The organism is Streptomyces sp. NPDC028368 (assembly GCF_055565615.1).
In genome coordinates, this window is the sequence record NZ_JBVHTY010000006.1 from 284451 (window position 1) to 341057 (window position 56607).

The 56607-nt window shown below is 72.0% G+C and carries 54 protein-coding genes and 1 tRNA gene (2 of these 55 running past the window's edge); 42 read left to right on the forward strand and 13 right to left on the reverse strand.

Features of this window, described 5'->3' with window-relative positions; genetic code table 11:
* Positions 1-639 carry the 5' portion of an amino acid deaminase/aldolase gene (locus ACZ4S3_RS16485; protein ID WP_467933522.1) on the reverse strand. The gene continues 618 nt to the left of window position 1, outside the view, so 639 of the gene's 1257 nt are visible here — the first part of the coding sequence; its start codon is at positions 637-639; its stop codon lies beyond the left edge, outside the window.
* Positions 640-945: 306 nt separating this feature from the next.
* Here ACZ4S3_RS16485 and ACZ4S3_RS16490 point away from each other — a divergent pair, with 306 nt between their 5' ends.
* From ACZ4S3_RS16490 to ACZ4S3_RS16505, 4 genes are all read left to right on the forward strand, one after another.
* Positions 946-2232, forward strand: a complete 1287-nt coding sequence (locus tag ACZ4S3_RS16490) for a hypothetical protein (protein WP_467933526.1) — start codon at positions 946-948, stop codon at positions 2230-2232.
* Entirely contained in the window at positions 2229-3395 is a 1167-nt protein-coding gene (gene mycP / locus ACZ4S3_RS16495) for a type VII secretion-associated serine protease mycosin (RefSeq protein ID WP_467933530.1), read from the forward strand. Before ACZ4S3_RS16490 ends, mycP begins: the two co-directional genes overlap by 4 nt.
* Positions 3396-3455: 60 nt before the next feature.
* A complete protein-coding gene (locus ACZ4S3_RS16500) occupies positions 3456-4187 on the forward strand; it encodes an SseB family protein (protein ID WP_467933534.1) in 732 nt (243 codons plus the stop codon).
* Positions 4188-4261: 74 nt separating this feature from the next.
* Complete coding sequence (locus ACZ4S3_RS16505; protein WP_467933538.1) at positions 4262-5011, forward strand: MIP family channel protein; 750 nt, start codon at positions 4262-4264, stop codon at positions 5009-5011.
* A 110-nt stretch (positions 5012-5121) separates the two neighbouring features.
* Here the strand turns inward: ACZ4S3_RS16505 and ACZ4S3_RS16510 are convergent, their stop codons facing one another.
* A complete protein-coding gene (locus ACZ4S3_RS16510) occupies positions 5122-5523 on the reverse strand; it encodes a DUF1844 domain-containing protein (RefSeq protein WP_467933542.1) in 402 nt (133 codons plus the stop codon).
* A gap of 326 nt (positions 5524-5849) precedes the next feature.
* Here ACZ4S3_RS16510 and infC point away from each other — a divergent pair, with 326 nt between their 5' ends.
* The 8 genes from infC to ACZ4S3_RS16550 all read left to right on the forward strand — a co-directional run bounded on the left by infC (position 5850) and on the right by ACZ4S3_RS16550 (position 14816).
* Positions 5850-6575, forward strand: coding sequence for a translation initiation factor IF-3 (infC, locus tag ACZ4S3_RS16515; RefSeq protein ID WP_128510005.1), 726 nt, complete (start codon positions 5850-5852; stop codon positions 6573-6575).
* A gap of 122 nt (positions 6576-6697) precedes the next feature.
* The gene (gene rpmI / locus ACZ4S3_RS16520) at positions 6698-6892 is read left to right on the forward strand and encodes a 50S ribosomal protein L35 (protein ID WP_006607578.1); all 195 of its coding nucleotides are present in this window, start codon (positions 6698-6700) and stop codon (positions 6890-6892) included.
* A 104-nt stretch (positions 6893-6996) separates the two neighbouring features.
* Entirely contained in the window at positions 6997-7380 is a 384-nt protein-coding gene (rplT, locus tag ACZ4S3_RS16525) for a 50S ribosomal protein L20 (RefSeq protein WP_393541208.1), read from the forward strand.
* Positions 7381-7516: 136 nt separating this feature from the next.
* Positions 7517-8371 carry a TrmH family RNA methyltransferase gene (locus tag ACZ4S3_RS16530; RefSeq protein WP_467933550.1) on the forward strand — a complete coding sequence of 285 codons (855 nt, stop codon included), beginning with the start codon at positions 7517-7519 and terminating at the stop codon, positions 8369-8371.
* Positions 8372-8454: 83 nt separating this feature from the next.
* Positions 8455-9615 (forward strand): sensor histidine kinase, encoded by a 1161-nt coding sequence (locus ACZ4S3_RS16535; RefSeq protein ID WP_467933555.1) that lies wholly within the window; start codon positions 8455-8457, stop codon positions 9613-9615.
* Between the two features lie 157 nt (positions 9616-9772).
* Positions 9773-10897 carry a phenylalanine--tRNA ligase subunit alpha gene (gene pheS / locus ACZ4S3_RS16540; protein ID WP_467933558.1) on the forward strand — a complete coding sequence of 375 codons (1125 nt, stop codon included), beginning with the start codon at positions 9773-9775 and terminating at the stop codon, positions 10895-10897.
* Positions 10897-13422, forward strand: coding sequence for a phenylalanine--tRNA ligase subunit beta (gene pheT, locus ACZ4S3_RS16545; RefSeq protein WP_467933561.1), 2526 nt, complete (start codon positions 10897-10899; stop codon positions 13420-13422). Before pheS ends, pheT begins: the two co-directional genes overlap by 1 nt.
* Positions 13423-13586: 164 nt before the next feature.
* Complete coding sequence (locus ACZ4S3_RS16550) at positions 13587-14816, forward strand: PP2C family protein-serine/threonine phosphatase (protein ID WP_467933566.1); 1230 nt, start codon at positions 13587-13589, stop codon at positions 14814-14816.
* A gap of 204 nt (positions 14817-15020) precedes the next feature.
* On the opposite strand, the gene ACZ4S3_RS16555 is transcribed toward ACZ4S3_RS16550, so the two are convergent.
* Complete coding sequence (locus tag ACZ4S3_RS16555; protein WP_467933570.1) at positions 15021-15890, reverse strand: 3-hydroxybutyryl-CoA dehydrogenase; 870 nt, start codon at positions 15888-15890, stop codon at positions 15021-15023.
* 158 nt (positions 15891-16048) lie between these two features.
* Between ACZ4S3_RS16555 and ACZ4S3_RS16560 the strand changes: the two genes are divergently transcribed.
* Positions 16049-17278, forward strand: coding sequence for a glycoside hydrolase family 10-like protein (locus tag ACZ4S3_RS16560; protein ID WP_467933574.1), 1230 nt, complete (start codon positions 16049-16051; stop codon positions 17276-17278).
* An 82-nt stretch (positions 17279-17360) separates the two neighbouring features.
* Here ACZ4S3_RS16560 and ACZ4S3_RS16565 read toward each other — a convergent pair whose 3' ends face one another.
* Entirely contained in the window at positions 17361-17567 is a 207-nt protein-coding gene (locus ACZ4S3_RS16565) for a DUF1918 domain-containing protein (protein WP_467933578.1), read from the reverse strand.
* A 186-nt stretch (positions 17568-17753) separates the two neighbouring features.
* Positions 17754-18716, reverse strand: coding sequence for a DMT family transporter (locus ACZ4S3_RS16570; RefSeq protein ID WP_467933582.1), 963 nt, complete (start codon positions 18714-18716; stop codon positions 17754-17756).
* Between ACZ4S3_RS16570 and ACZ4S3_RS16575 the strand changes: the two genes are divergently transcribed.
* The 4 genes from ACZ4S3_RS16575 to ACZ4S3_RS16590 all read left to right on the forward strand — a co-directional run bounded on the left by ACZ4S3_RS16575 (position 18715) and on the right by ACZ4S3_RS16590 (position 22119).
* Positions 18715-20175: an aminotransferase-like domain-containing protein gene (locus ACZ4S3_RS16575; protein ID WP_467933586.1), complete on the forward strand. Its 1461-nt coding sequence runs from the start codon at positions 18715-18717 to the stop codon at positions 20173-20175. The genes ACZ4S3_RS16570 and ACZ4S3_RS16575 overlap by 2 nt on opposite strands.
* A 68-nt stretch (positions 20176-20243) precedes the next feature.
* Positions 20244-20696, forward strand: a complete 453-nt coding sequence (locus tag ACZ4S3_RS16580; RefSeq protein ID WP_467933589.1) for a GNAT family N-acetyltransferase — start codon at positions 20244-20246, stop codon at positions 20694-20696.
* Positions 20697-20753: 57 nt separating this feature from the next.
* A complete protein-coding gene (locus tag ACZ4S3_RS16585) occupies positions 20754-21323 on the forward strand; it encodes a histidine phosphatase family protein (RefSeq protein WP_467933593.1) in 570 nt (189 codons plus the stop codon).
* 106 nt (positions 21324-21429) lie between these two features.
* Complete coding sequence (locus ACZ4S3_RS16590; protein ID WP_467933597.1) at positions 21430-22119, forward strand: hypothetical protein; 690 nt, start codon at positions 21430-21432, stop codon at positions 22117-22119.
* A 14-nt stretch (positions 22120-22133) separates the two neighbouring features.
* Here the strand turns inward: ACZ4S3_RS16590 and ACZ4S3_RS16595 are convergent, their stop codons facing one another.
* Positions 22134-22589: a YybH family protein gene (locus ACZ4S3_RS16595; protein WP_467933602.1), complete on the reverse strand. Its 456-nt coding sequence runs from the start codon at positions 22587-22589 to the stop codon at positions 22134-22136.
* A 208-nt stretch (positions 22590-22797) separates the two neighbouring features.
* Between ACZ4S3_RS16595 and ACZ4S3_RS16600 the strand changes: the two genes are divergently transcribed.
* Complete coding sequence (locus ACZ4S3_RS16600; protein WP_467933605.1) at positions 22798-23370, forward strand: GNAT family N-acetyltransferase; 573 nt, start codon at positions 22798-22800, stop codon at positions 23368-23370.
* Here ACZ4S3_RS16600 and ACZ4S3_RS16605 read toward each other — a convergent pair.
* Positions 23365-24120: a helix-turn-helix transcriptional regulator gene (locus tag ACZ4S3_RS16605; protein ID WP_467933610.1), complete on the reverse strand. Its 756-nt coding sequence runs from the start codon at positions 24118-24120 to the stop codon at positions 23365-23367. The two genes, ACZ4S3_RS16600 and ACZ4S3_RS16605, sit on opposite strands and share 6 nt — an antisense overlap.
* Before the next feature lie 120 nt (positions 24121-24240).
* Complete coding sequence (locus tag ACZ4S3_RS16610) at positions 24241-25359, reverse strand: class I SAM-dependent methyltransferase (RefSeq protein ID WP_467933614.1); 1119 nt, start codon at positions 25357-25359, stop codon at positions 24241-24243.
* Between the two features lie 143 nt (positions 25360-25502).
* Here ACZ4S3_RS16610 and ACZ4S3_RS16615 point away from each other — a divergent pair, with 143 nt between their 5' ends.
* A complete protein-coding gene (locus ACZ4S3_RS16615) occupies positions 25503-25694 on the forward strand; it encodes a DUF1059 domain-containing protein (protein ID WP_467933618.1) in 192 nt (63 codons plus the stop codon).
* Between the two features lie 81 nt (positions 25695-25775).
* On the opposite strand, the gene ACZ4S3_RS16620 is transcribed toward ACZ4S3_RS16615, so the two are convergent.
* Positions 25776-25997 (reverse strand): hypothetical protein, encoded by a 222-nt coding sequence (locus ACZ4S3_RS16620; protein ID WP_467933622.1) that lies wholly within the window; start codon positions 25995-25997, stop codon positions 25776-25778.
* Positions 25998-26126: 129 nt separating this feature from the next.
* On the opposite strand from ACZ4S3_RS16620, the gene argC reads away from it, so the two are divergent.
* From argC to pstS, 6 genes are all read left to right on the forward strand, one after another.
* Positions 26127-27155 carry an N-acetyl-gamma-glutamyl-phosphate reductase gene (gene argC, locus ACZ4S3_RS16625; RefSeq protein WP_467933626.1) on the forward strand — a complete coding sequence of 343 codons (1029 nt, stop codon included), beginning with the start codon at positions 26127-26129 and terminating at the stop codon, positions 27153-27155.
* The gene (argJ, locus tag ACZ4S3_RS16630) at positions 27152-28306 is read left to right on the forward strand and encodes a bifunctional glutamate N-acetyltransferase/amino-acid acetyltransferase ArgJ (RefSeq protein ID WP_467933630.1); all 1155 of its coding nucleotides are present in this window, start codon (positions 27152-27154) and stop codon (positions 28304-28306) included. The genes argC and argJ overlap by 4 nt, the downstream gene beginning before the upstream one ends.
* Before the next feature lie 73 nt (positions 28307-28379).
* Entirely contained in the window at positions 28380-29309 is a 930-nt protein-coding gene (gene argB, locus ACZ4S3_RS16635; RefSeq protein WP_467933634.1) for an acetylglutamate kinase, read from the forward strand.
* A 73-nt stretch (positions 29310-29382) separates the two neighbouring features.
* Complete coding sequence (locus ACZ4S3_RS16640) at positions 29383-30618, forward strand: acetylornithine transaminase (protein ID WP_467933638.1); 1236 nt, start codon at positions 29383-29385, stop codon at positions 30616-30618.
* An 8-nt stretch (positions 30619-30626) separates the two neighbouring features.
* Positions 30627-31169: an arginine repressor gene (locus ACZ4S3_RS16645; protein WP_467933642.1), complete on the forward strand. Its 543-nt coding sequence runs from the start codon at positions 30627-30629 to the stop codon at positions 31167-31169.
* Between the two features lie 337 nt (positions 31170-31506).
* A complete protein-coding gene (gene pstS / locus ACZ4S3_RS16650; protein ID WP_467933644.1) occupies positions 31507-32655 on the forward strand; it encodes a phosphate ABC transporter substrate-binding protein PstS in 1149 nt (382 codons plus the stop codon).
* Positions 32656-32791: 136 nt separating this feature from the next.
* Here pstS and ACZ4S3_RS16655 read toward each other — a convergent pair.
* Positions 32792-32865: transfer RNA gene (locus ACZ4S3_RS16655), tRNA-Pro, on the reverse strand.
* A gap of 152 nt (positions 32866-33017) precedes the next feature.
* Between ACZ4S3_RS16655 and ACZ4S3_RS16660 the strand changes: the two genes are divergently transcribed.
* From ACZ4S3_RS16660 to ACZ4S3_RS16690, 7 genes are all read left to right on the forward strand, one after another.
* A complete protein-coding gene (locus ACZ4S3_RS16660) occupies positions 33018-33386 on the forward strand; it encodes a DUF488 domain-containing protein (RefSeq protein ID WP_467933648.1) in 369 nt (122 codons plus the stop codon).
* 117 nt (positions 33387-33503) lie between these two features.
* Positions 33504-34697, forward strand: coding sequence for an argininosuccinate synthase (locus ACZ4S3_RS16665; protein WP_467933652.1), 1194 nt, complete (start codon positions 33504-33506; stop codon positions 34695-34697).
* Positions 34698-34820: 123 nt separating this feature from the next.
* On the forward strand, positions 34821-36251 hold the full coding sequence (gene argH / locus ACZ4S3_RS16670) for an argininosuccinate lyase (RefSeq protein ID WP_467933655.1): 1431 nt from the start codon (positions 34821-34823) through the stop codon (positions 36249-36251).
* Positions 36252-36395: 144 nt separating this feature from the next.
* Positions 36396-36947, forward strand: a complete 552-nt coding sequence (locus ACZ4S3_RS16675) for a TetR/AcrR family transcriptional regulator (protein WP_467933658.1) — start codon at positions 36396-36398, stop codon at positions 36945-36947.
* Positions 36944-38608, forward strand: a complete 1665-nt coding sequence (locus ACZ4S3_RS16680) for an MFS transporter (RefSeq protein WP_467933662.1) — start codon at positions 36944-36946, stop codon at positions 38606-38608. Before ACZ4S3_RS16675 ends, ACZ4S3_RS16680 begins: the two co-directional genes overlap by 4 nt.
* Positions 38609-38780: 172 nt before the next feature.
* Positions 38781-39098: a hypothetical protein gene (locus ACZ4S3_RS16685; protein WP_467933666.1), complete on the forward strand. Its 318-nt coding sequence runs from the start codon at positions 38781-38783 to the stop codon at positions 39096-39098.
* 521 nt (positions 39099-39619) lie between these two features.
* Positions 39620-41590 carry a bifunctional metallophosphatase/5'-nucleotidase gene (locus ACZ4S3_RS16690; protein WP_467933669.1) on the forward strand — a complete coding sequence of 657 codons (1971 nt, stop codon included), beginning with the start codon at positions 39620-39622 and terminating at the stop codon, positions 41588-41590.
* A gap of 90 nt (positions 41591-41680) precedes the next feature.
* On the opposite strand, the gene ACZ4S3_RS16695 is transcribed toward ACZ4S3_RS16690, so the two are convergent.
* The gene (locus tag ACZ4S3_RS16695; protein WP_467934231.1) at positions 41681-42349 is read right to left on the reverse strand and encodes a lysophospholipid acyltransferase family protein; all 669 of its coding nucleotides are present in this window, start codon (positions 42347-42349) and stop codon (positions 41681-41683) included.
* Between the two features lie 741 nt (positions 42350-43090).
* Between ACZ4S3_RS16695 and ACZ4S3_RS16700 the strand changes: the two genes are divergently transcribed.
* Both ACZ4S3_RS16700 and ACZ4S3_RS16705 read left to right on the forward strand, forming a co-directional pair.
* Positions 43091-44236 carry a glycerophosphodiester phosphodiesterase gene (locus tag ACZ4S3_RS16700; RefSeq protein ID WP_467933671.1) on the forward strand — a complete coding sequence of 382 codons (1146 nt, stop codon included), beginning with the start codon at positions 43091-43093 and terminating at the stop codon, positions 44234-44236.
* A gap of 201 nt (positions 44237-44437) precedes the next feature.
* The gene (locus tag ACZ4S3_RS16705) at positions 44438-44971 is read left to right on the forward strand and encodes a GNAT family N-acetyltransferase (RefSeq protein WP_467933675.1); all 534 of its coding nucleotides are present in this window, start codon (positions 44438-44440) and stop codon (positions 44969-44971) included.
* 52 nt (positions 44972-45023) lie between these two features.
* Here ACZ4S3_RS16705 and ACZ4S3_RS16710 read toward each other — a convergent pair whose 3' ends face one another.
* The gene (locus tag ACZ4S3_RS16710; protein WP_467933679.1) at positions 45024-45470 is read right to left on the reverse strand and encodes a hypothetical protein; all 447 of its coding nucleotides are present in this window, start codon (positions 45468-45470) and stop codon (positions 45024-45026) included.
* Entirely contained in the window at positions 45463-45831 is a 369-nt protein-coding gene (locus ACZ4S3_RS16715; RefSeq protein WP_467933682.1) for a hypothetical protein, read from the reverse strand. The genes ACZ4S3_RS16710 and ACZ4S3_RS16715 overlap by 8 nt, the downstream gene beginning before the upstream one ends.
* 117 nt (positions 45832-45948) lie before the next feature.
* Between ACZ4S3_RS16715 and ACZ4S3_RS16720 the strand changes: the two genes are divergently transcribed.
* The 8 genes from ACZ4S3_RS16720 to cobA form a co-directional block, all read left to right on the forward strand.
* Entirely contained in the window at positions 45949-46596 is a 648-nt protein-coding gene (locus ACZ4S3_RS16720; RefSeq protein WP_467933687.1) for an HAD-IA family hydrolase, read from the forward strand.
* A gap of 392 nt (positions 46597-46988) precedes the next feature.
* On the forward strand, positions 46989-48053 hold the full coding sequence (locus tag ACZ4S3_RS16725; protein ID WP_467933692.1) for a methionine ABC transporter ATP-binding protein: 1065 nt from the start codon (positions 46989-46991) through the stop codon (positions 48051-48053).
* Entirely contained in the window at positions 48050-48793 is a 744-nt protein-coding gene (locus ACZ4S3_RS16730; protein WP_467933694.1) for a methionine ABC transporter permease, read from the forward strand. Before ACZ4S3_RS16725 ends, ACZ4S3_RS16730 begins: the two co-directional genes overlap by 4 nt.
* An 88-nt stretch (positions 48794-48881) precedes the next feature.
* Positions 48882-49763 (forward strand): MetQ/NlpA family ABC transporter substrate-binding protein, encoded by an 882-nt coding sequence (locus ACZ4S3_RS16735; protein WP_467933697.1) that lies wholly within the window; start codon positions 48882-48884, stop codon positions 49761-49763.
* A 222-nt stretch (positions 49764-49985) separates the two neighbouring features.
* Positions 49986-50621, forward strand: a complete 636-nt coding sequence (locus ACZ4S3_RS16740) for a GNAT family N-acetyltransferase (RefSeq protein WP_467933701.1) — start codon at positions 49986-49988, stop codon at positions 50619-50621.
* Positions 50622-50781: 160 nt separating this feature from the next.
* Positions 50782-52002 carry a precorrin-6y C5,15-methyltransferase (decarboxylating) subunit CbiE gene (cbiE, locus tag ACZ4S3_RS16745; RefSeq protein WP_467933705.1) on the forward strand — a complete coding sequence of 407 codons (1221 nt, stop codon included), beginning with the start codon at positions 50782-50784 and terminating at the stop codon, positions 52000-52002.
* 237 nt (positions 52003-52239) lie between these two features.
* Entirely contained in the window at positions 52240-56247 is a 4008-nt protein-coding gene (gene cobT / locus ACZ4S3_RS16750) for a nicotinate-nucleotide--dimethylbenzimidazole phosphoribosyltransferase (protein ID WP_467933709.1), read from the forward strand.
* 167 nt (positions 56248-56414) lie between these two features.
* On the forward strand, positions 56415-56607 hold the 5' portion of the coding sequence (gene cobA / locus ACZ4S3_RS16755; protein WP_467933714.1) for a uroporphyrinogen-III C-methyltransferase. Its footprint extends 1055 nt past the window's final position; the window shows 193 of its 1248 coding nt (coding positions 1-193); it begins with the start codon at positions 56415-56417; the stop codon falls past the right edge of the window.

The window sequence follows — 56607 nt, forward strand, 5'->3', positions numbered from 1 at the left end:
ATGCCCCTCGTACGCCATCAGCCCCACCAGCCGGAACCCGGGACGGCGCGCCACCACCCGGGCCAGTGCGCCCAGTTGAGCGGGCGCCCGCAGCGGCGAACGCCGGGCGCCGACCCGCACCTTTCCGCCCATCAGCCGGTACGAGGTGTCCAGCTCCAGGCACACCCGCACCTCCTCGCCGCCCCGGTCCGGCCGGGCGGCGTCGATCAGATCCAGCTGCGCCGGATCATCGGCCATCACCGTCACCGCCGCCGCGAGCTTCGGGTCCGCGGTCAGCTCGGCGAAGCCCGCCCGGTCCGCCGACGGATACGCCAGCAGGATGTCCGTGAAGCCCGAGCGCGCCAGCCACAGCGACTCCTCCAGCGTGAAACTCATGATCCCCGCGAAGCCGTCCCGCGCCAGCACCCGCTCCAACAGGGCCCGGCAGCGCACCGATTTGCTCGCCACCCGGATCGGCTTGCCGTGCGAACGGCGCACCAGATCGGCGGCATTGGCGTCAAAAGCCTGCAGGTCGACGACGGCCAGCGGGGCGTCGAGGTGGGCGGTGGCCCTGTCGTATGGGGTCTCCCCTGCCCGAACGGAGTTGAGAGCTCGGGGAAGGGCTTTGTCGCCATACGCGTCGGTGGTGTACTGGGACATGGGCCGCAGCCTGCCAGAAGCGGCTACCACTGGGTAGGGGAAGGATCGCGACAGAGGGATGGGGTACCCCCTGCTCCTTGAGAGTTCGGGGGAGGGTTGGAGCGGCGGCGGCGCCAGCCCGTACAGTGTCGGCACGCAGCAACCGGCAGGTCAGCGGCGTGATGTCCGGATACGAACCACCCTGCCCCGATTGCGGATCGAGGCCGGGCGGCAGCGCAAGGGGGAGCGCGGGTGGGTACCGACGCCGATTGCGCGGACACGCAGCACATCCCTCCCATACCCCCGCGGCCACCGCACCGGCCCGCGGTGCCCGACGAGGACCCGCAGACCACCGTCCTGCGCCCGGTGCCCGCCGACCCGGCCGCGGCGCCGCCGGCCGCGCCGCGCACGCCGCCCGCCCAGCGGCCCGCCGGCCCGATGCCCCCACAGGCCGCGCCCCGCGCCGCCCCGCACCGCCCCGCCACCCCGCCGCCCGCGCCGCCCCGCCCGCGCACGGAGCCGCCCGCCGCCGGCCCGCAGCTGCCGCCCCGCCCGGACCGCGCGCCCGCCGCCCCCGCCACGCCGCCCCGGCGGCCCACGTCCTTCCGCGACACCGCCGCCTTCCACCTGGCCAACAGCGAGGAGCTCTGGCAGACCGGCCGCGACCGCACCAACGGCGGCGCGCCCTCCGCACCCAAGGCCGCCGCCCCGGCCGCCGTCCCGGGGAGCCGGCCGCCCACCGCCGCGGCCGGCCGTCCGCCCGCCTCGCCCTGGCCCCCAACTCCCGCCCCTGGCCAGGGAGTCGGCCCGTACGCAAGCGCACCGTCCACCTCCCTGGCCCGTCCGCGCCGCTCCCGCCGGCGCCGCATCGTCATCGCCGCCTGCCTCGTCCTGGGCATCGGCCTCATCGGCGGCGCGGCGGCCGGGAGTTGGCTCACCGGCGGACCCGACGCGCCCCCCACCGCCGCGGACGCCTTCTCCAAGGGCCGCGACGTCTGGCACAACACCCCCGTCGACACCCTCTTCCCGCGCACCGTCGACGGCCTGGGCGTCGGCCCCGGCGGCTCCGACCGGCGCTGGACCCGGATCGCGGTGGCCCCCGAGAGCTCCTGCGCCAAGGGGCTCGACCCGGCGCTGGCCAAGACGCTCGCCCCGGTGGGCTGCACCCGCCTGCTGCGCGCCACCTACGTCGACGCCACCCGCTCCAGCGTCATCACCGTCGGCGCCCTGACCGCCAAGGCCGACGCGGCCGGCATGCTGGCGATGAACTCCCGCTTCAGCACCAAGAATCTGAGCGCCCGCACAACCATGATGCCGCTGGCGTACCCCGCCGAGGGCACCCCGGCCGCGGACTTCGGGCGCGCCCAGCGGGCGAGCTGGACCGTCCGGATCCTCACCGACGTCCCCGTCATCGTCTACGCCGTTTCCGGCTTCGCCGACGGCCGCGCCGTCACCGACCCGCAGCCCGCCGAGGCCGCCATCCGGCCCGGCACCACCACCGCCCCCGCCGAGTCCGGCCTCGGCCACGACGCGAAGGACCTCGCGGACCGCACCGAGGCCACCTTCCGCAAGGCGGCGGGGATTTCCGTCCAGCACACCACGGAGGATCCGTGAGCCGCACGACCGTGCTGCGTGCCACCGCCGTCGCGCTCGCCTCCGCCGCGCTGGCGGTGCTGCCGTCCCTCCCCGCGCAGGCCGACACCGTCCGCGCCCAGGAGTGGGCGCTGCAGGCGATGCGCGCCCAGCAGGCCTGGCGTACGTCCAAGGGCGCGGGCATCACCGTCGCCGTCCTGGACACCGGTGTGGACGCGAGCCACCCCGACCTCAAGGGCCAGGTGCTGCCGGAGAAGGACCTGGTCGGCTTCGGTGCCGGGCCCGGCGACCGGACCTGGGCCGACCACGGCACCGGCATGGCCAGCGTCATCGCCGGCCACGGCCATGGCGCCGGCCGCCAGGACGGCGTCCTCGGCATCGCCCCCGAAGCCAGGATCCTCCCCATCCGCGTGATCCTCGAGGACGACGACCCGCAGCGCGAGCGGGCGCGTACCGAGAAGGCCGGCGCCCTCGCCGACGGCATCCGCTGGGCCGCCGACCACGGCGCCGACGTGATCAACATGTCGCTGGGCGACGACAGCGAGACCGCGCACCCCGAGCCGCGCGAAGACGCCGCCATCCAGTACGCCCTCGGCAAGGGCATCCCCGTCGTCGCCTCCGCGGGCAACGGCGGCGAGAAGGGCGACCACATCTCCTACCCCGCCGCCTACCCGGGCGTCATCGCGGTCACCGCCATCGACCAGCAGCACAACCGCAGCTCGTTCTCCACCCGCCACTGGTACGCGACGGTCTGCGCACCCGGCGACGGAATCATCATGTCCAACCCGGACCGCACCTACTACAACGGCAAAGGCACCAGCCCCGCCGCCGCCCTGGTCTCCGGTGCCATCGCGCTGATCCGCGCCGAATACCCCGGCCTGAGCCCGGCCCAGATCAAGCGGCTGCTCACCGCCACCGCCCAGGACACCCCCCGGGGCGGCCGCAACGACGACTTCGGCGCCGGCCTGGCGGACGCGGCCGCCGCCCTCGAACAGGCCGGCAGCCTCAAGCCCACCCCCGAAAAGCCGGCCCCCGTCGCCTACGCGAAGCGCTACTTCGGCCCCGGCCCGACCACCGCGACGGACGACACCGACCCCACCGCCTGGCTCCCGTGGACCGCAGGCGGCATCGGCGTCCTCCTGCTGACAGCCGGAGCCCTCATCCGGCGCAGCCGCCCCCACTGACCGGCACCACGGCCCCGCACCGGGCAACGTGGGGAAAACCCACCCCGATAGGCTCGCGACGTGCAAAAGAACATCCCGGACCCCGGCTTCGCAGACGACGACGGCTCGGCCGACCCCACCCTCGCCGCGGCGCTGGCGGCGTACGACCGGGACCGCACCACGGAGCCCGCGCTGCTCTCGGCCCTGGCGAGCGCACGCGTGCTCGTACCGGTGGTGGCCGTCCTGGGCGAGGTTGAGACCGGACCCGACGGCCTCCGGCGCGAGAAGAGCAGCGATATGGCCGTCCCCACCCTCCAGGCCCCCGACGGCCGCCGCGCGCTCCCCGCCTTCACGTCCACGGAGACCCTCCAGCGCTGGCGCCCGGACGCCCGCCCCGTGGCGGTACCGATGCGTCAGGCCCTGCTCGCCGCCTCCCACGAGAACGCCGACACCCTCGTCATCGACCTCGCCGGACCGGTCACCTACCAGCTCACCGGCGCCGCCCTGCGCGCCCTCGCGGAGGGCCGGCGGACCGCCGACCCACTGGCCGACCCGGCCGTCACCGACGCGCTGCGTGCCCTGCTGGCCGCCGAGCCGGCCGTCCTCGTGGCCCATCTCGCACCCTCCGACGAGACCGACGCGACCCTCGCCCTCGGCCTCGCCCCGGATGCGCCCACCGCCGAGGTCGCCCAGCGCCTGGCGCGGGCGCTGGCCACCGACGAGGTGCTTCGCGGCCGTCTGGTCAAGGGCCTTGACCTGGCGCTTCTGCCGCCGGGGACCGAGCGGGCAAAGGAAGCCCTCTTCCGCCGCTGACCTCCTCGCCAACGGGCGCGTTCGTCTCCTCGGGCTCACTATGGGATGAGCTCAAGATCACGCGAGGAGAGCTCATGGAGACCACGGAGACCCGCACAGTCGTATCCGAATTCCTCGGCACGCTGCTCCTGGTGTTCTTCGCCGTCGGCTCAGCGGTGCTGGCGGGCGAATACATCGGCACCTTCGGCATCGCGCTGGCCTTCGGTTTCACCATGCTGGCACTGGCCTACGCGCTGGGCCCGATCTCGGGCTGCCACATCAACCCCGCCGTGACGCTCGGCATGATGCTGGCCCGCCGTATCACCGTCCGTACGGCGATCGAGTACTGGATCGCCCAGGTGCTCGGCGGCATCGTCGGCGCCGCCCTGCTCTTCCTGGTCGCCAAGCAGGTACCGGGTCTCAAGACGCACGACGCGTTCGGCACGAACGGCTGGGGCGACCGCTCGGCGGTGCACCTCAACCTGGGCGGCGCTTTCGTCGCCGAGATCGTGATGACCTTCCTGTTCGTCTTCGTCGTGCTCGGCGTCACGCACAAGGTGGCCGTGGTCGGCTTCGGAGGTCTGGCGATCGGCCTGGCACTGGCCACCGTCCACCTGATCGGCATCCCCCTGGACGGCACCTCCGTCAACCCCGCGCGGAGCATCGGCCCGGCGCTGTTCGCGGGCGGCGCCGCCATCACCCAGCTGTGGCTGTTCATCATCGCCCCGCTGATCGGCGGCGCGCTGGCCGCCGTGGTGCACCAGATCACCCACCCGCCGCACGAGCCGCTGATCGTCGCGGACGAGGCGGCGCCCGGCGAGCCCAAGCCCGGCGAGCGGGTCTGACCGCCCGCGGACACCGCTTGCCCGCGGACACCGTTGAAGACGCCCCCGCGCAGTCGACGGGCCCCGGCCGTGGCGGCCGGGGCCCGTCGACTGCGCGGACGCTGCCGGCCCTAGCCGTAGACCGGGCCGGTGAACTTCTCGCCTGGGCCCTGGCCGGGCTCGTCCGGGACGACGGAGGCCTCGCGGAAGGCCAGCTGCAGCGACTTCAGCCCGTCCCGCAGCGGCGCCGCGTGGTACGAGCCGATCTCGGTGGCGCTGGCCGTGACCAGCCCCGCCAGCGCCTGGATGAGCTTGCGCGCCTCGTCCAGGTCCTTGTGCGCCTCGCCGTCCTCGGCGAGCCCGAGGTTGACCGCCGCCGAGCTCATCAGATGCACCGCGACCGTCGTGATCACCTCGACCGCCGGCACCTCCGCGATGTCACGGGTCATGTCCTCGAAGCCGGGGTTCGACGGCTCGGCTGCGTTCGCCGCGCCGGACTGCTGCTCCGGCTGCTGCGGGGTCTGGTCACTCATGTCCTGGGGTTTCACTTCCTGCTGAAGGGATCTCCTCCAGACTATGGCCCGTGCCGCCGGGCCCCGCGGCCGGGAGTGTCCGCGCGTGCGCGGGGCGGGCCGGTCCCGGCACAGGAGTGGGTACTGCCCCTTGACTCGTGTATTCTGGTGTGAAGACCGGCCGGACACGCATGTGACCGGCCCACAAGTGGAGGCTCCGATCTCCCACCCGCACCGACCTCAGGGTTGGCGGGTCAACGGTCCGGCTGCGCCCCGCGGAGATTTCGCGGCGGTGCTCCTGAGCCAGTTTCCGGAGCCCCGCCTGTGTCCCGTCCGGGGCGTTTTTCATGTACCGGCGCGGTTGGTCACACCGAAACAGACGTTACGCGGCAGTCCGCCAGGCCGTCGCGTGGTGCTACCGAGGAGGATCCATCAGCGCCGAGCCCCGCATCAACGACCGGATTCGTGTCCCCGAGGTGCGACTCGTCGGTCCCAGTGGCGAGCAGGTCGGCATTGTGCCGCTTGCCAAGGCCCTGGAGCTTGCGCAGGAGTACGACCTCGACCTGGTCGAGGTGGCCGCGACGGCACGTCCGCCGGTCTGCAAGCTCATGGACTACGGAAAGTTCAAGTACGAGTCGGCCATGAAGGCCCGTGAGGCGCGCAAGAACCAGGCGCACACGGTCATCAAGGAGATGAAGCTCCGGCCGAAGATCGACCCGCACGACTATGACACCAAGAAGGGTCACGTCGTCCGGTTCCTCAAGCAGGGTGACAAGGTCAAGATCACGATCATGTTCCGTGGTCGCGAGCAGTCCCGCCCCGAGCTGGGCTTCCGGCTGCTGCAGCGGCTCGCGTCCGACGTGGAGGACCTCGGCTTCATCGAGTCGAATCCGAAGCAGGACGGCCGAAACATGATCATGGTTCTCGGTCCGCACAAGAAGAAGACCGAGGCGATGGCCGAGGCCCGTGAGGCGCAGGCCGCCCGCAAGGCGGAGCGCCAGGGCGGAGTTCCCGCGGACCAGTCCGTGGAGGAGCCCGCCGAGGAGCCCACCGAGGAGCACGCCCAGGCGTGATCCCCGAGGCGTGAGCCCCGGATCCGTCCGGGGCACCTCGCCCCGGACCAACCGATACATCTGACGCTCCCGCTTGCCGGTCCGTGCCTGCGGGAGCGCCACTGACGAGGAGAGAACGGCGCATGCCGAAGAACAAGACGCACAGCGGTGCCAGCAAGCGCTTCAAGATCACCGGCTCCGGCAAGGTGCTGCGTGAGCGCGCCGGCAAGCGCCACCTGCTCGAGCACAAGTCGTCCCGCGTGACGCGTCGCCTCACCGGCAACGCCGAGATGGCCCCGGGCGACGCCGCGAAGATCAAGAAGCTTCTCGGCAAGTGAGTCCGGGCGCCCCGCCGACGGCTGGGGCGCTGGACCAGGACCGGGACCCAATCGAAACCGGGCCGCGTGACGACAACCGCGGCCCCGCTACAAGGAGTTAACAAGTGGCACGCGTCAAGCGGGCAGTCAACGCCCACAAGAAGCGCCGGGCGATCCTGGAGCAGGCCAGCGGTTACCGTGGCCAGCGCTCCCGCCTCTACCGCAAGGCGAAGGAGCAGGTCACCCACTCGTTCGTCTACAACTACAACGACCGCAAGAAGCGCAAGGGCGACTTCCGTCAGCTGTGGATCCAGCGCATCAACGCCGCTGCCCGCGCCAACGGCATGACGTACAACCGCTTCATCCAGGGTCTGAAGGCCGCCAACGTCGAGGTGGACCGCAAGATCCTGGCCGACCTCGCGGTGACGGACGCCAACGCGTTCGCCGCGCTCGTCGAGGTTGCCCAGAAGGCGCTTCCGAGCGACGTCAACGCCCCGAAGGCTGCCTGAACCTCAGCCTGATGGCGTTGTGACGACGTTGTGACGCGGACCCGCAGGCCCCGGCCTGCGGGTCCGCCGCATTTCCGGACCCGGCCGGCACGGCCCGGGGCCCCACGCACCGAACGAAAGAAGCGAGCCGCCGCCCATGGGCACCCCCGAGCTGATCTCCCCGCGTTCCCCGCGCGTCTCCGCCGCCCGGCGGCTGGCCCGCCGTGCCTTCCGCGGCAAGGAGCGCCGGTTCATCGCCGAGGGCCCGCAGGCCGTACGGGAGGCCATCGCGCATCGCGCGGACGGTGAGCCCACGCTCATCGAGCTGTTCGCCACCGTCGAGGCCGCCGAGCGGCACGCCGAGATCGTCGAGGCGGCCCACGCGGCCGGGGTGCGGGTCCACTTCGCCGACGACAGGACCGTCGCCGACATCTCCCAGACCGTCACCCCGCAGGGCCTGCTCGGCGTCTGCCGGTTCCTGGACTCGCCGTTCGAGGACATCCTCGCCGCCCGCCCGCAGCTGATCGCGGTGCTCGCCAACGTCCGCGACCCCGGCAACGCCGGTACGGTCCTGCGCTGCGCGGACGCCGCGGGCGCGGACGCCGTCGTGCTGACGGACGCCTCGGTGGACCTCTACAACCCCAAGTCCGTACGGGCGTCGGTCGGTTCGCTCTTCCATCTGCCGGTCGCGGTCGGCGTGCCCGTCGAGCGGGTGGTCGGCGGACTCCAGGGCGCCGGCGTACGGATCCTCGCCGCCGACGGCGCGGGCGACCGGGACCTGGACGCGGAGCTGGACGCCGGTGCCATGGGCGGCCCCACCGCCTGGGTCTTCGGCAACGAGGCGTGGGGGCTGCCGGAGGAGACCCGGGCACTGGCGGACGCCGTCGTACGGGTCCCGATCCACGGCAAGGCCGAGAGCCTCAACCTCGCCACGGCCGCCGCGGTCTGCCTCTATGCCTCCGCCCGCGCCCAGCGCACCGCCGGAGGATGCCGCTCCGTTTCACCCGCCTGAGGGGCGTCCTCCGGATCTCCCTGGCACATGCGACCCGAGCTAGTAGTGTGGCGTGCTCGGGGGCCCGGAAGGGGGTAACGGGGATGAGTGTGAGGACTTCCGGCATCACAGTCACTGCTGACAGCGGACCGTCCGACGGGCCCGTGCGCGGGCCGTCGGCCGAGCGAACGGCCGCCGAGGACCTGGGGCTCGATCCCGACGATCTGCCCGACGGCCTGGTGGTCGCCGACGAGAACGGCCAGGTGGTCACTTTCAACGCCGCGGCCGCCAGGATCACCGCCATCGCCCCCGGCGACGCCCTCGGCCGCCCCCTGGAACACGCCCTGCCGCTGCAGGACATCGAGGGCCGCCCCTGGTGGCAGCTGACCGACCCCTACCGCGGGCTCACCATCCGCCGCGGCCAGCCCGAGCGCAATCTGCTGCTGGGCGGCCGCGAGGTGCTGGTCTCCGCGCGCTATGTGCGCAGCCGGCCGACCGGTCCCGTACAGCGGCTGGTGATCGCGCTGCGCGGCACCGAGGCCCGGCGCCGTACGGAGCTCAGCCATGCCGAGCTGATCGCCACCGTCGCCCATGAACTGCGCTCGCCGCTGACCTCCGTCAAGGGCTTCACCGCTACGCTCCTCCAGAAGTGGGAACGCTTCACCGACGACCAGAAGCGGCTGATGCTGGAGACGGTGGACGCCGACGCCAACCGCGTCACCCGCCTGATCGCCGAGCTGCTGGACATCTCCCGGATCGATTCGGGCCGCCTCGAGGTGCGCCGGCAGCGGGTTGACATGATCGCCGCGGTCCGCCGGCATGTCCAGGCACAGACGACCGCGGGCCAGAGCCCCGACCGCTTCCTGATCCGGATGCTTCAGCCGCTGCCCGATCTGTGGGCGGACCCGGACAAAGTCGACCAGGTGCTGGGTAACCTCCTGGAAAATGCGGTGCGCCACGGCGAGGGAACGGTCACCATTGAGGTCGGTCCGGCAACGGACATGACCAGTGCGGACGCGACGACACCAGAGGGGACGACGGTCACCGTGAGCGACGAAGGCCCCGGCATCCCCGAGGAGTCGATGAGCCGCGTCTTCACCCGCTTCTGGCGGGGCAGCAAGCGCGGCGGCACGGGCCTGGGCCTCTACATCGTCAAGGGCATCGTCGAGGCGCACGGTGGGACGATCACGGTCGGCCGGGCGCCGGCCGGTGGCGCGGAATTCCGATTTAGCCTGCCCGTCGCGGCTCCGGCCTTCATGGCCTGAGAGAGAAACAGCGGCGGGCGCCCCCGAGGGGCTCGGACCTGCCGCGTCGGCCGTCCCCCTTAGACTTGACCTTTGGCACCTTTGGCGCACCAGCATCGCGGGCGAGCCGAGGCGACGCGAGCCAAGCCAAGCCAGTCCACCGGAAGCACGGGAAGAGATGTCCGCACCCAATAAGTCGTACGACCCTGTCGAGGTCGAAGCCCTGAAACCGGAAGAGATCGCCGCACGGCTGGACGAGGCGCTGGCCGCCATCGCCGCCGCGGCCGATCTGGAGGAGCTGCGCGAGGTGAAGGTCGCGCACGCCGGTGACCGCTCGCCGCTCGCCCTCGCCAACCGCGAGATCGGCGCGCTGCCCCCGCACGCCAAGGCGGACGCGGGCAAGCGCGTCGGCCAGGCCCGCGGCCGCGTCAACCAAGCGCTCAAGGCCCGCCAGGAGGAGCTGGAGGCGGAGCGCGACGCGCGCGTGCTGGTCGAGGAGGCGGTGGATGTCACGCTGCCCTACGACCGCATCCCCGCCGGCGCCCGGCACCCGCTGACCACCTTCATGGAGCGGGTCGCGGACGTCTTCGTCGCGATGGGCTACGAGGTCGCCGAGGGCCCCGAGGTCGAGGCGGAGTGGTTCAACTTCGACGCCCTGAACTTCCTGCCGGACCACCCGGCGCGCCAGATGCAGGACACCTTCTTCGTCCAGGGCAACGGCACCCAGGGCGAGGAGAGCGGCGTCGTGCTGCGGACGCACACCTCGCCGGTACAGGCCCGTACGCTGGTCGACCGCGAGCCGCCGGTCTATGTCGTCTGCCCGGGGCGGGTCTACCGCACCGATGAGCTGGACGCCACGCACTCCCCGGTCTTCCACCAGATCGAGCTGCTCGCCGTCGACGAGGGCCTGACCATGGCCGACCTCAAGGGCACCCTCGACCACATGGTCCAGGCGCTGTTCGGGCCGGACATGAAGACCCGGCTGCGGCCGAACTACTTCCCGTTCACCGAGCCGTCCGCCGAGATGGACATGGTCTGCTACGTCTGCCGTGGCGAGTCCGTGGGCAACCCCGACCAGCCCTGCCGCACCTGCTCCAGCGAGGGCTGGATCGAGCTGGGCGGCTGCGGAATGGTCAACCCCAAGGTGCTCATCGCCTGTGGCGTCGACCCCGAGAAGTACAGCGGTTTCGCTTTCGGGTTCGGCATCGACCGGATGCTGATGTTCCGGCACAACGTGGAAGACATGCGTGACATGTTCGAAGGCGACGTCCGGTTCACCCGGCCGTTCGGGATGGAGATCTGATGCGGGTCCCGCTTTCTTGGCTGCGGGAGTACGTCGACCTGCCGGCGACGGAGACCGGCCGTGACGTACAGGCCAAGCTCATTGCCGTCGGCCTCGAGGTCGAGACCGTCGAGCGGCTCGGCGAGGGCCTCAAGGGCCCGCTGGTCGTCGGCCAGGTGCTGACCATCGAGGAGCTGGAGGGCTTCAAGAAGCCGATCCGCTTCTGCACGGTGGACGTCGGCCAGGCCAACGGCACCGGCGAGCCCCAGGAAATCGTCTGCGGCGCGCGGAACTTCGCCGTCGGCGACAAGGTCGTCGTCGTCCTCCCCGGCGCCGTGCTGCCCGGCGACTTCAAGATCGCCGCGCGCAAGACCTACGGCCGCACGTCGCACGGCATGATCTGCTCCGGCGACGAGCTGGGCATGGGCGACGACGGCACGCACGGCATCATCGTGCTGCCGCCCGAGTACGAGGTGGGCACCGACGCCATCGAGCTGCTCGAGCTCGTCGACGAGGTGCTGGACATCGCCGTCACGCCCGACCGCGGCTACTGCCTGTCGATGCGCGGCGTCGCCCGCGAGGCCGCCACCGCCTACGGCCTGCCGCTGCGCGACCCGGCACTGCTGGACGTGCCGCCGCCGAACGGCTCCGGCTACCCGGTCAAGGTCTCCGAACCGATGGGCTGCGACCGCTTCACCGCGCGTACGGTCTCCGGTCTGGAGCCCGAGGCACGCTCCCCGATCTGGCTGCAGCGCCGTCTGCAGAAGGCCGGGATGCGCCCGATCTCGCTGCCCGTCGACATCACCAACTACGTGATGCTGGAGCTCGGTCAGCCGCTGCACGCCTACGACCGCGCCGGCGTGGACGGTCCGATCGGCGTCCGCCGCGCCACCCCCGGCGAGCAGCTGACCACCCTGGACGGCACCAAGCGGGTGCTGGACGCCGAGGACCTGGTCATCACCGACAACCGCGGCCCGATCGGCCTGGCCGGTGTCATGGGCGGCGCCAACACCGAGATCGCGGGCGCGGTGGCCGACCCCGACACCGGTGAGCTGCGCGGCACCACCGACATCGTGATCGAGGCCGCGCACTTCGACGCGATCACCATCGCCCGCACCGCCCGCCGGCACAAGCTGTCCTCCGAGGCGGCCAAGCGCTTCGAGCGCGGCGTCGACCCGGAAGCCGCGTCCGCCGCGGCGCAGCGGACCGTCGACCTGCTGGTGCTGCTCGGCGGCGGTACCGCCGGGGAAGGCGTCACCGAGATCGTCTCGCCCCGCGGGCCGCGCACGATCACCATCCCCGCCGACCACCCGGACAAGGTCGCCGGCGTCAGCTACGGCCGGGAGACCGTCGTCCGCCGCCTCCAGCAGGTCGGCTGCGATGTCTACGGCCAGGACGAGCTGGTCGTGACCGTCCCGTCGTGGCGGCCGGACCTCAGCGACCCCAACGACCTGGCCGAAGAGGTCATCCGGCTGGAGGGCTACGAGAATCTGCCCTCCACCCTCCCGAAGCCGCCGGCCGGCCGCGGGCTGACCGAGCGTCAGCGCCTGCACCGCAGGGTCGGCCGCGTGCTGGCCGGCGCGGGCTATGTCGAGGCGCTGAACTACCCCTTCACCGGCTCGCACGTCCTCGACCAGCTCGGCATCGAGCCGGACGACCCGCGCCGCGCGGCGGTCACCCTCGTCAACCCGCTCTCCGACGAGGAGCCCGACCTCCGTACGACGCTGATCCCGGGGCTGCTGGGCGCGCTGCGCCGCAACTACGGCCGCGGCACGCACGATCTGGCGCTCTTCGAGACCGGTCCGGTCTTCCGGGCGACCGGCGACGAGAAGCCGGCCAGCCGGCTGGTCGTCGACCGCCGGCCGAGCGATGACGACATCACCGCGCTGGACGCCTCCCTCCCGCAGCAGCCGCGGCGCGCGGCCGTGGTGCTGGCCGGGGGCCGTGAGCAGGCCGGCTGGTGGGGCGAGGGACGCCCCGCGGTCTGGGCGGACGCCATCGAGGCGGGCCGTACGGTCGCACGGGAGGCCGGTGTCGAGCTGATCGTCCGTCAGGACCAGCACGCCCCGTTCCACCCGGGCCGCTGCGCGGCGCTGCTCGCCCTCGTCGACGGCGAGGAGGTCCTCGTCGGCAACGCCGGTGAGCTGCACCCGCGGGTCATCAAGGCCATGGCCCTGCCGGAGCGCACCTGCGCGATGGAGATCGATCTGGACCGCATCGAACGGGCCGCCGCCGGACCGCGGCGCGCCCCGAAGATCTCGGCGTTCCCGGTCGCGACCCAGGACGTGGCGCTCATCGTCGACCACACCGTCCCGGCGGCGGACGTCGAGTCCGCGCTGCGCGACGGCGCCGGCGAACTCCTCGAGTCGCTGCGGCTGTTCGACGTCTTCACCGGCGAGCAGCTCGGCGCGGGCAAGAAGTCCCTCGCCTACGCGCTGCGCTTCCGCGCCGAGGACCGCACGTTGACCGCCGAGGAGGCCTCGGCGGCCCGCGACGCGGCGGTCGCGGCGGCGATGGAGCGCACGGGGGCGGTACTGCGCGGCTAGCGGTGATGCCGTGAGATCCGAGGGCCGTGCGGTTGCCGCACGGTCCTCGGGCCGTTCCCGCCTCCCTGCGTCATCACCCGATCGGGTGAGTTGGCACGCATCGTCACCGTACGGGCACCCGACGTCGCAAGAATCGTGGCGGTCGAGCTAGGGGGGCCATCGGCATGATCCGGGCCTGGGCGAGAGGCGGCGCACACCTGGGTGCGGCGCGTGCCCGACGGGTCTTTCTCCTGGTGCTGCCCGGTCTGTGGGTGCTCGGCGTGGTGGTCTGGGAGCTGTGCCGGCCGACCAGCGGCCAGCTGCTGCAGCTTCTCGCCGCCGCGCCCGCCATCGCCTGCGCCGGGACGGGCCGCCGGCAGTGTGTGCTGCTCGGCGGGCTCTGTGCGCTGCTGGCACTCGCCCCGTTCGGCGCGGTGGAGCCCGCGGCCGGGCTCGGCACCCGGGCGACGACCTGCGGGGCGATCCTCGCGGTGATCTGCGCCAGCTATCTGACGGCCGGCCGCCGGCGACGGCTGCTGCGGGAGCTGGCACGCAGCCGGGAGGTCGCCACCGCCGCGCAGCGGGTGCTGCTGCGGCCGCTCCCGCCCCGTATCGATGCGGTGGTGCCGGCCGTCGATCATCTCTCCGCGAGCGAGGGAGCCGTGGTCGGCGGGGATCTGTACGAGGTCGTGGGGACCCGGCACGGCGTACGGGCGGTGATCGGTGATGTCCGCGGGCACGGCCTGGAGGCCATCGGCACCGTCGCGGCGATGCTCGGCAGCTTTCGCGAGGTGGTGCACGACGAGCCCGAACTGGGCGGTGTGCTGCGCCGGTTGGAGCGTGCGCACCAGCGGCATCTGCGGGACCGGGCACATCGGGAGCAGCCGGCGGGGCCGGTCGCGGAGGAGTTCGTGACGCTGCTGCTGTTGGAGGTCGCCCAGGACGGTTCGGTGACGGCGCTGAACTGCGGGCACCCCTGGCCGTACCGCACCGGCGGAGGGGCGGCGGCCGAGGCGGTCGCTCCGGCCGCGGTCACGGAACCGATGCCGCCGCTGGGGCTCTTCCCGCTGCCAGACGAGCTGCCCGCGGTCCGCTGCGGGCGGCTGGGACCCGGCGAGGGGCTGTTTCTGTACACCGACGGCGCGACCGATACGCGGGACGCCGCGGGGGAGTTCTTTCCGCTGGCGCGGGAGCTGCGCAGCGCCGTGCAGACGGCCGGCCGTTCGCCGTCCGGGGTGGTCGAGGAGGTACGGGAGGCGCTGGTGCGGCACTGTGGCGGCCGGCTGACCGACGACGTGGCGCTGCTGATGCTGTGTCACGACCGGCCGGGGGTCCCCGCCCGCAAGCCCGCTACCGCGCCGGCCCCGGCTCCCGCCCCCTTCACGCCCCGTGTGCAGGGCGGTTCACTCCGCTGATCCCGCGCAGTGGTGAAGTCGACGAGGCCCGGAGCCGCCGGGCCGCTGGGGGACGGGCCGATCCGATCTGCGAGAGCCTCGGCGGACGGCCGCACCGCGCGGTCGGCCTCGATGACATCGGGCTCTCCCGCCGCCCGCAGGGGAGTTGACCGATGAGCCACGGGGGCCGAAGCCGGCGGACGGCCCCCGCGTCGTCGTCCCGGCTCAGTACGAGTAGAACCCCGACCCGGACTTACGGCCCAGCCGTCCCGCGTCCACCATCCGCGCGAGCAGCGGGGGAGCGGCGTACAGCGGTTCCTTGTACTCGTGGTACATCGACTCGGCGACCGAGGCCACGGTGTCCAGGCCGATCAGGTCGGACAGCCGGAGCGGGCCCATCGGGTGGGCGCAGCCCAGCTCCATGCCGTTGTCGATGTCCTCGCGGCTGGCGATGCCCGACTCGAACATCCGGATCGCGGAGAGCAGATACGGGATGAGCAGCGCGTTGACGACGAAGCCCGAGCGGTCCTGGGCGCGGATGGCGCGCTTGCCCAGGACGTCCTGGACGAGGGCCTCGGCGCGCTTGATGGTCTCCTCGCCGGTGGTGAGGGCGGGGATCAGCTCCACCAGCTTCTGCACCGGGGCCGGGTTGAAGAAGTGGATGCCGATGACCTGGTCCGGGCGGGAGGTGGCGACCGCCAGCTTCACCAGGGGGATGGAGGAGGTGTTGGACGCAAGGATCGCGTCCGGGCGGGTGATCACCTGGTCCAGGACCTGGAAGATTTCGGTCTTGACCTGCTCGTTCTCCACCACGGCCTCGATGACGAGGTCACGGTCGGCGAACTCCCCGAGGTCGGTGGTGAAATTCAGCCGGCCGAGCGTCGCATCGCGTTCCGCGGTGGTGATCTTGCCGCGTTCGGCGGCCTTGCCGAGCGAGTTGGTCAAGCGGGTGCGGCCCAGTTCCAGGGCTTCGCCGGTGGTCTCGGCGACCATGACGTCCAGCCCGGCGCGGGCGCACACCTCGGCGATGCCTGCGCCCATCTGGCCGCAGCCGACCACTCCGACGCGTGCAATGTCGGCGAATGAGTCCGTCACCTCGTGCCTTTCGCTGTTCTTCAGGACCGGCGGTACGCCGTAAGGGTCCGACGCCCGCCTCGCCCCGACGTTACTCCGCGGGGTGCTGTGCTACGGGCGCCGGGGCGGGCATCCTGAGCCCTCAGGACGGGACAAATAGGACAACCCAGGGGCTTTTCATGAGACGGATCACACGGCGGGGATTTGCGGTAGGTGCACTGGGAGTGGCGTCGTCGCTGCTCGGAGAGGGGGTGGCGGGTGCGGCGCGCGGCGCGCGGCAGGGCGGTATGCGGGGCATGTGGCTGGCCACCGTCGCCAACCTGGACTGGCCCACCAAGCCAGGACTGACACCCGCCGAGCAACAGCGCCAGCTGCTGGCCCTCTTCGACGCGGCCGTCGAACGCCGCCTGAACACGGTGTTCTTCCAGGCCCGGCCCACCGCCGACGCCCTGTGGCCCTCCCCGTACGAGCCCTGGACGCAGTATCTGACCGGCCGGCAGGGCAAGGACCCGGGCTGGGACCCGCTCGGCTTCGCCGTCGCCGAGGCGCACCGGCGCAATCTCGAGCTGCACGCCTGGTTCAACCCGTACCGGATCGCCAACCACACCGACCCCGACCGGCTGACGCCCGGCCATCCCGCGCGCCGGCACCCGGAGTGGGTGATCCCGTACGGCGGCAAGCTCTACTACAACCCGGGGCTCCCCGAGGTCCGCGGCTTCGTGCAGGACGCGATGCTCGATGCGGTGCACCGCTATCCCGTCGACGGAGTGCACTTCGACGACTATTTCTATCCGTACCCGGTGGCGGGGCAGACCTTCGACGACGACGCCGCGTACGAGCAGCACGGCGCGGACTTCGCGTCGCGCGCCGACTGGCGGCGGGACAACGTCAACCGCCTGGTGCGGGAAATGAAGGAGAAGGTCGCCGCTACGGGGCTGCGGGCCGGGCGGCGGGTGCGGTTCGGGGTCAGCCCGTCAGCCATCTGGCGTAACCGCGGGACCGACCCGGCGGGATCCGACACGCGGGGAGCGCAGACCTACGACGAGCTCTACGCCGATACGCGCCGCTGGGTGCGCGAGGGCTGGATCGATTACCTCGTGCCGCAGGTGTACTGGCAGATCGGCTTCCCCGCCGCCGACTACGCGAAGCTGCTGCCGTGGTGGGCCGGCACCGTCTCCGGCACCGGCGTGGACCTCTATATCGGCGAGGCGCTGTACCGGGCGGGCGATCCGGCCCAGGGCACCTCCTGGGAGGACCCCGCCGAACTCTCCCGCCATCTCACCCTCGCCCGCACCTACCCGCAGATTGGCGGCCATGTGTACTTCTCGGCGAGGGATGTGGTCAGGGACCGGGCCGGTGCGCTGGCCCGGGTCGTCCGTGACCACTACGGCGGCGCGGCGCGGCCGTAGTGGTCACGGTCTTCACGGTCCCCCTCTGCCGGCCGCTGTCCCAGAGCTCTCCGGGCGAACGACGGGAGTGTGACGACAGGCCCTAGCGGCCGGTGATGTCGGTGGACTTGCCGTGCTGGACCACGCAGTCCGGGCCGGGTGACACGATGGCCTCGTGCCCGTCGTCCGCGCGGACGCGGTAGGGCGGATCGCCGTTCGTCCCCAGCACCTCGATGATTTCGACGACGTGGTCCTCGTGCCCGACGGTTCTGCCGTGCACCAGCAGCCGGTCGCCCGTGTTTGCGTGCATCAGGGTCCTCCCGCTTCGGGCGGCCGTGCGACCGGGACGGCGACAGCGGGCTGCGGCCGGGCGGTTGAACGGCCAACGATCTACCTGTTGACGGGCTGGTTGGCCCGGACGGCGGTTATGCCATCGCGGCAAGTTTACGTCCGGAAGGGGACCTCGCACCCGGCAGCGGCGGGCGGCTGCGGTGCGTCAGTCGCGGGTCCGCTGGGTGACCGCGATGCACACCAGGACCGCGACCGCCGCGAGGGGAGCGGCCGGCGGCAGGTGCTCGCCGAGCAGCAGTACGGACCACACCAGGGTCAGCAGCGGCTGGGCGAGCTGTATCTGGCTCGCCTTGGAGACGCCGATGGCGGCCATGCCGCGGTACCAGACGACCATCCCGAGGAACTGTGAGCCGAACGCCAGCCACAGCAGCCCGCAGACCGCGTGCGCCGTCATGTGCAGGGGCTCGGTGGACAGCGCGACCACCGCGCCCGCGGCCGTCAGGGGCAGGGCCAGCACCAGCGCCCAGCCGATCACCTGCCAGCCCGGCAGATGGCGGGCCAGCCGGCCGCCCTCGGTGTATCCGGCCGCGCACACCAGCAGCGCCGCGAACAGGAACAGATCGCCGGAGCTGAGCGCCCCGCCGCTCTGCTGCACGGCGAAGCCGATGACGACGGCGGCGCCGGCTAGCGAGGCGGTCCAGAAGGTGCGCGAGGGCCGGGCTCCGGTGCGCACGGCCGAGAAGGCGGCGGTGGTCAGCGGCAGCAGGCCGACCACGACGGCCGCGTGCGAGGTGGTGGAGGTCTGCAGCGCGAGGGTGGTCAGCAGCGGGAAGCCGAGGACGACGCCGCCCGCCACGACCGCGATCCCGGCCCAGTGGCGCCGCTCGGGGATGCGGATGCGCAGGGCGAGCAGACAGCCGCCGGCGAGCGCGGTCGCCAGCACGCTGCGCAGCATCACCACCGTCCACGGGCCCATGCCCTCCAGGGCCCAGGCCGTGCCGGGGAACGTGAGGGAGAAGGCGGCGACGCCCAGCGCGGCGAGCAGTGCGCCGGGGCGTGCGCTCGTGCCGTGCGGGGGAACGCCGGGGGCCTCGGTGGCCTCGGCGGGGCGCTCCGGGGTGGTGACCGCTATCCCGCCCGAGGCAATAGCGCTATCGTTGTCTCTCATGCAAGAGCGTAGCAGTGTTGCCGAACTGGCCGCGATCCTCCGTAACGGCCTGAACCGCTACTCTCCCGGAGAGAAGCTGCCCTCGAGTCGCGTCCTGGTCGAGCGGCACCGGGTGAGCCCGGTGACCGTCTCCCGGGCGCTCGCCGAACTGGTCGCGGAGGGCCTGGTCGTCACCCGGCCCGGCGCCGGGGCCTTCCGGGCCGTACCGCCGGCCGAGGCGCCGCGCCCCGCCGACACCTCCTGGCAGGAGATCGCGCTGAGCGCCGAATCGGCCGGCGACCAGGTGCCGCGCAGCGTCGACGCCTCGGGCGTGCTGGCCACCCTCGCCGCCCCGGCCTCCGGCGTCATCGAACTCCACAGCGGCTATCTGCACCCCGATCTGCAGCCCGTACGCGCCCTCGCCGGGGCGCTGGCGCGGGCCGGGCGGCGGCCGGGTGCCTGGGAGCGGCCGCCGGTCGAAGGCGTCAAGGAGCTACGGGCCTGGTTCGCGCGGGAGATCGGCGGTCCCGGCGGGGCGCTCGCCGCGAGCGATGTGGTGGTCACCGCCGGCGGCCAGAGCGCGCTGACCACCGCCTTGCGCGCGGTCGCCGCGCCCGGCGCCCCGGTCCTCGTCGAATCCCCGACCTACCCGGGCATGCTGGCCGCCGCCCGCGCCTCCGGCCTGCGGCCGGTGCCCGTACCGATGGACGCGGACGGCGTCCGCGTCGACCTGCTGGCGGACGCGTTCCGGGCCAGCGGCGCGCGGCTGTTCGTCTGCCAGCCGCTGTTCCAGAACCCGACGGGCGCGGTGCTCGCGGCCGAGCGGCGGCGCGAGGTGCTCCGGGTGGCCCGCGCGGCCGGGGCGTTCGTGGTGGAGGACGACTTCGCCCGGCGGCTGGTCCACGACGGCGCCCCCGCCCTCCCGCCGACCCTGATGGCGGATGACCGGGACGGCACCGTCGTCCATGTCTGCTCCCTGACCAAGGCCACCTCGCCCAGCCTGAGGGTGGGCGCCCTGGCGGCCCGCGGCCCGGTCCTGGACCGGCTGCGCGCCATCCAGGTCGTCGACAGCTTCTTCGTCCCCGGACCGCTCCAGGAGACCGCCCTCGAACTGGTCGGCTCGCCCGCCTGGGCCCGCCATCTGCGGCTGATCGCCGGCGAGTTGACGGTCCGCCGGGACACCCTGCTCACCGCGCTGCACCGGCATCTGCCCGCGCTCGCGGGCGGCGGCCTGTCCGTTCCGTCCGGCGGCTACCACCTCTGGCTGCGCTTCCCGGACGGTACGGACGAGGCCGCGCTGACCGGCGGGGCGCTGCGCGCGGGCGTCGCGGTAGCGGGCGGCCGCCCCTACTTCGCCGCCGAGCCGCCCGCCCCGCATCTGCGGCTCAGCTTCGGCTCCGCGTCCGGGACGCAGGCACTCACGGAAGGGGTGCGGAGGCTGCGCTCGGCCTGCGACGAGCTGGAGATCGCGGTGAGCTGAGGCGGGCGGCCGGAGCCTCTTTCGGCCACGGGTTCGACGGCGCCCCGTACTTCTGCGAACCTCCCGGCATGAACGATCACACGCTCGACGGCTACGAGCTCTCCACCGACCCGGCGCGCCTGGACGCGGACCTGGTCCACCACTGGCTGTCCACCGACGCCTACTGGGCCGTCGGCCGCTCCCGCGAGCGGCACGACCGCGCCGTCGCGGGGTCGCTCAACTTCGGCCTGTACGAAGCCGGTTCGGGGCGCCAGGCGGCGTACGCCCGGGTCGTCACCGACCACGCCACCTTCGCCTGGCTCTGCGATGTCTATGTCGCCCGCGACGCCCGCGGCAAGGGACTGGGCACCGCCCTCGTCGAGGCCGTCGCCGACCATCTGGCGCCCTGCGGGCTGACCCGGATCACGCTCGCCACCAAGGACGCCCACGGCGTCTACGAGAAGATCGGCTTCCGGAGCCTGGTGTCGCCGGAGCAGTGGATGACGCTGGGCCTGATGGACCCAGGACCCCTCGACATCTGACCGCGCGAGATCCGCGCAACACGGCCGTTCGGGGCGGCGGGCTCTTACCATCGGCGAATGAATGTTCGCCTCAGGCTGCTCGCCGCCGCCCGTAGCTCCGCGCTGCTGGAGACCCGGTTCGGCGACGACCGCCCGCTCGACGCCGCCGGATGGCACGAGGCCGAGCGCGCCGCCCCCGTCCTGTGCCGGCTCGCCGCCGCCGAGCTGCGCTACTGCTCACCCTCGGCGCGCTGCCGGGAGACCGGGGAGGTCCTGGGCCTCACCCCGCTCGCCCAACCGGCCCTGCGGGACTGCGACATGGGGCGCTGGCGCGGCCGCACCCTGGGCGAGGTGACCGCGGCCGAGCCCCGGGCGGTGGACGCCTGGCTGGGCGACCCGCGGTCCGCGCCGCACGGCGGGGAGTCGCTGCTGGCCTTCATCACCCGGATCGGCACCTGGCTGGACACCCGGCCCGTCGAGGAGGGCGCCGGACTGGTGGCGGTCGCCGAGCCCGGGGTCGTCCGGGCCGCCCTGGTCTACGCGCTCCAGGCGCCCCCGCACACGTACTGGCGTATCGACGTCCAGCCGCTCTCGGTGACCACCCTGACGGGGCGGGCCGGCAACTGGAGCCTGGCGCTCGAGGCGTGAGCCGGACCGGGGCGGATGGCGGTACGTTCCGAAAAGACCACCCGGAAAGCCCATTCGCACACGCCACCGACGTGCGCGCGGCGAGGCGGGACGTTTCGCTCGGGTTATGTACCCACACGCCGCCCCGCGTCCCGCGCTCCGCCCCTTCCTCCGTCACGCCCGCGCGGCCGGTGCCGTGGCGGCGTCGCTCGCGCTGTGCGGCTCCGGCGCCGCCACCGCCGCGGACGATACGCACGCGGTGGTCATCCAGCCCGACACGGTGGCGCCCGGCGGCGAATTCTCCGTCTTCGACGGCGGCAACTGCACCGGCGCCACCGGCGAGGCCACGTTCGAGGGCACGGACATCCCCCGGCTGAAGCTGTCGATGCTGCGCAACCAGGTCGGCGGCACCGGCACGGTCCCGCAGTCGACCAAACCGGGCGAGTACACCGTCACCCTCACCTGCGGCGGCGACAAGGGCGGCGAGCTCAGGCCCCAGGGGGAGACGGAAGACGAGGCGCAGGGCGACGGCGAGCACGGCGGCGGCCGCTTCACCTTCACCGGAACCCTGACGGTATCCGCCGAGGGCGGAGCCGCCGCCGGAGCCGCCGCCGGAGCCGGCAGTGACGCCGGCAGCGATACCGCCGCTGACGCCGGCCCCGGCCAGGCCGTCCCCAAGGGCGGCGCGCGCACCGGCCTCGGCGGCGGCTCAGGGGTCGGCACCGGCGTCACGGTCCTCGGCGGCATCCTGCTGGCCGGTGCGGTCGGCTGGGGCGTCGTCGCCCGCCTCCGGCGCCCCCGGGGCAGCCGGGGCTGACGCGGACGGCGCCGCTACGGCGTCAGATCGAGTGCCGCCAGCCCCGACCCGTCCATCAGGAACGGCACCGAGCTGTGCGTATGAGTGATCTTCCAGACACCGTCGATCCTGCGCAGCCCGACGGTCGCCCGGCTCCACAGCCGCACCTCGTAGCCGTCCGTCTTCGTCCCCTGCATCAGGTTGATGCTGTGGGCGAAGGCGACGTCGTCGCCGACCGTGATCTCCACCTGCGTCGGCGTCACCTCGATGGGGCCGTCCCAGGTCGCATACCAGTCCTCGACGGCCTGGTGGTCCAGCGCCTTCGGGCCGGTGAACTGGAGCGGGGGAGCGAGGCTGAAGTCCACGATCTCCGGCGCGCAGTGGGCGAGGAACCGCCGGGCGTCGCGCTCCCGGGTCGCCGCGGCGCGGTCCTGGAGCAGCTCCCGGATCCGTACCTCGTCCGCTTTCCGCCCGGTGTCGGTGCTGGTCATCGCAAACCCTCCTGTCGCCCGGCGCCCACGCGCCCCGAATCGGTGTCCGAGGGGTAGACGCCTGCGGCGCCGCGAACTCATCGCCGACCCATCGGGAGCCGGGCCCCGGCGCGGGCGGGCGACGCGTGCGATGCGTGCCATGCGTGCCATGCGTGCCATGCGGAAAACCGTGTGCCCGTGCCCCGGGCGGTCCGGCATCCTGACCCCCATGCCGCAGCTCATAGCCCCCGACGTCCGTGTGCAGGCCTCCTACCTGGCCGCCATGGAGGAACACCGCGCTGCCGGGGGCGGCGGGCCGGACGACGAATCCACCTCCGGGGTGGCGCTGCGCGCGTACGGCGCGGCCTGGCACGACCCGGCGGTCTTCGCGGAGTACGTCGAGCGGCTGCGGCTGACCCATGGCCCGCGGAGTCTGCTGCAGTACGACGTGGAGTGCACCACGCTCTGGTACGTGGACGGCGACCACTATCTCGGCCGCCTCGGCATCCGGCACCGGCTCACACCGCCCTGGCGGGAACACGGCGGGCACATCGGCTATGACGTCCGCCCCGGCGCCCGGCGGCAAGGCCATGCCACGGCCATGCTGCGCGCCGCGCTCCCGCTCGCCGCCGGGCTCGGCGTCGACCCGGCGCTGGTCACCTGCGACGCGGTCAATGTCGCCTCCCGCAAGGTGATCGAGGCCTGCGGCGGCGCCCTGGAGGACGAACGGGACGGGCTCCTTCGCTACTGGGTGCCCACGCGGTCGCGCCGGCCCGCCGCGGGCGGCCCGGCACCGCTATGACGCCAGCTGTGCCGGATCCCCCCTGGCCAGCCATGCGTTCGCCGCCGCCACGCGGCCGCCGACGCGGAGCTTGGCGTAGGCGTGCTCCAGGTGTTTGTCGACCGTGCGGGGGCTGATCGCCAGCCGGCGGGCGATCTGCTGGTTGGTCAGGCCGTGCGCGAGCAGGGCGAGGACGGCGGCCTCGCGCTGGGTGACCTGGCCGAGGGGGGCGGGCGCGGGGGCCGGCGGGGCGAGGCGGCCCAGGACGTGGGCCAGGCGGGTGCGCAGCACGGCGGCGGCGGACACGTCGTTGTCGGTGAAGTCGCTGCCGCTGCGGTTGACGGCCAGGCAGATGCTGCGGGGTGCGCCGTTGACGTGGCCGCCGGGGAACGCCATGGCGAGCTGACGCTCGGCGCCGACGGAACGGTAGAGGTCGCTGTAGGCGGCCAGGGAGTGGTAGGCGCGGTCGGTCTGGAGGTCCGAGCGGCGCAGGGGGGCGCCGGTGCCGAAGGTGGTGTGGGCGACGAGCGGGTCGGCCGGCGCGTCGCGGGCGAACGCCTCCCACCCGTCCGGGGAGATCAGGTCCCCGGGCAGGGTCAGCGGCCGGTGCGTCGGGTCGGGGCGAGGGGTCCACACGATGCTGTCGCCGGGGACCGCGCCGAGCAGCAGGGGAAGCAGAGCCGGAACAAGGGTTTCCTCGTCGACGGCTTCGATCAGGAGGTCCACGACGGCGAAGATGCGTCGCAGGCCGGCCTCCGCGGCCGGGGTCATATGTCCAGCGTGACCAGCGGGGCAAGGTCCGTCAAGATACCGGCCGGTTCCGCAACGGGGCCCGGCGGGGATTGCCTCCCGGCCGGCCGGGGGAAGACCGGCCGGGGGCGTCGGCCGCTGTTAGCGGCCGACGGCATAGACGCGGTTGACCGGACTCTGCGCCGCGAGTCTCCAGTGGCGCAGCCCGGCATCGGCGGCGATGGTCCGCATCGCCTCCTCTCCCGCGTGGTTTCCCAGTGCCTGCGGACCGTGCTGGGCCAGCGCGGACGGCAGGCATACGGCGACCGAAGCGGCGGTCAGCGCCCGGCCGACGGGGGTGATGTTCTCCTGGGGGTCGGCCGAGCCGTTCGGCTCCACGATCATGCAGACGCCGTCGTCGGCCAGTGCCTGTTCGGCGCGGCGGAGCGCGCCGCCCGGATCGCCGGTGTCGTGCAGACAGTCGAAGAACGTGATCAGGTCGAAATGCTTGCCCGGGAAGTCCTGGGCGGTCGCGACGTCGAAGCGCACCCGGTCCGCCAGCCCCCGCTCGGCCACGATGTCGCGGGCCGCCTGGACGGAGGGGCGGTGGAAGTCGAAGCCGTGAAAGCGGGACGCGGGAAAGGCCTGGGCCATCAGCATCGTCGAGTAGCCGTAGCCGCACCCGACGTCCGCGACCTGCGCGCCGCGCTCGAGCTTGTCCACCACACCGTCCAGCGCGGCCAGCCACTCGGGAACCAGCGCGGCCGTATAGCCGGGCCGGAAGAATTTCGCGGTGCCCGCGAACAGCGCCGGTCCGTGCTCCGCCCATCCCACGCCCTTGCCGGTGCGGAAGGCGTCCATGAGGGTGTCCTCGGTGGCGTAGAGGGCCTGCAGCATGGTGAAGAAGCCGGCTGCGTAGTGCGGCGACTGTGGGTCCGCCAGTACGGCGGAGTGCTCGTCGGGCAGCTCGTAGGTGTTGGTCTCGGGCCAGTGGGTCACGTACTCGCCGGCGACCTGGGCGGCCAGCCATTCGCGCACATAGCGTTCGACCAGCCCGGTACGGGTGGCGAGCTGGGTGGAGGTGAGCGGTCCGGCGCCGGCCATCGCCGTGTACAGGCCGAGCCGGTCGCCGAGGGAGGTGCACAGGCCGGCCATCGCGGCTCCGCCGTCGGTGATCACCCGCTCCAGGAATTCCGTCACCCGGTCCGCGTCCCCGTGGCCCTCGTCCACGCGGTCCGTGCCCATGACGGTACCGGGGGTGACATCGGCGGAAGTCGCCATGCCCTCACCTCCTCATACGCCCCTACTCCACCAGGGGCGCGGGTCCCCGCGCCATACGGGATTCCCCGTATGAGGCGGGCGGACCTCCGGGCTGACATGCGCGATATCCCGGGCTGACACTGGAGGGGAGGAGGAGGTGCGTCATGCGGAAGATGGTCGACTGCCGGGATTACCCCAGCGAGATGAACTGCACCCTCGTCATCGCCGGCGAGGAGGAGGAAGTGGTCCGCGCCGCCGGCGAGCACGCCGTATCCGTCCACGGTCACACGGACAGCCCGGAGCTGCGGGAGCAGATCCGGTCGTCACTCAAGGACGAAGTGCCGCAGCACGCCTGAGCCGCGGGCGAGCAGGCAGATCGCCCATGGCGGAGTGGCGGGGCGGCGGGGCGGCGGGGTGAACGTGACGGGCTGAACGGCTCAGAGGCTGGTCAGTTTGCCGTACGGGCTCATGATCCGGTGCTGCACCGACCCGAAGTCGACGAGCACCGCGACCCCTTCCTCGATGCCGGTGACCCGGCCGAGGCCGTACACGTCATGGGATACCCGGCCTCCTACCGTGAACTGCTTAGCAGGGGGCGCGACCGGAGCCTTGAAGGGGCTGGTCGGCAGATGGCGTTTGGGGGCTGCTGACTTTGTCATTGTCGCCAGTATGCGCCTGTCGGACGCACTTGTGCGCCCCCTCGGCTCGCGAACCTCGGCATCACGACCCCAAGTCATTGCATAAAACTGCCATCATCCGTATAGTCATGCCACCAAGGAGGAGGGTTCATGACGGTACGAGCAGCAGTGGCCGGAGCGAGCGGGTACGCGGGGGGTGAAGTGCTGCGCCTGCTTCTGGCGCACCCCGAGGTCGAGATCGGCGCGGTGACCGGGCACTCCAACGCGGGCCAGCGCCTGGGTTCCCTGCAGCCGCATCTGCTCCCGCTGGCGGACCGGGAGGTCCAGGCCACCTCCGCCGAGGTGCTGAGCGGGCACGACGTCGTCTTTCTCGCGCTGCCGCACGGCCAGTCGGCGGCGGTCGCCGAGCAGCTCGGGCCCGACGTGCTCATCGTCGACTGCGGCGCCGACTTCCGGCTGACGGACGCCGCGGACTGGGAGACGTTCTACGGCTCGGCCCATGCGGGCACCTGGCCGTACGGCCTCCCGGAGCTGCCCGGGGCCCGCGCCGCGCTGCAGGGGTCCAAGCGCATCGCGGTGCCGGGCTGCTACCCCACCGCCGTCTCGCTAGCCCTCTTCCCGGCCTACCAGGCCGGCGTCGCCGAGCCCGAGGCCGTCATCGTCGCGGCCTCCGGCACCTCCGGCGCGGGCAAGGCGCCCAAGCCGCATCTGCTGGGCTCCGAGGTCATGGGCTCGATGAGCCCGTACGGCGTCGGCGGCGGCCACCGCCACACCCCCGAGATGATCCAGAACCTGAGCGCGGTGGCGGGCGAGCGCATCGGCGTCTCCTTCACCCCGACCCTCGCGCCGATGCCCCGCGGCATCCTCGCCACCTGCACGGCCAAGGCCAAGCCGGGCGTGGACGCCGCCGCCGTACGGGCCGCGTACGACAAGGCGCTCGCCGACGAGCCGTTCGTCCGGCTGCTGCCCGAGGGCCAGTGGCCGTCGACCGCCGCCGTCTACGGCTCCAACGCCGCGCACCTCCAGGTGACCCTGGATGCCGCGGCAGGCCGGATCATCGCGATCTGCGCCATCGACAACCTCACCAAGGGGACCGCGGGCGGCGCGGTACAGAGCATGAACATCGCCCTCGGACTGCCCGAGGAGCTGGGACTTTCCACGATCGGAGTCGCACCGTGAGCATCACGGCAGCACAGGGATTCACGGCGGCGGGCATCGCCGCCGGAATCAAGGAGAACGGCAACCCGGATCTCGCCCTCGTGGTGAACACCGGGCCGCGCCTGGCCGCCGCCGGTGTCTTCACCTCCAACCGCGTCAAGGCCGCGCCGGTGGTCTGGTCCGAGCAGGTCCTCAAGGGCGGCCGGGTCTCCGCCGTCATCCTCAACTCCGGTGGCGCCAACGCCTGTACGGGCCCGCTGGGCTTCCAGGACACCCACGCCACCGCCGAGAAGGTCGCCGAGGTCCTCGAGGGCCACAACGCCGGCGAGGTGGCGGTCGCCTCCACCGGGCTGATCGGCCTGCGGCTCCCGATGGACAAGCTGCTGCCCGGGGTCGAGCGGGCGGCGGCCGAACTGACCGAGCACGGCGGTGAGAAGGCCGCCATCGCCATCAAGACCACCGACAGCGTGCACAAGACCTCTCAGGTCACCGTCGGTGGCTGGACCGTCGGCGGGATGGCCAAGGGCGCCGGCATGCTCGCCCCGGGCCTGGCCACCATGCTCGTCGTGCTGACCACCGACGCCGACGTGCCGGCCGCCGAGCTGGACACGGCGCTGCGCGCCGCCACCCGTACCACCTTCGACCGGGTCGACTCCGACGGCTGCATGTCCACCAACGACACCGTGCTGCTGCTGGCCTCCGGCGCGTCCGGCGTCGTACCGGAGACGGACGCCTTCGCCGAGGCGGTCCGCACGGTCTGCGCCGACCTCGCCCGCCAGCTCATCGGCGACGCCGAGGGCGCCAGCAAGGACATTCGCATCGAGGTGATCAACGCCGCGAGCGAGGACGACGCCGTCGAGGTGGGCCGCTCCATCGCCCGGAACAACCTCCTCAAGTGCGCCATCCACGGCGAGGACCCCAACTGGGGCCGGGTGCTCTCCGCCATCGGCACCACCTCCGCCGCCTTCGAGCCCGACCAGCTCAACGTCGCCATCAACGACGTCTGGGTCTGCAAGAACGGCTCGGTGGGCGAGGACCGCGACCTGGTCGACATGCGCTACCGGGAGGTACGGATCACCGCCGACCTCTCAGCCGGCAGCGAGTCCGCGGTCATCTGGGCCAACGACCTCACAGCCGACTACGTCCACGAGAACAGCGCGTACTCGTCATGAGCGAGCGAAGCGAGAAAATCATGGAGAGGTGCGTGCTGTGCTCACAGCCCGCCTCGCGAAGCGAGGTTGGCGCATGAGTACCCGTAAGCACACCGCGCTCCCCAAGGCCCGCACCCTCATCGAGGCGCTGCCCTGGCTGACCCGGCACCACGGCAAGACCGTCGTCATCAAGTTCGGCGGCAACGCCATGATCGACGAGGAGCTCAAGCGCGCCTTCGCCCAGGACGTGGTCTTCCTGCGGCACGCGGGCCTGCGCCCGATCGTCGTCCACGGCGGCGGCCCGCAGATCAGCGCCCAGCTGGACCTGCTCGGCCTGGAGTCGGAGTTCAAGGGCGGTCTGCGGGTCACCACGCCCGAGGCGATGAACGTCGTACGGATGGTGCTGGCCGGCCAGGTGCAGCGCGAGCTGGTCGGACTGCTCAACGAGCACGGTCCGCTGGCCGTCGGCATGACCGGCGAGGACGCCCACCTCATGACCGCGACCAAGCACTACGCCGACATCGACGGCGAGCGGGTGGACATCGGCCGGGTCGGCGAGATCACCGCCATCGACCCCGGCGCGGTCCAGGCGCTGCTGGACGACGGCCGGATCCCGGTCATCTCCTCCATCGCCCGCAGCAGTGACGCGGAGGACGCCGCGTCCGGGGCCTCGGGCGTCTTCAACGTCAACGCCGACACCGCCGCGGCCGCGCTGGCCGCCGCGCTGAACGCCGAGACGCTGATGGTCCTCACCGACGTCGAGGGCCTCTACGAGGACTGGCCGAACAGCGACGAGGTGATCTCCCGCCTGACCGCCACCCAGCTGGAGAAGCTGCTGCCCGACCTGGCCAGCGGCATGGTTCCCAAGATGCAGGGCTGTCTGCACGCCGTACGCAACGGCGTGCACACCGCCAGGGTCATCGACGGGCGGGTCCAGCACGCGATCCTGCTGGAGATCTTCACCGACGAAGGAATCGGCACGATGGTCGTGCCGGACACGAACACGATCGAGGGAGCGACATGAGCGAGCTCAGCGAGCTCATCATGGACAGGTGCGCGCCGAGCGAGTGCGAGGCCGAGCGAAGCGAGGTTTCGGCATGAGCCAGGCGGCGCAGACCGGGGGACCGGCGGACAACGCGGGCCTCACCCGGCGCTGGCAGGGCGCCATGATGGACAACTTCGGCACCCCGCGCATTCCGCTGGTACGCGGCGAGGGCGCCGTGGTGTGGGACGCCGACGGCAAGGAGTACCTCGACTTCCTCGGAGGCATCGCGGTCAACTCCCTGGGCCACGCCCACCCCGCCGTCGTCCGCGCGGTCTCCGACCAGGTCGCCACCCTCGGCCATGTCTCCAACTTCTTCGTCGCCGAGCCCACCGTGGCGCTGGCCGAGCGGCTGCTCGCGCTGGCCGGCCGCCCCGGCCGCGTCTACTTCTCCAACTCCGGCGCCGAGGCCAACGAAGCCGCCTTCAAGATCGGCCGGCTGACCGGACGCAGCCACATGGTCTCCACGGCCGGCGGCTTCCACGGCCGCACCATGGGCGCCCTCGCGCTGACCGGCCAGCCCGCCAAACAGGCCCCGTTCGCCCCGCTGCCCGGCGACGTCGACTACGTCCCGTACGGGGACGCCGAAGCGCTCCGCGCGGCCGTCACCACCGACACCGCCTTCGTCATCCTGGAGCCCGTCCAGGGCGAGAACGGCGTCGTCGTCCCGCCGCCCGGCTACCTCCAGGCCGCCCGCGAGATCACCGCCGCCACCGGCACCCTGCTCGTCCTCGACGAGATCCAGACCGGCATCGGCCGCACCGGCCACTGGCTGGAGTCCCAGGCACAAGGCGTCGATGCCGACATCATCACCCTCGCCAAGGGCCTGGGCGGCGGCCTGCCGATCGGCGCGACGCTGGCCTTCGGCCCGGCCGCCGACCTGCTCACACCCGGTGCGCACGGCTCCACGTTCAGCGGCAACCCGGTCGTGTGCGCCGGTGCCCTGGCCGTCCTGGACACCATCGAGGCGGACGGCCTCCTCGATCACGTCAAGCGCGTCGGCGAGCGGCTGCGGAACGGAATCGAGGCGCTGGACCACCCATTGGTCAGCCACGTCCGCGGTGCGGGGCTCCTCCTGGGTATCGTCTTGACCGAGTCCCTCGCGCCGCGGGCGCAGCAGGCGGCTCAGGACGCGGGTCTCCTGGTGAACGCGGTCGCGCCGGACGTCATCCGGCTCGCCCCGCCGCTGATCGTCTCGGACGAGCAGGCGGATACGTTCCTCCACAAGCTCCCCGCCGTCCTCAACACGGCCCGCCAAGGGGCCGACGGGGAACAACGATCCGGAGACTGACGACAACGATGACCGAGCCGCAGGACAACGAGTCGCACAACGGCGGCCAGGCCGTACCGCAGACCCGCACCGCCCGTCACCGCCGGATCGTGGACATCCTCAACCGGCAGCCGGTCCGCTCCCAGAGCCAGCTCGCCAAACTGCTCGCCGACGACGGCCTGTCCGTCACCCAGGCGACCCTCTCCCGCGATCTGGACGAACTGGGCGCGGTGAAGATCCGCAACACCGGCGGCGAGCTGATCTACGCGGTGCCCAGCGAGGGTGGCGACCGCAAGCCCCGGGCGCCGCTGGGCGAGTCGGCCAAGGAGGAGCGGATGCGCCGCCTCTCCGGCGAACTCCTCATCTCCGCCGAGGCCTCCGCCAACCTCGTTGTCCTGCGCACCCCGCCGGGCGCCGCCCAGTTCCTGGCCTCGGCCATCGACCAGGCGGAACTGCACGACATCCTCGGCACCATCGCCGGCGACGACACCCTGATGCTCATCAGCCGAGACCCGGCGGGCGGGCAGGCGCTGGCCGATCACCTGCTGCGGCTGGCGCAGAAGGCGCACTGAGGGCACGGCGGCGCATCGGCCTGCCGATCGCCGCCGCAGTGCGTCCCCCGGGGCGTCCACCGGCCGGTCGTAACGACCGGTGCCAAAGCCGCCGTGCGTGCCGTGGCCGACACTTCGGATGGCGCATCCGGTGCGCGGAAGTCCATGACGCACCAATTCACCCATAATGGCTGATAGTGCCTATATGCCTGCGTATAGTGACGGAGGGTGCGGTCGCGCCTGCGGTGTGCACACCCGTGTGAGACGCCGCCGCACGGACCCGCGCCGCGCGATCGCGCGGCGTCACCATCCTCTGCTGCGCCGGCCGGGCCCGGTCCGCGGGAAGGAGCACTGGAGAGTGAAGCTTCAGCGGAAGGCCGGGCCGCGGACCAGGGCGGCCGGGGTGGCGGTTGTCTGCGGTGCCCTGGCGCTGACGGCCTGCGGTTCGGGTGGTGACTCCAGTTCCTCCGGTCATTCGCCCGGTGCGGCCGCCACCAGGACCACCGCCGGTGCCGGCGGTATCGAGTGCGGCAAGGCGGCCACCGTGAAGGCCTCCGGCTCGACGGCGCAGCAGTACGCGATGAAGTACTGGATCAAGACCTACACGCAGGCCTGCCCCGACACCAAGATCAACTACGACGGTAACGGCTCCGGGGCCGGCCAGGACGAGTTCCTGCAGGGCAGGACGGCCTTCGCGGGTTCGGACTCACCCCTGACCGTCGACCAGATCGAGCGGTCCAAGAAGGTCTGCTCCGATGGCGGCCACGCCGTCCATCTGCCCGTGGTCGGCGGACCGATCGCGGTCGGCTTCCACCTTCCCGGGGTCGACAGGCTGGTCCTGGACGCCCCCACGCTCGCCAAGATCTTCGATGCGCGGATCACAAGGTGGAACGATCCGGCGATCGCCAAGCTCAACAAGGACGTCAAGCTCCCCCCGACGCAGATCCAGCCGGTCCACCGCGCCGACTCATCCGGCACGACGGACAACTTCACCGCCTACCTCGGTGCCGCCGCCCCCGGCGCGTGGCCGTATCCGCACAGCAAGGAGTGGAAGGCCAAGGGCGGCCGGTCCGTCGCGGGCTCCTCTGAGCTGGCCGCCCAGGTGAAGCGGACCGTGGGCGCGATCGGCTACTTCGAGCTGCCGTATGCGGTCGCCCGTATGATCCGCACGGTCTCGATCGCCACCGGCGCGCCCGCCCCGGTCGACGCCAATGTGATCGCCGCATCCCATGCGATCTCCGGCGCCGAGCCCGTCGATTCCGGCGGCGACCTCGTTCTCCGGCTCGACTACGCGACCAAGGCCGCGGGCGCCTACCCGATCGACGTGGTCACCTACGAGATCGTCTGCGAAAAGGGCAACAACCCGGCGACGTGGCCCGCCACCAGGGCCTTCCTGGCGTATGTCGCGAGTCGGAAGGGCCAGGAGAATCTGACCTTCCAGGGCTATGCGAGCCTGCCGGTCGAGGTCGTGGACAAGGTCCGCACCGAAATCGGCCGGCTGTCGTGATGCCCCGCACCGCGAGCGGACCGCGGGCCCGGTCCGCTCCCTGAGGCGCGCCCTACGGCGCTCCGAAAAGGATCAAGGGCCCCGCTTCACGTCCGTGAAGCGGAGCCCTGTCCTGGGCCGAGGCCCACATGCACCGTCGGGACGACAGGATTTGAACCTGCGACCCCTTGACCCCCAGTCAAGTGCGCTACCAAGCTGCGCCACGTCCCGGTGCTCGAACCGGCCGGAAGATTCCCGGCCGGGGCGTGCAGAAGAAAAATACCCTGTCCTGGGCCATGAATCCAAAGCGGGTCCCCCAAGGGGCGCTTCCCGGCCGCCCGGCCGGGGCCCTGCGGCAGCGATTCGGTGCGAATATGGGTGGTATGTCCGATGGTGACGGCGTGCGCGTGCGCCGGGTGTACGAGCCCCCGGACCCGGCCGACGGTGCGCGGGTGCTGGTGGACCGGCTGTGGCCGCGCGGGCTGTCCAAGGCCGATGCGCAGCTGACCGAGTGGTGCAAGGACGCGGCCCCCTCGTCGGAGCTGCGGCGCTGGTACGGCCATCAGGGTGAGCGCTTCGAGCCGTTCGCCGAGCGCTATCGGGCCGAGCTGGCGCAGGACGAGGCGCAGTCGGCGCTGGCGCGGCTGCGGGAGCTGGCGGCGGAGGGTCCGCTGACCCTGCTGACGGCGACGAAGGAGGTGCCGCTCAGTCATGTCGCGGTGCTGCTGGAGGTTCTCCGGGAGGGGCCCTGAGGCCGCGTGGCGCTCCATCGCACTGCCGCTGACCTGCATATTCACCGATGCATTGACGAAGCATACGGTGGAATGCATACTTATACCTATCAGCGTATGCACCGTAAGGAGAATCCCGTGACCGAGCGCGTCGTACTCGCCTACTCGGGCGGCCTGGACACCTCAGTCTGCATCGGCTGGATCGCCGAGGAGACGGGCGCCGAGGTCATTGCCGTTGCCGTGGACGTCGGCCAGGGCGGCGAGGATCTGGACGTCATCCGCAAGCGTGCCCTCGCCTGCGGTGCCGTCGAGGCCGAGGTCGCGGACGCCAAGGACGAGTTCGCCGATGAGTACTGCCTCCCGGCGATCAAGGCCAACGCCCTCTACATGGACCGCTACCCGCTGGTATCCGCCCTCTCCCGGCCGACCATCGTCAAGCACCTGGTCGCCGCCGCCAAGAAGCACGGGGCGACGACCGTGGCGCATGGCTGCACCGGCAAGGGCAACGACCAGGTCCGGTTCGAGGCCGGTATCTCCTCCCTCGCCCCCGACCTGAAGTGCATCGCCCCGGTCCGTGACTACGCCATGACCCGGGACAAGGCCATCGCCTTCTGCGAGGCCAACAACCTCCCGATCGCGACCACCAAGAAGTCGCCGTACTCCATCGACCAGAACGTCTTCGGGCGCGCCGTCGAGACCGGCTTCCTCGAGGACATCTGGAACGCCCCGATCGAGGACGTCTACGAGTACACCCAGAACCCGGCCACCCCGCGGGAGGCCGACGAGGTCATCATCACCTTCGAGCAGGGTGTCCCGGTCGCCATCGACGGCAAGAAGGTCACCGTCCTCCAGGCGATCCAGGAACTCAACCTGCGGGCCGGCGCCCAGGGCATCGGCCGGATCGACATGGTCGAGGACCGGCTGGTCGGCATCAAGTCCCGCGAGGTGTACGAGGCGCCCGGCGCCCTCGCGCTGATCACCGCGCACCAGGAGCTGGAGAACGTCACCGTCGAACGCGAACTGGCCCGCTACAAGCGGCAGGTCGAGCAGCGCTGGGGCGAGCTGGTCTACGACGGCCTGTGGTTCTCCCCGCTCAAGCGGGCCCTGGACGGCTTCATCAACGAGGCCAACCAGCACGTCAGCGGCGACATCCGGATGACCCTGCACGGCGGCCGCGCGGTGGTCACCGGCCGGAAGTCCGACGCCTCGCTCTACGACTTCAACCTGGCGACGTACGACACCGGCGACACCTTCGACCAGTCGCTGTCCAAGGGCTTCATCGAGCTGTTCGGAATGTCCAGCAAGATTGCCGCCAAGCGCGACCAGGCCTGAGCACGGCTCGTTACCCCTTCATACGACAGTCCCCCTCCCCGCCCTCGCGGCGAGGTGGGGAGCCCCCTGGCTCCCGAAGCCTCGGGGAAGCGGCACATCCGTAGCAGCCCTTGAGGAGCAGCAGTGAGCAGCAACAGCGGTGACGTCCGGCTCTGGGGCGGACGTTTCGCCGACGGACCAGCCGAGGCGCTGGCCCAGCTGTCGGCATCCGTCCACTTCGACTGGCGGCTCGCCCCGTACGACATCGCGGGCTCCCGCGCGCACGCCCGCGTGCTGCACAAGGCCGGGCTGCTGACGGCGGACGAGCTCGAGCGGATGCACGCCGGCCTCGACCAGCTTGAAGTGGACGTCGCCGACGGCTCGTTCACCGGCACCATCGCCGACGAGGACGTGCACACCGCCCTGGAGCGCGGGCTGCTGGAGCGGCTCGGCCCCGACCTCGGCGGCAAGCTGCGGGCCGGCCGGTCCCGTAACGACCAGGTCGCCACGCTCTTCCGGATGTATCTGCGCGACCATGCCCGGATCATCGGCGGGCTGATCGCCGATCTCCAGGAGGCGCTGATCGGCCTCGCCGAGGCCCACCCGGACGTCGCGATGCCGGGCCGCACCCACCTCCAGCACGCCCAGCCGGTGCTCTTCGCCCACCATGTGCTGGCGCACGTCCAGCCGCTGTCCCGGGATGCGGAGCGGCTGCGGCAGTGGGACGAGCGCAGCGCCGTATCGCCCTACGGCTCGGGCGCGCTGGCCGGCTCCTCGCTCGGCCTCGACCCGGAGGCGGTCGCCGCGGACCTCGGCTTCGAGCACGGCAGCGCGGGGAACTCCATCGACGGCACGGCCTCCCGTGACTTCGTCGCCGAATTCGCCTTCATCACGGCGATGATCGGGGTGAACCTCTCCCGGATCGCGGAGGAGATCATCATCTGGAACACGAAGGAGTTCTCCTTCGTGACCCTGCACGATGCCTTCTCCACCGGCTCGTCGATCATGCCGCAGAAGAAGAACCCGGACATCGCCGAGCTGGCGCGGGGCAAGTCGGGCCGTCTGATCGGCAATCTGACGGGCCTGATGGCGACCCTCAAGGCGCTCCCGCTCGCGTACAACCGCGACCTTCAGGAGGACAAGGAGCCGGTCTTCGACTCCTGCGACCAACTGGAGGTGCTGCTCCCGGCGTTCACCGGCATGATGGTCACGCTGACCGTCAACCGCGAGCGCATGGAGGAGCTGGCCCCGGCCGGGTTCTCGCTGGCCACCGACATCGCCGAATGGCTGGTCAAGCAGGGTGTGCCGTTCCGGGTGGCGCACGAGGTCGCGGGGGAGTGCGTCAAGGAGTGCGAGGCGCACGGCATCGAGCTGGACCAGCTCACCGACGACCAGTTCGCCAAGATCTCCCCGCATCTGACGCCCGAGGTCCGCAGCGTCCTCAACGTCCCCGGCGCGCTGGCCTCGCGCAGCGGCCGCGGCGGCACCGCCCCCTCCGCGGTGGCGGTACAGCTCGCCGAGGTGAAGTCCGACCTGGCGGCGCAGCAGGCCTGGGCCACGGCCAAGCGGAAGTAACGCACGGACGCGAGCGGCGGCCCCTGCCCGGGAAACGGGCGGGGGCCGCCGCCGTATGCCCGGACGCCCCGGGCTCCTTTGCGTGCGCGGGCCCACCGTCACAATGATGAGACAGTGATGTCTCATTCAGATACTCTGTGTCTCATGGCTGTGGATCGCGAACAGGTACTCACCCAAGCCGCCGCGCTGCTCACCCGCCGTGCGACGGCATCGATGGACGAGATCGCACGGGCCGCCGGCATCAGCCGGGCGACCCTGCACCGGCACTTCGCCGGACGGGACGCGCTGATCCGCGCCCTCGAACAGCTCGGCATCGAGCAGTTCACCCAGGCCATGGACGCCGCCCGGCTCGACGACGGCGCCGCCCGCGACGCGCTGCGCCGGCTGATCACCGAAGCCGAACAGGTCGCGGGCGTGCTGGCCTTTCTCTTCACCGAGAACCAGCTCTTCGAGGGCGAGGAGATCAACGCGGGCTGGGCCCGCCTGGACGCCCGTATCCACGCCCTCTTCCGCCGCGGCCAGGAACAGGGCGACTTCCGCATCGACCTCAGCGCCGCCTGGCTCACCGAAGCGTTCTACGGCCTGATCGGCGCGGGCGCCTGGGCCGTCCACGAAGGACGCGTCGCCCGCAACGACCTCAACCACTCGATCGCCGAGCTGCTGCTCGGCGGCATCCGACGGAGCATGGAGAAATGAGCGAGACCATAGCGTCACGACCGGCCGGTTCGGCCCATGTGGACGACCAGCCCCGCCCGGGTCGCTGGCTCGCGCTCGCCGTTCTCGTCCTCGCCGTCCTGCTGGTCGGCGTCGACGCCACGGTCCTCGGCCTGGCCACGCCCTTCCTCAGCGAGGACCTGCGCCCCTCCGGCACGCAGCTGCTGTGGATCGGTGACATCTACTCCTTCGTCATCGCCGGTCTGCTCGTCTCCATGGGCAGCCTCGGCGACCGCATCGGCCGCAAGAAGCTGCTGCTGATCGGCTCCCTCGCGTTCGGCGCGATGTCGGCGGTGTGCGCGTACGCCACCACCCCGGAGATGATGATCGCGGCCCGCGCGCTGCTGGGCGTGGCCGGTGCGACGCTGATGCCGTCCACCCTGGCGCTGATCCGCAACCTCTTCCACGACCCCAAGGAACGCAGCCTCGCCGTCGGCATCTGGGGCGCGATGGCCTCGGCCGGCACCGCCGTCGGCCCGGTCCTCGGCGGCTTTCTGCTGGGCCACTTCTGGTGGGGCTCGGTGTTCCTCATCAACCTGCCGGTGATGGCGCTGCTGGTGGTCATCGGCATCAAGGTGATCCCGGAATCGCGTAACCCGGATCCCGGCCCCTGGGACATTCCCAGCGTCGCACTGTCCCTGGTGGGCATCGTCGGCGCCGTCTACGCCATCAAGGAGGCCGCGGTACACGGCTACCGCTGGGACATCCTGGCCGCCGGCCTCATCGGCGCCCTCGCCCTGACCGTCTTCGTCCGCCGCCAGTACACCCTCGAATCGCCCCTGCTCAACATCAAGCTCTTCCACCACCGCGGCTTCTCCGGAGCGGTGCTGGCCGATCTGCTGACCATCCTCGGGCTGTCCGGACTGGTCTTCTTCCTCTCCCAGTTCCTGCAGATGGTGCAGGGGCGCTCACCACTGAACGCCGGACTCACCGAACTCCCCGCCGCGGTCGGCGCGGTGGGCGCCGGTCTGGCCGCCGGATATGTCGCCCGCAGGCTCTCCGTACGCATCGTGGTGGCCGGCGGCCTCGCGGTCGTCGGGCTCTCCCTCGTCGGCTCCACCACCCTGCACGCCGACACCGGCACCGCCTCGATCGGCCTCATCCTCTTCGTCGTCGGCGTCGGCGCGGGATTCTCCTTCACCGTCACCGCCGATGTGATCCTCTCCAACGTCCCCAAGGAAGAGGCGGGCGCCGCCTCCGCGGTCTCCGAGACGGCGTACGAACTCGGCTCGGCGCTCGGCATCGCGCTGCTCGGCTCCATCGTCACCGGCATCTACCGCGGCTTCCCGGCACCCGCAGGAATCCCCGCGGCCGCCGACCACGCCGCCCGCGAATCGCTCGGCGGCGCCATCGAGGCGGCCAAGGACCTCCCGGCCGACCAGGGCACGGCCCTGTTGAAAGCCGCTCAGCAGTCCTTCGTCAACGGCCTGGACATCGCCGTCGGGGTGAGCGCCGTCGTACTGCTGGGCGCCGCCGTCGCCGCATGGTTCCTGCTCCAAGGCCAGGAGCTGGGCACCAGCCCGCTGACACCCGAGGCGGAAGGGGACGCTCGCCCGGACCCCGAGCCGGAGCCGACGCCGGGGCCCGCGGCGGGGCCGGGATCCGGGGCGGGGCCGGGATCCGCGGCGGGCGGCGGCGCCTGACCGTACCCGCAATCGGGCCCCTGAGGTCGCCCGCCGGGCGCGTCACCACAGGCTCGTCCCGGCCGGCGGCGAGCGGCCGGACCTCGCAGCGGAGCGGGGCCGGCCGGGAAGTCCCGACGGGCGTATCCACTCGATCGGCCCGTCCGACGCGGTCCACGGCTACGCCGACAAGGTGAGCGTCCTGCCGGGCGAGGAATTCGGGTTGAAGGTCTCGACCACCGCACCCGGATTCCGCATATCGGCCTACCGCATCGGCCGGTACGGCGGAGCCCGGGCCCGGCTGGTGCGGCGTTCGGACCGGGTGGCGGCACAGCGCCGGCACCGCCCGCGACCGCTGCCCAGCACCCGCTGCGTACGGTCGGACCGGGTGACCCGCACCACCGAGAACCCGCTCCGCGCCTTCGCCGCGCCACCCGGCGCCACGTCGCGGCCCGCGCCCACATCGCGGCCCGCGCCGAGGAACAACCTCCCCCGCCCGTACGGGACTTGACCGGCCCCCGGTGCCGAGGCGCCGGCGGACCGGCTCGGCAGCCCCTCGCCAATGGCGTAAGAGGGCCCGAGGCGCCCAGGATTCACCGCTCCGTATGAATGCCATGAGACCGCTTCACCCGCCTCACGAGGCCCGGCTTTCTCCCCGCGCAGCTCCCCGCGCAACTCCCCGCGCCGAGACACCCGGAATCTCACCCTCCTGGCGAGGCGCCACCCTCTCCCCGGTACGAAGAACTCTGGCCGCCGGCCGGATCCCACGACCCGTCAAAAGAGGTACGCAACGCCGCCGGTCCGCCCCTGCGAGCCCGTCGCGGGAGACATCCGGGTTATGACGGGCAGCCGACGGGCGTGTCCTGTGGAGCGCCGCGCCACGCACCCGACATGATCCACAAGACACGCCCCGGGGGCGACTGTCCCCGTCCGTTCACGCCCGGTACGCGTCCTGGTGACCGGACGTCCCGCACGACTGGCTTGACTCTCCCGTCGTCCCCCTACGGTCGGCCCGCTCAGGAGAGTGACGCAGTGCGCGACATCGGACGACGGTTCTTCTTCACCGCGGCGGGGGCCATGGCCACCGCGAGTGCCATCGGCAGCAACGCCTACGCCACCGGACACGCCCGCGACGCGGGCACCGCCGACGAATACGTCGACGTACAGCTGCTCAATATCACCGACCTGCACGGCTATCTGCAGGGCGCCCCCGGCGGAAATTCCGTCATCACCGGGGCGGGCGGCCAGGCGTACACCGTGGGTGGCGTCCCCTATATGGCGGCCCATTTGGAAAGGCTGCGGGACGGCCGCCGTAACTCCCTCTTCTTCGCACCCGGCGACCTCTTCTCCGGCTGGGAGTTCGACGCCTCTTCCTTCGCCGACGAATCCACCATCGAGGCCCTCAACGCCATGGGCCTGGACTTCGCCTCGGCCGGCAACCACGAATTCGACAAATCGGCGGCCTTTCTCACCTCCCACATGGAAAAGGGCGCCACCTACCCCGTCATCGGCCGTGACGACTCCTTCAACGACTCCACCGGCCGGCGCTTCCAGGGCGCGCACTTCCCGTACTACAGCGCCAACATGGTGTGGAACGAGAGCGGCGAGACGGTCCTCGCGCCCTACAACATCGCGTACGTGGACTCCGGCCGCGGCCGCAAGCTGCCGATCGGCTTCATCCACCTCACCGCCCTGGGCACCGAATCCTTCCCCGGCTCCTACCAGCCGGGGCTGCGCACCCTGGACGAGCTGGACACCGCCAACCGCTGCGCCGCCGAACTCAAGTCCCGCGGAGTCAACGCGATCGTGCTCAGCATGCACGACGGCGCGGTCGCCGGCAGCGACTTCTCCAGCGGCAGCAACCCCTCGGGCCCCGCCTACGAACTGGCGCTCCGCGTCTCCTCGGACATCGACGCCATCGTCACCGGTCACTGGCACTGCGCCTTCACCATGATGCTGCCCGACCCCAACGGCACCCCCCGCCCATTCGTCGAAGCGGGGTGTTACGGCCAGCTGATCAACGAGATCAATCTGCGCCTGGACCCGGTCACCGGCGAGGTGATCCGGTCGCTGACCACGGCCACCAACCACCCCAACACCCGGGACGTGGCCCCGCACCCCGAGCTGCGCTCGATCGCCGACTACTGGGCGGGCTACGGCACCCGGCGCGCCGCCACCCCGCTCGGCAAGCAGAGTGCCTCCTTCACCCGCCGGCGGAACGCCGCGGGCGAGAGCACCATGGGCGACCTCGTCGCCGACTGGGCGCTGTGGGCGGGCGGGCAGCCGCACGGCCCGATGGACGACGCCGCCGCCCACCCCAACGTCCCCGCCGAACTCGCCGTCATCGCGGTCGCCCCGCGCGTCGGCCAGGCCATCATCGCCGGCGACCTGGTCCGTGACGAGTCGTCGGACGGCACCATCACCCTGGGCCGGGCCTGGAACACCGTCGGCTTCGGCGACCCGATCATGACGGTTACGGTCACCGGCGCCCAGATCCACGACGCGCTGGAAGAACAGTGGGCGCCCACCGCCGGCGGCGAACTGGGCTTCGCCCCGCTGGCCGTCTCAGCCAACGTCCGCTACACCTTCGACGCCGCCGGCCCGGTCGGCCGGCGCGTCGACCCGGCCGATGTCTTCATCAGCAACACCGCACTCGACCCGGCCCGCAGCTACCGCCTCGCCGCCCCCTCGTACACCCTCATCAACCAGGACGGCTTCAGTGCCTTCTCGGGATTCACCGCGCCCGTCCGGCACACCCGCGACTTCGAGAGCTTTGTGGAGTTCGTCCGCACCCAGCAGCAACTGGCGCCCGCCCCGCTGAGCCGTGTGGCGGTCAAGAACGCGGACGTGCCGGGCGCCCGGATCGGCGGTGTCACCGAACGCCCCCAGCTGATGCAGTCCGACGGCAGCCGGATCCCGCGGCCCGAGGCGGCGCTGCGCACGGCGCTGACCGGCGGCCCCGAAGGCCAGCGCGCGCCCGGCGGCTTCCGGGTGCCCTGCTGACCGCGGCCGCCGACGTTCCCTGCAGCGCAACGGGCCCCATCCGAGGAGCGGATGGGGCCCGGCGTACGAGGGGCGGGGGACAGGGGCGGGTCAGGCGGCCCTGGCCTTGGTGGCGTACATGTCGACGTACTCCTGACCGGACAGCTCCATGACGTTGCTCATCACCTCGTCGGTGACGGCCCGCAGAACGTAGCGGTCGCGGTCCATGCCGTCGTAGCGGGAGAAGTTCAGCGCCTCACCGAAGCGCACCGTCACCGGGGCGATGTGCGGACGGCCCTTGCCGCCGGGCTGCACCTTGTCGGTGCCGACCATCGCGAACGGGACGACGGGCGCGCCGGTCATCAGGGTGAGCCGGGCGATGCCGGTACGGCCGCGGTAGAGACGGCCGTCGGGGGAGCGGGTGCCCTCGGGGTAGATGCCGAAGATGCTGCCCTCCTCCAGGATGCGACGGCCGGTCATCAGCGCCGCGACGCCGCCGTGTCCGCCGTCCCGGTCCACCGGGATCATGCCGGCGCTGGTGAAGAACCAGGCCATCAGCCGTCCCTTGAGGCCCTTGCCGGTGACGTACTCGTCCTTGCCGATGAAGTAGACGGGGCGCTTGACGACCAGGCTCAGGAACAGCGAGTCGATGAAGGTGACGTGGTTGCCGGCAAGGATCACCGGTCCGGTCTCCGGAATGCGCTCCATGCCCTCGACCTTCGGGCGGTAAAGGACACGCATGACGAATCCGAGAATCGCCTTCAGCACAATGCGGGACAACGGGTCCTCCGGGTCGTGGCTGGTCATCGTCGAGGCAACAGGGAACTCTGCAGCCCAGGACGATACTCGCGGGTCACCTGCGCTCGCACATCGGGTTCACGAGGTCGATACGGAGAGTTGACGTCCGGTTGATGTGTGTTACCGCCGTGTTCCCTCCGATGTTGTCCCGCGTCTCCCCGATGCCGCCCGTGCGTGCTTACGATCGGCGCGTGGGTTTGGCAGGTGCGGGACAGGAGTGGAGGCCCCCTGGGTTGCCCCAACAAGCCGCGTCACGCGGGCAATCCGCTGGGAGGGAAGGTGACGGGAAAACCCGGGACAACCCCGAAGAACCACTGCGGGGACCCGCAAGGGAATCGGGGGCGCCGGGCGGCAATCCCGTACGGGGAGCCCCTAGGGGGCCGGTTAGGGGGTCGGCGAAACGGAACCTCGGGGAACCCCGGACGATCCAGGGCAGGCAACCCCGAAGTGCCCGACCAGCCGGATGACCTGAATCAGCCGGAACGCAACCGAACGGCCAGGTACGTACCCGCACACCCCTGAATGTGCGCGAATACCCGGTAACCACCCGCAAACGTCCCGGAGTAGCTGGAACGGCTGGACGGTTCGGATCATCCGGACCACCCGGGCGGCCGCAACCGCATGGCCCGGTACGCACCAGGGCACCCGAACACCCACCACCCTCACCCCCGGATCACCCCGAACACCGAACCCCGAACACCTCACAAACCAAGGAGCGCGAGCATGCAGAAGTGGCAGCAGCCGGGACGGCGGATGGTGCTGGGGGCCGCGGCCCTCGGTGCGGGTGCGGCGGTGTTCGGCGGGGCCGGGCAGGCGAGCGCGCGGGAGGTGAGCGGGGGTGGGGCGGCCGCCCAGGAGCTGCCCGTGCCGCTGATCGTCGGGCACCGCGGCGCCAGTGGCTACCGCCCCGAGCACACCTTCGGGTCGTACCAACTCGCCCTCGACATGGGCGCGGACGTCATCGAGCAGGATCTCGTCCCCACCAAGGACGGCCACCTCGTCTGCCGTCACGAGAACGACATCACGGCCACCACCGACGTCTCCGCGCACCCCGAATTCGCCGACCGCAAGACCACCAAGACGGTCGACGGGGTCAAGCTCACCGGCTGGTTCACCGAGGACTTCACGCTCGCGGAGCTCAAGACGCTGCGCGCCAAGGAGCGCATCCCGGACACCCGGCAGCACAACACCCTCTACGACGGCCGGTGGGAGGTGCCGTCCTTCGAGGAGGTCCTGCAGTGGGCCGAGCGGGAGGGCCGCAAGCGGGGCCGCCGGGTCTGGCTGCATATCGAGACCAAGCACCCCACCTACTTCCGCAAACTGGGACTGGGGCTGGAGGAGCGGGTCGCCAAGGCGCTGCGCGCGCACGGCCGGCACGGCAAGAACTCCCCGAACTTCCTGCAGTCCTTCGAGCCGAGCAGCATCCAGCGCCTCGGCCGCCTCGTCGACTGCCCCAAGGTGGTGCTGCTCTCCACCCTCGACTCCCGGCCCTGGGACTTCGTCGAGGCCGGTGACCCGCGCAAGGTCGCCGATCTGGTCACGCCCGAGGGTCTGAAGTGGATAGCCGGTTTCGCCGAGGGCATCGGCCCGGACCTGACCGTCATCATCCCGCGGGACCAGGACGGCAAGCTCGGCACGCCCACCTCCGTCGTCAAGGACGCGCACGCGGCGGGGCTGGTCCTGCACCCGTACACGGTCCGCAACGAGAACAGCTTCCTGCCGGCCGACTTCCGGCGCGGGACCGATCCGAACGCGTACGGGGATGCGTTCGGCGTCTTCAAGGCCTATCTGGGGACCGGCATCGACGGACTGTTCTCCGACAATCCGGACACCGCGTTGCTCGCCGCCGCGGAGTTCCGTAAGCGCTGAGGTCCGCCGCCGCGGACCGGCCCCGTCCCCTCGGAGTCCCTGAAATCTCATCTGAGTTGGGAATGTCACAGAGGAGCTTGGGGCCGGTCCGTTCCCCATGTGCCGAATGTCCGCGCAGAATGCTCCAGGCGGAGATTGCCACTGCCAAATTCCGGGGAACCCGGAAGCACGCAGCGAACCGAAAAGGGGAGGCAGACCCGCATGGGCACGAGCGTGACCATCTCTGCGGCGACCGACCAGGACGCCGAGCAGATACTCAAACTCCAGTACCTCTGCTACCAGTCGGAGGCTGCCCTGTACGACGACTACGGCATCGAGCCGCTCACCCAGAGCCTGGACGCCCTGCGTGCCGAACTGGACGAGGGGTGCGTGGTGGTGGCCCGGCTCGGCGGGGAGGTCGTCGGGTCCGTACGCGGAACGGTCGACGCGGACGGCACCGCGAAGATAGCCAAGCTCATGGTGCACCCCCGGCTGCAGCGGCACGGCCTGGGCGGCCGGCTGCTCGACGCGGTCGAGGAACGGCTCGCGGCCGAGCGCTCCGCCAAGCGCTACCGCCTCTTCACCGGCCACCGCAGCGAGGGCAGTCTGCGGCTGTACCGCAGTCATGGTTACGTGCCGGTCGGCACCGAGCCGCTCAGCCGCAAGCTGCGCGAGGTCGCGCTGGAGAAGGAGCCGGCGGCGGCCGTGGCGGCGCCTCCCGGACGGAGTCCGGGGGAGTACGTGGCCGGGGCGTAGCCCACTGAACCGGTGCGTGGGCCCGCTGTGGGGGCGGGCCCACGCACTGACGTCATGCCACCGTCGTTCGGGACCGGCGCAGCCACATCAGGCCGGTGACGGGGAGGATGACGGGGATGAAGAGGTAGTCCATCCCGTAGTCCGACCACACGGTGGAGTCGGCGAAGGCGGACGGCTCGACCAGCGTCCAGGTGCCGATGCCCAGCACCCCGATCAGCTCCAGCGCGCAGGAGACGACCGCCGCCTTGCGGGCGCCTTCGCCGCCGCGGACCAGCGAGACGAGGATGAAGCCGTAGACGACCGCGGAGACCGCCGAGAGGCTGTACGCCAGCGGGGCCACGTGGAACTGGGCGATCAGCTGGTAGAGCGAGCGGGACGCGGCGGCGACGGTGAAGACGCCGTAGACGGTGACCAGGAGCCGGCCGGGGCCGGTGCCCAGGGAGCGCTTGGCCGGGGCCGCGCCGTCGTCCGTCGTCGCGGTTGCCGTGGTCTCAGGCACTGCCGCCTCCCCAGATGTCGAAAAGCCGTACTTCCAGTACCGCCAGCACGATGCCGCCCGCGGCGACGGTGGCCGAACCCCAGCGGGTGCGCTCCGAGAGCGACATGAACCCGGTCGCCGGGACGCAGGCGGCGGCCCCCAGCAGATAGGCCACAAAGATCGCGGTGCCCTGGTCGGGCGACTGGCCGCGCGCCAACTGCACACAGCCTATGACCAGTTGGGCGACGCCGAGCAGCGACACGATGGCCATGCCGATGAAGTGCCAGTCCTTGGTCGGCTGGTCACGGTAGGTGGCGAGGCCGCACCAGGCGGCCAGCGCGAGGGCGGTCACGGCGACCACGAGGGTCAGTGCGTCGATCACCGGTACCTCCGCGCGGCGCGGCGGTGCGCCGAGGGGTTGTGGGGCATGGAGCGATGCTAATCGGCGGCCCCCGGGCGGCTGCGTCCGGGCCCGCCGCGGCACGTACGCTCGTGACACATGAAGATCTCCGCTGACGCGCTCCTTTTCGACAATGACGGCACGCTTGTTTCCTCGCTGGAATCCGTTCAGAGATGCTGGACACGCTGGGCGCAGGAGTACGGCATCACCGCCGAGGACTTCGCGCGGGTCGAGCTGCACGGCCGGCCGGCGGCGGAGATCGTCGCCGATCTGTTGCCGGCGGACCAGGTGCCCGGGGCGCTGGCCCGGATCGAGCAGCTGGAGGTCGAGGACGTCCAGGGCGGGGTCGTCCCGCTGCCGGGCACGCTCGCGCTGCTGGCGAGCCTGCCTCCCGAGAAGTGGGCCGTGGTCACCTCCGCCACCCGGCGGCTGGCCGAGGCCCGCCTGGGGGAGGCCGGAATCCGGCCCAAGAACCTGATAGCCGCCGACGACATCAGCCGCGGCAAGCCCGACCCCGAGCCGTTTCTGCTGGCCGCCGCGCGGCTCGGCGCGGCCCCGGCCCGCTGTGTCGTCTTCGAGGACGCGCCGGCCGGGCTGACGGCGGGCCGCGCGGCCGGGATGACGACCGTGGCGTTGACCACAACCCACCGCCCCGAGGAACTGACCGCGGACATCGTGGTCGCCGACCTGTCGGCGCTATCCGTGCAGGCCACGGCAGGAACGCTGGAGATCACCATCGGCGAATAAGGCCCTGTCCACGGACTGATCACGCCTGTCCGCTATCCGGACAGGCTTGATCCGTCCGTACCGGTCTCTGGTTTACTTGCCGCCATGACCACGACGAGCTACCGCACCCCTGCGACCGAGGCGATCACGACGCCCGGTGCTCGTTGCATGTGTCGAATGTGTGACCGCTGAGGGCCCCCGCCTGAGCCTCGCGCCCCGAAGCGAGACCCTCCCCGCTCAGTTGGAGCAGGGACCCCACCGCGCCGTACGTCATCGACGACGCACCGGCCGCCCCGCGTCACCGGAACCCGAAGCCGGGCCCTACGCCCCCGGGTTCCTCTCTGCCGCACTCGCAAGAATGCCCCGTACCCGGTGGGCGAGCCGCCGGGCACTCGACAGTGACGGAATTCCCTGTGATCACCACAACGGGCCTGACCAAGGTCTACCGCTCAGGAGACCGCGAAGTCACCGCCCTGGACGGCGTCGATCTCCACGTCCGCGAGGGCGAGGTGTACGGCGTCATCGGCCAGAGCGGCGCCGGTAAATCCACCCTGATCCGCTGCCTCAACCTCCTGGAGCGCCCCACCTCCGGCACGGTCACCGTCGCCGGCCAGGACCTCACCGCGCTCGCCGGGCGCGGCCGGCGCGCCAACGCCGAGCTGCGGGCCGCCCGCAGCCACATCGGCATGGTCTTCCAGCACTTCAACCTGCTGTCCTCGCGCACCGTCCAGGACAACGTCGAGCTGCCCCTGGAGATCCTCAAGACCGACCGCCGCGAGCGCTCGCGCAAGGCCCTGGAGCTGCTGGACCTGGTCGGCCTCGCCGACAAGGCCCAGGCCTACCCCGCCCAGCTCTCCGGCGGCCAGAAGCAGCGCGTCGGCATCGCCCGCGCGCTGGCCGGCGACCCCAAGGTGCTGCTCTCCGACGAGGCCACCAGCGCCCTGGACCCGGAGACCACCCGCTCCATCCTCCAGCTGCTGCGCGACCTCAACCGCCAGCTGGGCCTGACCATCGTGCTCATCACGCACGAGATGGACGTCGTCAAGACGATCTGCGACTCCGCCGCGCTGATGAAGAACGGCCGCGTCGTCGAGCAGGGCACCGTCGCCGAACTGCTCGCCACCCCCGGCTCCGAGCTGGCCCGCGAGCTGTTCCCGGTCGGCGGCGAGCCCTCGGGTGAGGACCACACCGTCGTCGACATCACCTTCCACGGTTCGGCCGCCACCCGCCCGGTGATCTCCGAGCTGGCCCGTACGTACAACGTCGACATCTCCATCCTCGGCGCCGCCATGGACACCGTCGGCGGCAAGCAGATCGGCCGGATGCGCATCGAGCTGCCCGGCCGCTTCGAGGAGAACGTCGTGCCCATCGGCTTCCTGCGCGAGCAGGGCCTCCAGGTGGACGTCGCCGACGTCGCCGCCCCCGACGCGGCGATCCCGGCGCCCGCCGCCCCGCTCCAGAAGGAAGGTGCCAAGTGAGCTGGAACGAGATGCAGCCGCTGCTCTACGACAACACGCTCGACACCCTCTTCATGGTGTGGTGGTCGACGTTCTACGCGGTGCTCTTCGGCATACCCGCCGGCGTACTGCTGCATCTGACCGAGCGCGGCGCCCTGCTGCAGAACGCCGTCGTGAACAAGGTTCTCGGCGCGATCGTGAACATCGGACGGTCCTTCCCGTTCCTGATCCTGATCGTCGTGCTGATCCCCTTCACCCGGCTCATCGTCGGCGTCTCCATCGGCCCGACCGGCGCGGTGGTCCCCCTCGCCATCGCCGCGATCCCGTTCTTCGCCCGGCTGGTGGAGGCCGCGCTGCGTGAGGTCGACCACGGCCTGGTGGAGGCCGCCCAGGCCATGGGCGGCGGCACCTGGACCATCGTCTTCAAGGTGCTGCTGCCGCAGGCGCTGCCCGCCCTGATCGCGGCCGTCACCACCACCGTCATCACCCTGATCGGCTACTCGGCGATCGCCGGCGCGGTCGGCGGCGGCGGCCTGGGCAACCTCGCCTACACCTACGGCTACCAGCAGTACGAGACGTCGCTGATGATCACCACCGTCGTCGAGCTGATCGTCCTGGTCACGCTCGCCCAGCTGCTCGGCGACCTGGTCGTCCGCCGGCTCGCCGGACGTGGCACCCGCGCCTCCTCCCTGCGGGTCGGCCTGCGCCGCCCGCGGACCACGGTGGACGAGGCGGCCGTCGCCACGACCGACGCCGCCTGACCAACCGGACCACTCGCCCCACCCGCACCACCCCACGAGCCCGGACCCTTTGCCGGGCGAACCACCCACGCGCCACCGGCGCGTGAACGTGAACAAGAAAGAGGCACTCTTCGTGCGCAACACCGTCAAGATCACCGCGGCCATAGCCGCCGCCTCCGCCATCGCCCTCGGCGCCGGCGCCTGCTCGGCCCCCTCCGACACCACCGCCAGCAGCGACAAGGGCGACAAGAACGCCCCGCTCGTCGTCGCCGCGAGCCCCACCCCGCACGGCACCATCCTCGACTTCGTCAAGAACAAGCTGGCGGCCAAGGCCGGGCTCAAGCTGGTCGTCAAGCCGTTCAACGACTACAAGATCCCCAACAAGGTCACCGACGACGGCCAGGTCGACGCCAACTTCTTCCAGCACAAGCCGTTCCTGGACACCTTCAACAAGGAGAACGGCACCCACATCGTGCCCGTCCAGAACGTGCTCATCGAGCCGCTCGGCGTCTACTCCAAGAAGATCCACAAGCTCTCGGACCTCAAGTCCGGCAGCACCGTCTCGGTCCCCAACGACCCCTCCAACGAGGGCCGTGCGCTCAAGCTGCTCGCCGACAACGGCGTGATCACCCTCAAGCCCGGCGTCGGCGCCGAGGCCAAGCTCACCGACGTCAAGGACGCCAAGGGCATCAAGATCACCGAGCTGGAGGCCGCCCAGACCGCGCCGCGCATCGACGACGTCGACGCCGCGATCATCAACGGCAACTTCGCCATCGGCGCACACCTCAAGCCCTCCAAGGACGCGCTGGCCCTGGAGAAGGCGAAGGACAACCCCTACGCCAACTTCCTCGCCGTCAAGAAGGGCAACGAGAACGACCCGCGGATCAAGAAGCTCGCCAAGCTCCTGAACTCCCCCGAGGTCAAGAAGTTCATCCAGGACAAGTACACGGACGGCTCCGTCATCCCCGCCTTCGGCCCCGCCAAGAGCTGACGCGCCTCCTTGTGCGCAGGTCACCGGAAGGCGGCCGTCCGCACGCAGTACGACCGGGCCCCGGATCCGCGCAGCATGCGGCCGGGGCCCAGGTGCGTGGCACATTCCCAGGCAGATGCTGCATGCTGGTGCACTCGACACGGTCCAGACGGCCGTGACCGCACGGAAGAACGGCCCGTGACCTCCCCGGGCACCACAGGCCAACGGCGTTGGAGCAGCGGCATGACATCCACCTTTCCGGACATCTCCATCAGCACGGAACGGTTGGTGCTGCGCCCCCTCGACGAGGACGACATCCCCGCCCTGACCGAGATGATGAACGACGAGCTGGTCGCCGCCTGGACCGCGCTGCCCCAGCCCTACACCGAGGCCGCCGCCCGCACCTGGGTCGCCGAATACGCGCCGGCCGAGCACACCGCGGGACGCGGCATCGACTTCGCCGTCACCGAGTTCCTCACCCAGCGCCTGGTCGGTGTCGTGCAGCTGGGCAACACCAACTGGCGGGTGCGCTCCACCGAGATCTCGTACATCGTCGCCTCGTGGGCGCGCGGCGAGGGCTACGCGTCGGAAGCGGCGCTCGCCACCGCCCAGTGGCTCTTCCAGGACCAGAAGTTCGAACGCCTGGAGCTGCGTACCGCCGCCGGCAACACCGCCTCCCAGCAGGTCGCCCAGAAGGTCGGCTGCATCAGCGAGGGAGTGCTGCGCAACGCCTGTATAGCCCGCAGCCGCACGGAAGACGGCGGCTGGACGGACATCCGCACGGATCTGATCGTATGGAGCCTGCTGCCCGAGGACCTCGACGGGCTGCCCGGCCGGATGGCCGACGCCAACGGATTCGCCTACCCCGAGTGGAACTGACCCCACCCCCGCACCCAGGCCCCCGCCTCCCGGGCCGAGGTACTCTCGGCCTGCCGCACCCCCTCGCCACCAGCGAGGACCACACCGCCGGAACACGCCACACCCCGGCACCTCTGCCGCCCGCCCGCGTACCCACAGCAGCCCCAGGAGACTGACGAGCATGGCCGACCGGGTCACGGTGATCGGATGGGACGGCTCCCCGCTGACCGCCGCCGCCCGCTCCGCCCTCGGCGCCGCGACGCTCGTGGCTGGCGCCGCCCACCACCTCGCACTGCCCGAAGTCCCGCCGAACGCCGAGCGGATCCGGCTCGGCAGCGTGACCCTGGCCGCCCGCCGCATCGCCCAGCACCGCGGCACCGCCGTCGTCCTCGCCGACGGCGACCCCGGCTTCTTCGGCGTCGTCCGCACCCTCCGCGCCCCCGAGCACGGCCTCGAGGTGGAAGTGGTGCCCGCCGTCTCCTCCGTCGCGACCGCCTTCGCACGGGCCGGTATGCCCTGGGACGACGCCCAGATCGTGGTCGCCCACAGCCGCGACCTGCGCCGCGCGGTCAATGTCTGCCGCGCCCACACCAAGGTCGCCGTCCTCACCTCACCGGGCGCCGGCCCCGCCGAACTCGCCCTGCTGCTCGGCGGCGTCCACCGCACCTTCGTCATCTGCGAAGCCCTGGGCACCGACCGGGAGCGGGTGACAGTCCTCACATCCGACAAGGTCGCCGACCACCTCTGGCGCGACCCCAACGTCGTCATCGTCATCGGCGGCTCACCCGGTGGCGCCGCCGCCCAGGGCACCGGCTGGATCGCCGCCCACGAGGTCGGCCACCCGACCGGGCCGCGCGGCTGGGGACTTCCCGACGGCGCGTACGGCGGCGCCCTGGACGAGGGCGAGTCCGTACAGCTGCGCACCGCCCAACTGGCCCGCCTCGGGCCCCGGGTGGGGGACCTGGTCTGGGACATCGGTACGGGCAGCGGCGCGGCCGCGGTGGAGGCCGCGCGGTTCGGCGCGGCCGTCATCGCCGTGGACGCCGACCCGGACGCCTGCGAGCGCACCACCGCCGTCGCCCGCCGCCACGGCGTCCAACTCCAGGTCGTCCAGGGCCGCGCGCCGCAGATCCTCGAAGACCTCCCCGAGCCCGATGTGGTCCGGGTCGGCGGCGGGGGAGCGGCCGTCGTCACCGCCTGCGCGGACCGCCGCCCCGAACGGATCGTCACCCACGCCGCCACCCGCGACGAGGCCGAGTCGCTCGGCAGGGCGCTGGCCGACGGCGGCTACGAAGTCGAGTGCGCGCTCCTGCAGTCCGTTGACCTGGACACCGTCGCCTGGGTCGAACGTGAACGTTCCGTGGTCTTTCTGCTCAGTGGGTATCGCGTTCCTCACCCATGACCTGGAAGGCAACTCGCGGAAGGTAGGCTGGCGGATCGTTGCGCCGCTGTTCCGCGTTCGGGTTAGTACGCCAATATCCGGAAAAAGCCGTGGTTTTGGCGGAAAATAAAGCTCTAGGGGGCGGACGTGCCGCGCGGCGCGCTCGCTCGTTCTAGCTATCGGGGCGTCGGCGCGTCCCGGTCGAGCGCGTCGCACGAGCGGTTGGAAGGAGCACTAGCAAATGGGCGAGGGGTACGCATGACCGACACCGGCCAGGTCCCGGGCGAGGGACAGCCGGAGAACGCAGGCGGACATCCCGGGCAGCCGCAGCCGGCGGCCGTTCCCTCCCCTGCCGACGCCGGACCGACGCAGCAGCCGACGCTGCAGCAGGGCATCGCCCCGCAGGCCGACGCGTACTCCTACCTCGAACCGGCCGACGGCGCCGTCGAGGACGACGATCTCCTGCTGATGCCGGGCGCCCAGGGCGCGTGGAGCGAGCAGCAGGCACAGCCGATGCCGCCGCAGCAGCAGCCGATGCCCCAGCAGGGAGACCCCGGCACGGAGCCGATGCCCGCGCAGGCCGGCGACCACGAGAGCGGCGGCCGGGACTCCGGCGCGGTCGACCTCAGCGCCGTGCGCATCCCGCAGCCCGCGACGCCGCAGCAGGAGCGGGCGCAGGCGGCTGCGCAGGCCGCCCCCGCGCGCCGTCCGCTGCACATGGGCCCGCCTGTCCCGGACCCGACCGGCGGCGTGGTCCGCTCCCTCGCCGACCGCGGCCCCGCGGACGTGCCGTCGCAGACCTCCGGCCGCCATGCGGGACCGGCGGTCACCGGCCCCGAGTACCTCGACGCCCCGGCGGAGGCACCCGTACCGGCCGAGGTCCCCGCGGCCACCGCGGCCTCCGTCGGTGAGCAGCCGCTGGACGCCGCGCAGCCCACCGCCGCCCAGCCGCCCGCCGGAGCGCCTCCTGTAGAGGTGCCGCAGCCCGTCGCGATGCCGGCGTACGGCACGCAGCCCTACGACGGCCAGCTCTACGCCGAGCAGTCGTACGGCGCCGCCGGCCAGGGCCCGTTGCCCGGTCCGCAGCTGGGCGAGATCCCGACGCAGATGCCGCCGTGGAACGAGGCGTCGGCCCAGGCGGCCGCGGCCCCGATCGCTCAGCCGGCCGCCCCGGCGGCCGAGCCCGCCCCGCAGGAGGCCCCGCTGCCCGCGGCACAGCCGCCGGCGCAGCCGATGCCGGAGCCGGTCGCGGAGCAGGAGGCCGTGACGGCCGAGGTGGACGCCGCAGCCGTCGCCGCTGCCGCCGCCGTCCAGGAGACGGCACCGGACGTGGTGCAGGACGTGGTGCAGGACGTCGCGGCCGAGGCGGTTCCGGCAGCTGACGGTTCCGTAGCCGACGTGCCGGCGGCCGAGGTGCCGGCACCCGGCGCAGAGACGGCCGACGCTCCGGAGGCCGGGCAGGCCGCGGCGTCTGCCGAGCAGCCGCAGGAGGTTGTGGAGCAGGCGGTGCAGGCGGATCAGGCCGAGCACGGTGGTGCGGCCGGGGTTGCGGCGGATGCCGTGGCCGCCGCACAGGAGGCGCCGGACGAGACCCCGGAGGCCGCTCAGCCGGCCGCTTCCGCCGAAGCGGAGGCCGAAACCGAGGCGGTAACCGAAGCCGCAGTCGAGGCCGCAACCGCAGTCGAAGCCGTAGCCGAAGCCGAGGCCGTAGCCGAAGCCGAGGCCGTCCCCGAAGCGGACGCCGCCGTCGGCGCGGACCAGGCGCCGCAGGCCGTGGAACAGCCCCAGCCCGCCGGACAGCCCCAGCCCGCAGAGGCACCCGGACCCGAACCCGAGGCGGCACCTGTGACCGACGCCGCCCCCCTGCCCGTCGACGCACCGCAGGGCCCCGTCGCCCTGCCCGCTGCGGAGCACGGCACGCCCTCGGAGGAGCCCGTCATAGAGCGGCCCGAGGCGCAGCCGGTGGCCGCCGAACTCCCGCAGCCCGCCGAGACCGAAGAGCCTCAGGCTGCCGAACGGGCCGCGCCCCAGGACCCCGAAGCCGCCGCCGAAGCCGCCGCCGAAGCCGCCGTCGAGACCCCCGCCGAGGCCCTGGCCGAGCAGCCGGCCATACAGCCCGGCAGCGACGAGGCGATCGCCCCGGCCCCCGACGCTGCGGCGACCGCCGAGGCCGCCGCGACCGACGCGACAGCTGAAGCGCCGCAGCCCACCGAGCCGACGGAGTCCCCCGCGCAGACCGAAGCCCCCGAGCTCACCGAGCCGGCGCCCGCCGACCCGCACCCCGTCGCCGTCCACATCCCGGCCCAGGCCGCACCCGGGGCAGTGACCGAGGCGGCAGCAGCGGACGCCGGGCCGCACGAGCCCGTGGCCGCCGAGGACCGCCCCCACCAGCAGGACGCCACCGAACTGGTCCAGCTCGGCGAGGACCACGCGGACGAGCAGCCCCAGGACGCGGACCGGCTCCGCCCCGAGGCCGCGCCCGAGGCACCCGACGGCGAAGCCGCTGCCCACGCCGACCCCGTACCGCAGACCGCGCCCGCCGCCGGATACGACGACTCCGAGCGCGCCGCCGTCCACCGCGTGATGCGCGAACGCCGCGACATCCGCAACGGCTTCCGCAGCGACCCGATCCCCAACGACGTGCTGCTGCGCGTCCTGGAGGCGGCCCACACCGCCCCCAGCGTCGGCCACTCCCAGCCCTGGGACTTCGTCGTCATCCGCTCCGACGAGACCCGCGAGCGGATGCACCAGCTCGCGACGGCGCAGCGCGACGCCTATGCCAAGTCGCTGCCCAAGGCCCGCGCGAAGCAGTTCCGCGAACTGAAGATCGAAGCGATCCTCGAGACGCCGGTGAACATCGTCGTCACCGCCGACCCGACCCGCGGCGGCCGGCACACCCTCGGCCGGCACACCCAGCCGCAGATGGCCCCGTACTCCTCCGCGCTCGCCGTCGAGAACCTCTGGCTCGCCGCCCGCGCCGAGGGCCTGGGCGTCGGCTGGGTCAGCTTCTTCGACGAGCGGGAGATGGTCCGCGAACTGGGCCTGCCCGACCACCTCGAGGTCGTCGCCTACCTGTGCGTCGGTTACGTCGACGAATTCCCCGACGAGCCCGAGCTGCTGCAGGCCGGCTGGTCCAAGCGCCGCCCGCTCTCCTGGGTCGTCCACGAGGAGACCTACGGCCGCCGCGCGCTGCCCGGCGAGAGCCCGCACGACCTCCTCCAGGAAACCCTGCAGGGCATCCGCCCGCTGGACGCCAAGGCGCTCGGCGAGGCCTGGGAGCGCCAGAAGCGGATGACCAAGCCCGCCGGGGCGCTGGGCATGCTGGAGATCATCTCCGCGCAGCTGTGCGGCCTGTCCCGCAAGTGCCCGCCGCCGATCCCGGAGCCGGCCGCCGTCGCGATCTTCGCGGGCGACCACGGCGTGCACGCCCAGGGCGTGACCCCCTGGCCTCAGGAGGTCACCGGCCAGATGGTCGCCAACTTCCTGGGCGGCGGTGCGGTCTGCAACGCCTTCGCCAACCAGGTCGGCGCCGAGGTGTGCGTCGTGGACGTCGGCGTGGCGGGCGAACTCCCCGCCACCCCGGGGCTGCTGCCGCGCAAGGTGCGGCCCGGAACCGCCGACTTCACCGCGGGCCCGGCGATGAGCCAGGAGGACGTGTTCAAGGCCATAGAGGTCGGCATCGAGACCGCCCGTGACCTCGTCGCGGCCGGCAACAAGGCGCTGCTGACGGGCGAGATGGGCATCGCCAACACCACCACCTCGGCCGCCCTGATCTCCGTCTACACCGGCGCCGACCCGGTCGAGGTCACCGGCCGCGGCACCGGAATCAACGACGAGACACACGCCCGCAAGGTCGACGTGGTCCGCCGCGCCCTGGAACTCCACCAGCCCGACCCGGCCGACCCCATCGGCGTCCTCGCCGCGGTCGGCGGCCTGGAGCACGCCGCCCTCGTGGGCCTGATCCTCGGCGGTGCCTCGCTGCGTACCCCGGTCATCCTCGACGGCGTCAGTGCCGGCGCCGCCGCCCTGGTGGCCCGCGCCATCGCCCCCGAGGCGCTGGCCGCCTGCATCGCCGGCCACCGCAGCGCGGAGCCCGGCCATGTCGCGGCCCTGACCAAGCTCGGCCTGCGCCCGCTGATCGACCTGGACCTGCGCCTGGGCGAAGGCACCGGCGCGCTGCTCGCGCTCCCGGTGGTGCAGAGCGCCGCCCGCGCCATGCACGAGGTCGCCACCTTCGACTCCGCCGGAGTGACGGAGAAGAGCTGACCGGCTGCCGTGCAGCCCCCGCATGACCCCCGGCCCGCAGCCCCATAGGCTGTGGGCCGGGGCACTACCTCTCACCAGGTGCCCCGGCCGTACCTCCTCCCAGCCGCTCCAGAGCCGCAGCGGCAGCTCGTCGCCGACGCACCACCCGCACAAGGAGCCGTATCACCATGGCTGAGCCTGTCGCCGAACACGCCGCCTACCCCGTCGGACTGCGGCTGTCCGGCCGCCGCGTGGTCGTCCTCGGAGCCGGGCAGGTCGCCCAGCGCCGGCTCCCCTCGCTGGTCGCCGCCGGTGCCGACGTCCTGCTGATCTCCCCGTCCGCCACTCCTTCCGTCGAGGCGATGGCCGATGCCGGTGAGA

What these genes read in the sequence shown, in the direction of transcription:
- ACZ4S3_RS16505 (WP_467933538.1), top strand. Translation starts at nt 4,262, where the DNA reads ATGGAGACCACGGAGACCCGCACAGTCGTATCCGAATTCCTCGGCACG.
- ACZ4S3_RS16510 (WP_467933542.1), bottom strand. Translation starts at nt 5,523, where the DNA reads ATGAGTGACCAGACCCCGCAGCAGCCGGAGCAGCAGTCCGGCGCGGCG.
- infC (WP_128510005.1), top strand. Translation starts at nt 5,850, where the DNA reads ATGTACCGGCGCGGTTGGTCACACCGAAACAGACGTTACGCGGCAGTC.
- rpmI (WP_006607578.1), top strand. Translation starts at nt 6,698, where the DNA reads ATGCCGAAGAACAAGACGCACAGCGGTGCCAGCAAGCGCTTCAAGATC.
- ACZ4S3_RS16530 (WP_467933550.1), top strand. Translation starts at nt 7,517, where the DNA reads ATGGGCACCCCCGAGCTGATCTCCCCGCGTTCCCCGCGCGTCTCCGCC.
- ACZ4S3_RS16535 (WP_467933555.1), top strand. Translation starts at nt 8,455, where the DNA reads ATGAGTGTGAGGACTTCCGGCATCACAGTCACTGCTGACAGCGGACCG.
- pheS (WP_467933558.1), top strand. Translation starts at nt 9,773, where the DNA reads ATGTCCGCACCCAATAAGTCGTACGACCCTGTCGAGGTCGAAGCCCTG.
- pheT (WP_467933561.1), top strand. Translation starts at nt 10,897, where the DNA reads ATGCGGGTCCCGCTTTCTTGGCTGCGGGAGTACGTCGACCTGCCGGCG.
- ACZ4S3_RS16550 (WP_467933566.1), top strand. Translation starts at nt 13,587, where the DNA reads ATGATCCGGGCCTGGGCGAGAGGCGGCGCACACCTGGGTGCGGCGCGT.
- ACZ4S3_RS16560 (WP_467933574.1), top strand. Translation starts at nt 16,049, where the DNA reads ATGAGACGGATCACACGGCGGGGATTTGCGGTAGGTGCACTGGGAGTG.
- ACZ4S3_RS16565 (WP_467933578.1), bottom strand. Translation starts at nt 17,567, where the DNA reads ATGCACGCAAACACGGGCGACCGGCTGCTGGTGCACGGCAGAACCGTC.
- ACZ4S3_RS16575 (WP_467933586.1), top strand. Translation starts at nt 18,715, where the DNA reads ATGCAAGAGCGTAGCAGTGTTGCCGAACTGGCCGCGATCCTCCGTAAC.
- ACZ4S3_RS16570 (WP_467933582.1), bottom strand. Translation starts at nt 18,716, where the DNA reads ATGAGAGACAACGATAGCGCTATTGCCTCGGGCGGGATAGCGGTCACC.
- ACZ4S3_RS16580 (WP_467933589.1), top strand. Translation starts at nt 20,244, where the DNA reads ATGAACGATCACACGCTCGACGGCTACGAGCTCTCCACCGACCCGGCG.
- ACZ4S3_RS16585 (WP_467933593.1), top strand. Translation starts at nt 20,754, where the DNA reads ATGAATGTTCGCCTCAGGCTGCTCGCCGCCGCCCGTAGCTCCGCGCTG.
- ACZ4S3_RS16590 (WP_467933597.1), top strand. Translation starts at nt 21,430, where the DNA reads ATGTACCCACACGCCGCCCCGCGTCCCGCGCTCCGCCCCTTCCTCCGT.
- ACZ4S3_RS16595 (WP_467933602.1), bottom strand. Translation starts at nt 22,589, where the DNA reads ATGACCAGCACCGACACCGGGCGGAAAGCGGACGAGGTACGGATCCGG.
- ACZ4S3_RS16600 (WP_467933605.1), top strand. Translation starts at nt 22,798, where the DNA reads ATGCCGCAGCTCATAGCCCCCGACGTCCGTGTGCAGGCCTCCTACCTG.
- ACZ4S3_RS16605 (WP_467933610.1), bottom strand. Translation starts at nt 24,120, where the DNA reads ATGACCCCGGCCGCGGAGGCCGGCCTGCGACGCATCTTCGCCGTCGTG.
- ACZ4S3_RS16610 (WP_467933614.1), bottom strand. Translation starts at nt 25,359, where the DNA reads ATGGCGACTTCCGCCGATGTCACCCCCGGTACCGTCATGGGCACGGAC.
- ACZ4S3_RS16615 (WP_467933618.1), top strand. Translation starts at nt 25,503, where the DNA reads ATGCGGAAGATGGTCGACTGCCGGGATTACCCCAGCGAGATGAACTGC.
- ACZ4S3_RS16620 (WP_467933622.1), bottom strand. Translation starts at nt 25,997, where the DNA reads ATGACAAAGTCAGCAGCCCCCAAACGCCATCTGCCGACCAGCCCCTTC.
- argC (WP_467933626.1), top strand. Translation starts at nt 26,127, where the DNA reads ATGACGGTACGAGCAGCAGTGGCCGGAGCGAGCGGGTACGCGGGGGGT.
- argB (WP_467933634.1), top strand. Translation starts at nt 28,380, where the DNA reads ATGAGTACCCGTAAGCACACCGCGCTCCCCAAGGCCCGCACCCTCATC.
- ACZ4S3_RS16640 (WP_467933638.1), top strand. Translation starts at nt 29,383, where the DNA reads ATGAGCCAGGCGGCGCAGACCGGGGGACCGGCGGACAACGCGGGCCTC.
- ACZ4S3_RS16645 (WP_467933642.1), top strand. Translation starts at nt 30,627, where the DNA reads ATGACCGAGCCGCAGGACAACGAGTCGCACAACGGCGGCCAGGCCGTA.
- ACZ4S3_RS16660 (WP_467933648.1), top strand. Translation starts at nt 33,018, where the DNA reads ATGTCCGATGGTGACGGCGTGCGCGTGCGCCGGGTGTACGAGCCCCCG.
- ACZ4S3_RS16675 (WP_467933658.1), top strand. Translation starts at nt 36,396, where the DNA reads ATGGCTGTGGATCGCGAACAGGTACTCACCCAAGCCGCCGCGCTGCTC.
- ACZ4S3_RS16680 (WP_467933662.1), top strand. Translation starts at nt 36,944, where the DNA reads ATGAGCGAGACCATAGCGTCACGACCGGCCGGTTCGGCCCATGTGGAC.
- ACZ4S3_RS16700 (WP_467933671.1), top strand. Translation starts at nt 43,091, where the DNA reads ATGCAGAAGTGGCAGCAGCCGGGACGGCGGATGGTGCTGGGGGCCGCG.
- ACZ4S3_RS16705 (WP_467933675.1), top strand. Translation starts at nt 44,438, where the DNA reads ATGGGCACGAGCGTGACCATCTCTGCGGCGACCGACCAGGACGCCGAG.
- ACZ4S3_RS16720 (WP_467933687.1), top strand. Translation starts at nt 45,949, where the DNA reads ATGAAGATCTCCGCTGACGCGCTCCTTTTCGACAATGACGGCACGCTT.
- ACZ4S3_RS16740 (WP_467933701.1), top strand. Translation starts at nt 49,986, where the DNA reads ATGACATCCACCTTTCCGGACATCTCCATCAGCACGGAACGGTTGGTG.
- cbiE (WP_467933705.1), top strand. Translation starts at nt 50,782, where the DNA reads ATGGCCGACCGGGTCACGGTGATCGGATGGGACGGCTCCCCGCTGACC.
- cobT (WP_467933709.1), top strand. Translation starts at nt 52,240, where the DNA reads ATGACCGACACCGGCCAGGTCCCGGGCGAGGGACAGCCGGAGAACGCA.